The 57671-nt window shown below is 63.7% G+C and carries 51 protein-coding genes, 1 tRNA gene and 1 riboswitch (2 of these 53 cut by a window edge); of the genes, 19 read left to right on the top strand and 33 right to left on the bottom strand.

Annotation, left to right across the window (positions count from 1 at the left end; translation table 11 throughout):
* The 7 genes from tssH to tssB all read right to left on the bottom strand — a co-directional run.
* On the bottom strand, positions 1–568 hold the 5' portion of the coding sequence (gene tssH, locus U5A57_RS10565; RefSeq protein WP_321910596.1) for a type VI secretion system ATPase TssH. It extends 2072 nt beyond the left edge of the window; only the first 568 of its 2640 coding nucleotides appear in the window; the start codon lies at positions 566–568; its stop codon lies beyond the left edge, outside the window.
* A gap of 69 nt (positions 569–637) precedes the next feature.
* Positions 638–1588, bottom strand: coding sequence for a type VI secretion system baseplate subunit TssG (gene tssG / locus U5A57_RS10560; protein ID WP_321910595.1), 951 nt, complete (start codon positions 1586–1588; stop codon positions 638–640).
* On the bottom strand, positions 1585–3309 hold the full coding sequence (gene tssF / locus U5A57_RS10555; protein WP_321910593.1) for a type VI secretion system baseplate subunit TssF: 1725 nt from the start codon (positions 3307–3309) through the stop codon (positions 1585–1587). The genes tssG and tssF overlap by 4 nt, the downstream gene beginning before the upstream one ends.
* A 50-nt stretch (positions 3310–3359) precedes the next feature.
* The gene (tssE, locus tag U5A57_RS10550; protein WP_321910591.1) at positions 3360–3773 is read right to left on the bottom strand and encodes a type VI secretion system baseplate subunit TssE; all 414 of its coding nucleotides are present in this window, start codon (positions 3771–3773) and stop codon (positions 3360–3362) included.
* A 23-nt stretch (positions 3774–3796) separates the two neighbouring features.
* Positions 3797–4285, bottom strand: a complete 489-nt coding sequence (locus U5A57_RS10545) for an Hcp family type VI secretion system effector (RefSeq protein ID WP_321910590.1) — start codon at positions 4283–4285, stop codon at positions 3797–3799.
* A 240-nt stretch (positions 4286–4525) separates the two neighbouring features.
* Positions 4526–6013: a type VI secretion system contractile sheath large subunit gene (gene tssC / locus U5A57_RS10540; protein ID WP_321910588.1), complete on the bottom strand. Its 1488-nt coding sequence runs from the start codon at positions 6011–6013 to the stop codon at positions 4526–4528.
* A gap of 37 nt (positions 6014–6050) precedes the next feature.
* The gene (gene tssB, locus U5A57_RS10535) at positions 6051–6545 is read right to left on the bottom strand and encodes a type VI secretion system contractile sheath small subunit (RefSeq protein ID WP_321910586.1); all 495 of its coding nucleotides are present in this window, start codon (positions 6543–6545) and stop codon (positions 6051–6053) included.
* A gap of 1088 nt (positions 6546–7633) precedes the next feature.
* On the opposite strand from tssB, the gene U5A57_RS10530 reads away from it, so the two are divergent.
* Positions 7634–7978, top strand: coding sequence for an STAS domain-containing protein (locus U5A57_RS10530; protein WP_321910584.1), 345 nt, complete (start codon positions 7634–7636; stop codon positions 7976–7978).
* A 63-nt stretch (positions 7979–8041) separates the two neighbouring features.
* Here the strand turns inward: U5A57_RS10530 and U5A57_RS10525 are convergent, their stop codons facing one another.
* The 9 genes from U5A57_RS10525 to fdnG all read right to left on the bottom strand — a co-directional run bounded on the left by U5A57_RS10525 (position 8042) and on the right by fdnG (position 20459).
* Positions 8042–8464: an ATP-binding protein gene (locus U5A57_RS10525; RefSeq protein WP_321910582.1), complete on the bottom strand. Its 423-nt coding sequence runs from the start codon at positions 8462–8464 to the stop codon at positions 8042–8044.
* A gap of 2 nt (positions 8465–8466) precedes the next feature.
* A complete protein-coding gene (locus U5A57_RS10520; RefSeq protein WP_321910580.1) occupies positions 8467–10470 on the bottom strand; it encodes a SpoIIE family protein phosphatase in 2004 nt (667 codons plus the stop codon).
* Between the two features lie 745 nt (positions 10471–11215).
* Positions 11216–11311: transfer RNA gene (locus U5A57_RS10515), tRNA-Sec, on the bottom strand.
* 54 nt (positions 11312–11365) lie between these two features.
* Complete coding sequence (gene selB, locus U5A57_RS10510) at positions 11366–13294, bottom strand: selenocysteine-specific translation elongation factor (protein WP_321910578.1); 1929 nt, start codon at positions 13292–13294, stop codon at positions 11366–11368.
* A complete protein-coding gene (gene selA, locus U5A57_RS10505; protein WP_321910577.1) occupies positions 13291–14757 on the bottom strand; it encodes an L-seryl-tRNA(Sec) selenium transferase in 1467 nt (488 codons plus the stop codon). The genes selB and selA overlap by 4 nt, the downstream gene beginning before the upstream one ends.
* 16 nt (positions 14758–14773) lie before the next feature.
* Positions 14774–15706, bottom strand: coding sequence for a formate dehydrogenase accessory protein FdhE (gene fdhE / locus U5A57_RS10500; protein ID WP_321910575.1), 933 nt, complete (start codon positions 15704–15706; stop codon positions 14774–14776).
* Positions 15707–15823: 117 nt separating this feature from the next.
* The gene (locus U5A57_RS10495) at positions 15824–16450 is read right to left on the bottom strand and encodes a formate dehydrogenase subunit gamma (RefSeq protein WP_321910573.1); all 627 of its coding nucleotides are present in this window, start codon (positions 16448–16450) and stop codon (positions 15824–15826) included.
* Positions 16437–17375: a formate dehydrogenase subunit beta gene (gene fdxH / locus U5A57_RS10490; protein WP_321910571.1), complete on the bottom strand. Its 939-nt coding sequence runs from the start codon at positions 17373–17375 to the stop codon at positions 16437–16439. Before fdxH ends, U5A57_RS10495 begins: the two co-directional genes overlap by 14 nt.
* A 12-nt stretch (positions 17376–17387) precedes the next feature.
* The gene (gene fdnG, locus U5A57_RS10485; protein WP_321910569.1) at positions 17388–20459 is read right to left on the bottom strand and encodes a formate dehydrogenase-N subunit alpha; all 3072 of its coding nucleotides are present in this window, start codon (positions 20457–20459) and stop codon (positions 17388–17390) included.
* 194 nt (positions 20460–20653) lie between these two features.
* Between fdnG and U5A57_RS10480 the strand changes: the two genes are divergently transcribed.
* Both U5A57_RS10480 and U5A57_RS10475 read left to right on the top strand, forming a co-directional pair.
* A complete protein-coding gene (locus U5A57_RS10480) occupies positions 20654–22063 on the top strand; it encodes a YihY/virulence factor BrkB family protein (RefSeq protein WP_321910567.1) in 1410 nt (469 codons plus the stop codon).
* 220 nt (positions 22064–22283) lie between these two features.
* Positions 22284–23456 (top strand): porin, encoded by a 1173-nt coding sequence (locus tag U5A57_RS10475; RefSeq protein ID WP_321910565.1) that lies wholly within the window; start codon positions 22284–22286, stop codon positions 23454–23456.
* Between the two features lie 237 nt (positions 23457–23693).
* Here U5A57_RS10475 and U5A57_RS10470 read toward each other — a convergent pair whose 3' ends face one another.
* From U5A57_RS10470 to U5A57_RS10435, 8 genes are all read right to left on the bottom strand, one after another.
* Positions 23694–25136: an MdtP family multidrug efflux transporter outer membrane subunit gene (locus tag U5A57_RS10470; RefSeq protein ID WP_321910563.1), complete on the bottom strand. Its 1443-nt coding sequence runs from the start codon at positions 25134–25136 to the stop codon at positions 23694–23696.
* A 12-nt stretch (positions 25137–25148) separates the two neighbouring features.
* The gene (locus U5A57_RS10465; protein WP_321910561.1) at positions 25149–27224 is read right to left on the bottom strand and encodes an FUSC family protein; all 2076 of its coding nucleotides are present in this window, start codon (positions 27222–27224) and stop codon (positions 25149–25151) included.
* 5 nt (positions 27225–27229) lie between these two features.
* Positions 27230–28288 (bottom strand): multidrug transporter subunit MdtN, encoded by a 1059-nt coding sequence (gene mdtN / locus U5A57_RS10460; RefSeq protein WP_321910560.1) that lies wholly within the window; start codon positions 28286–28288, stop codon positions 27230–27232.
* A gap of 22 nt (positions 28289–28310) precedes the next feature.
* Positions 28311–28508: a YtcA family lipoprotein gene (locus U5A57_RS10455; protein ID WP_321910559.1), complete on the bottom strand. Its 198-nt coding sequence runs from the start codon at positions 28506–28508 to the stop codon at positions 28311–28313.
* Positions 28509–28641: 133 nt separating this feature from the next.
* Positions 28642–29190 (bottom strand): potassium channel family protein, encoded by a 549-nt coding sequence (locus U5A57_RS10450; protein WP_321910558.1) that lies wholly within the window; start codon positions 29188–29190, stop codon positions 28642–28644.
* 111 nt (positions 29191–29301) lie between these two features.
* Entirely contained in the window at positions 29302–29751 is a 450-nt protein-coding gene (locus U5A57_RS10445; RefSeq protein WP_321910556.1) for a DoxX family protein, read from the bottom strand.
* 666 nt (positions 29752–30417) lie between these two features.
* Complete coding sequence (locus U5A57_RS10440; protein ID WP_321910554.1) at positions 30418–30864, bottom strand: HU family DNA-binding protein; 447 nt, start codon at positions 30862–30864, stop codon at positions 30418–30420.
* 323 nt (positions 30865–31187) lie between these two features.
* Positions 31188–32678: a PLP-dependent aminotransferase family protein gene (locus U5A57_RS10435; RefSeq protein WP_321910552.1), complete on the bottom strand. Its 1491-nt coding sequence runs from the start codon at positions 32676–32678 to the stop codon at positions 31188–31190.
* A gap of 166 nt (positions 32679–32844) precedes the next feature.
* Here U5A57_RS10435 and U5A57_RS10430 point away from each other — a divergent pair, with 166 nt between their 5' ends.
* Complete coding sequence (locus tag U5A57_RS10430) at positions 32845–33282, top strand: carboxymuconolactone decarboxylase family protein (RefSeq protein ID WP_321910550.1); 438 nt, start codon at positions 32845–32847, stop codon at positions 33280–33282.
* A gap of 69 nt (positions 33283–33351) precedes the next feature.
* On the opposite strand, the gene U5A57_RS10425 is transcribed toward U5A57_RS10430, so the two are convergent.
* Entirely contained in the window at positions 33352–34878 is a 1527-nt protein-coding gene (locus tag U5A57_RS10425; RefSeq protein WP_321910548.1) for an oligopeptide:H+ symporter, read from the bottom strand.
* A 179-nt stretch (positions 34879–35057) separates the two neighbouring features.
* On the opposite strand from U5A57_RS10425, the gene U5A57_RS10420 reads away from it, so the two are divergent.
* From U5A57_RS10420 to U5A57_RS10405, 4 genes are all read left to right on the top strand, one after another.
* Positions 35058–35741 carry a DJ-1/PfpI family protein gene (locus U5A57_RS10420; RefSeq protein ID WP_321910547.1) on the top strand — a complete coding sequence of 228 codons (684 nt, stop codon included), beginning with the start codon at positions 35058–35060 and terminating at the stop codon, positions 35739–35741.
* A 204-nt stretch (positions 35742–35945) separates the two neighbouring features.
* Positions 35946–36275 carry a DUF4148 domain-containing protein gene (locus U5A57_RS10415; protein WP_321910546.1) on the top strand — a complete coding sequence of 110 codons (330 nt, stop codon included), beginning with the start codon at positions 35946–35948 and terminating at the stop codon, positions 36273–36275.
* Between the two features lie 303 nt (positions 36276–36578).
* On the top strand, positions 36579–38075 hold the full coding sequence (locus tag U5A57_RS10410) for a DASS family sodium-coupled anion symporter (protein WP_321910544.1): 1497 nt from the start codon (positions 36579–36581) through the stop codon (positions 38073–38075).
* A gap of 40 nt (positions 38076–38115) precedes the next feature.
* Positions 38116–39168, top strand: a complete 1053-nt coding sequence (locus U5A57_RS10405; RefSeq protein ID WP_321910542.1) for an Ldh family oxidoreductase — start codon at positions 38116–38118, stop codon at positions 39166–39168.
* An 86-nt stretch (positions 39169–39254) separates the two neighbouring features.
* Here the strand turns inward: U5A57_RS10405 and U5A57_RS10400 are convergent, their stop codons facing one another.
* Complete coding sequence (locus tag U5A57_RS10400) at positions 39255–40427, bottom strand: 4-hydroxybenzoate 3-monooxygenase (protein ID WP_321910540.1); 1173 nt, start codon at positions 40425–40427, stop codon at positions 39255–39257.
* Positions 40428–40661: 234 nt separating this feature from the next.
* Between U5A57_RS10400 and treF the strand changes: the two genes are divergently transcribed.
* From treF to U5A57_RS10380, 4 genes are all read left to right on the top strand, one after another.
* Positions 40662–42473, top strand: a complete 1812-nt coding sequence (treF, locus tag U5A57_RS10395; RefSeq protein ID WP_321910537.1) for an alpha,alpha-trehalase TreF — start codon at positions 40662–40664, stop codon at positions 42471–42473.
* A gap of 107 nt (positions 42474–42580) precedes the next feature.
* Positions 42581–43255, top strand: coding sequence for an HAD family hydrolase (locus tag U5A57_RS10390; RefSeq protein ID WP_321910535.1), 675 nt, complete (start codon positions 42581–42583; stop codon positions 43253–43255).
* A 242-nt stretch (positions 43256–43497) separates the two neighbouring features.
* A complete protein-coding gene (locus tag U5A57_RS10385; RefSeq protein ID WP_321910533.1) occupies positions 43498–44412 on the top strand; it encodes a glycosyltransferase family 2 protein in 915 nt (304 codons plus the stop codon).
* A gap of 71 nt (positions 44413–44483) precedes the next feature.
* On the top strand, positions 44484–46472 hold the full coding sequence (locus U5A57_RS10380; protein WP_415774021.1) for a PAS domain S-box protein: 1989 nt from the start codon (positions 44484–44486) through the stop codon (positions 46470–46472).
* 23 nt (positions 46473–46495) lie between these two features.
* On the opposite strand, the gene U5A57_RS10375 is transcribed toward U5A57_RS10380, so the two are convergent.
* Positions 46496–47329 carry a class II glutamine amidotransferase gene (locus tag U5A57_RS10375; protein WP_321910529.1) on the bottom strand — a complete coding sequence of 278 codons (834 nt, stop codon included), beginning with the start codon at positions 47327–47329 and terminating at the stop codon, positions 46496–46498.
* A gap of 55 nt (positions 47330–47384) precedes the next feature.
* Positions 47385–48062, bottom strand: coding sequence for a MarC family protein (locus tag U5A57_RS10370; protein WP_321910527.1), 678 nt, complete (start codon positions 48060–48062; stop codon positions 47385–47387).
* A gap of 246 nt (positions 48063–48308) precedes the next feature.
* On the opposite strand from U5A57_RS10370, the gene U5A57_RS10365 reads away from it, so the two are divergent.
* Together U5A57_RS10365 and U5A57_RS10360 are read left to right on the top strand one after the other, a co-directional pair.
* Positions 48309–48524 (top strand): DUF3311 domain-containing protein, encoded by a 216-nt coding sequence (locus tag U5A57_RS10365; RefSeq protein WP_321910525.1) that lies wholly within the window; start codon positions 48309–48311, stop codon positions 48522–48524.
* The gene (locus U5A57_RS10360; RefSeq protein ID WP_321910523.1) at positions 48521–49996 is read left to right on the top strand and encodes a sodium:solute symporter; all 1476 of its coding nucleotides are present in this window, start codon (positions 48521–48523) and stop codon (positions 49994–49996) included. Before U5A57_RS10365 ends, U5A57_RS10360 begins: the two co-directional genes overlap by 4 nt.
* A gap of 62 nt (positions 49997–50058) precedes the next feature.
* On the opposite strand, the gene U5A57_RS10355 is transcribed toward U5A57_RS10360, so the two are convergent.
* Positions 50059–50676, bottom strand: a complete 618-nt coding sequence (locus tag U5A57_RS10355) for a glutathione S-transferase family protein (protein ID WP_321910521.1) — start codon at positions 50674–50676, stop codon at positions 50059–50061.
* 13 nt (positions 50677–50689) lie between these two features.
* Complete coding sequence (locus tag U5A57_RS10350) at positions 50690–51055, bottom strand: hypothetical protein (RefSeq protein ID WP_321910520.1); 366 nt, start codon at positions 51053–51055, stop codon at positions 50690–50692.
* A 115-nt stretch (positions 51056–51170) separates the two neighbouring features.
* Here U5A57_RS10350 and U5A57_RS10345 point away from each other — a divergent pair, with 115 nt between their 5' ends.
* A complete protein-coding gene (locus tag U5A57_RS10345) occupies positions 51171–51617 on the top strand; it encodes a MarR family transcriptional regulator (RefSeq protein ID WP_321910518.1) in 447 nt (148 codons plus the stop codon).
* Between the two features lie 2 nt (positions 51618–51619).
* On the opposite strand, the gene cobM is transcribed toward U5A57_RS10345, so the two are convergent.
* From cobM to cbiE, 3 genes are read right to left on the bottom strand one after another with little or no spacing between them, the layout of a single operon-like run.
* Positions 51620–52351 carry a precorrin-4 C(11)-methyltransferase gene (cobM, locus tag U5A57_RS10340; RefSeq protein ID WP_321910515.1) on the bottom strand — a complete coding sequence of 244 codons (732 nt, stop codon included), beginning with the start codon at positions 52349–52351 and terminating at the stop codon, positions 51620–51622.
* A complete protein-coding gene (locus U5A57_RS10335) occupies positions 52348–53091 on the bottom strand; it encodes a cobalt-precorrin-6A reductase (RefSeq protein ID WP_321910512.1) in 744 nt (247 codons plus the stop codon). The genes cobM and U5A57_RS10335 overlap by 4 nt, the downstream gene beginning before the upstream one ends.
* A complete protein-coding gene (gene cbiE, locus U5A57_RS10330; protein WP_321910510.1) occupies positions 53088–54314 on the bottom strand; it encodes a precorrin-6y C5,15-methyltransferase (decarboxylating) subunit CbiE in 1227 nt (408 codons plus the stop codon). Before cbiE ends, U5A57_RS10335 begins: the two co-directional genes overlap by 4 nt.
* 141 nt (positions 54315–54455) lie before the next feature.
* Positions 54456–54644: riboswitch (cobalamin riboswitch) on the top strand.
* A 95-nt stretch (positions 54645–54739) separates the two neighbouring features.
* Here cbiE and cobG point away from each other — a divergent pair.
* The 4 genes in view from cobG to cobJ are tightly spaced (each overlapping or abutting the next) and all read left to right on the top strand, a layout consistent with a single transcriptional unit that may run on beyond the window.
* Positions 54740–56137: a precorrin-3B synthase gene (cobG, locus tag U5A57_RS10325; protein WP_321910509.1), complete on the top strand. Its 1398-nt coding sequence runs from the start codon at positions 54740–54742 to the stop codon at positions 56135–56137.
* Entirely contained in the window at positions 56130–56756 is a 627-nt protein-coding gene (locus U5A57_RS10320) for a precorrin-8X methylmutase (protein WP_321910507.1), read from the top strand. The genes cobG and U5A57_RS10320 overlap by 8 nt, the downstream gene beginning before the upstream one ends.
* Positions 56757–57488, top strand: coding sequence for a precorrin-2 C(20)-methyltransferase (locus tag U5A57_RS10315; protein WP_321910505.1), 732 nt, complete (start codon positions 56757–56759; stop codon positions 57486–57488).
* Positions 57476–57671 carry the 5' portion of a precorrin-3B C(17)-methyltransferase gene (gene cobJ, locus U5A57_RS10310; protein ID WP_321910503.1) on the top strand. 1517 nt of this gene lie beyond the right edge of the window, so only the first 196 of its 1713 coding nucleotides appear in the window; it begins with the start codon at positions 57476–57478; the stop codon falls past the right edge of the window. Before U5A57_RS10315 ends, cobJ begins: the two co-directional genes overlap by 13 nt.

Below are 57671 nucleotides of genomic sequence, written 5' to 3'. Positions count from 1 at the left end.
AGTTCTCACAGAACCGCGCAATCGCGCTGCCGTCGCCGCTCGCGGGCGCCGAACCATCGCTTGGGTTGTCACCCGACGCCCCACGCGCGCCGGCCTCGACCGAGCCGCCGCAGATAGCGTCGAACGCACGGATCAGCGTTTCGCGATTCAACGCACGCAGCGGCGCGGCGTAGTCGCCGGTCGCGTAGTAGGTCGGGCGCGCGAGGAAGGCGAGCAAGACCGCTCCGGAACGGATAAGCGGTTCCTGCAGGTCCACCGATGCGATGAGCCAGGCGTCCTGCAGCAGTTCGAGCAGGAGCGGCGAGAACGCGGGCCGCCCCGCGTTGCCCGTCTTCATCTGTTCGAGCGACAAGTTGACGGCGCGCTGCATCAGTGCAACGTCGACATCGTTCTGGCGCAACAGCAACGCGATATCGGCCTGATGATCGTCGAAGAGCTTCACCAGCAGATGCTCGACGGTGATCTCGTAATGACCGCGCGACACGCACAGCCCGACACCATCTTCGAGCGCCTGTTTGCAAAAGCCGTTCAGGCGGCCCACCAGCGGCTTCAGTTCAACGAGCAACATCGTTTGTCCTTTTTTTAGTCTTTCGAGCAATAGCCAGCAAAGGGAATGGAATCCTGTCTGAAGCCCGGTTTAAAGGCGGTACTGCACGCGGGTCGCAAGCTCCGCCTCGCCTGGATTGAGCCAGGTGTCGAAGCCGAGCCGCGACCACGGGCCACGCCCCGTGCGCGCAGCGGCCACTTCGTCGCGACGCAGCTGAAGGTCCACTTCCACATCGAGCGGATCCGTCAGGTAGTGGCGCGTGAAAAAGCCAAGCCGCGCATGCGCGGTTCCGCCGGGCAGCATCTGCTGAAATAGCGCTTGCGGCAGATCGCTGAACTCGACCCTGATCGTGCTTTCGTAGTCGTCGACCTCGGAGCCGAGCCAGGCGTCCTCGCCGAGGCTACTCTGCCTCTCCCCAAGCCGCCAACGCTGGTCGTCGGGAATCGGCACTGGGCGCATCACGCCGCACACGACCTCGACGCGGGCAGGCGCGAACGCATCGGCAAGCAGCGTTTTCAGGCCAAGCGCGGAGCGCGGCCGCTGGTTGAACAGGCCCGCGTAGCGCAGCAGCTCCGCGCTCCCCGGCAGCAGATCGGCGCGCAGGTCTGGATCGTGCAGGCCAACGAACGCATACAACTGATTGAGCGACGCCTCGTGACGATCCTCGACAACGCGCTGCTCGACCCGGTACTTCGCCCACGCGTCGAAGAGCAGCGGGTACATCGCGTAATGCACGATGTCGAGGAACTCACGCGTAACGTGACGACCCTCGCGCGCCTCTTCGAGCAGATCTTCGGTGTAATAGGTCGGCAGCGGCGAGGCCACGCCGTACAGGCCGAAGAAGTTCGCCGTAATGCGATACCCGCCTTCCGCCGTCGGCTCGATGCGATCGATGTCGTTCTCGGGAAAGCCGAGCGCGAGCCGCGGCCGGATGCGCAGGTTCTCCTGACGAAGCCCCGTGTGACGGTCGTACAACCGTAGCAGCCGGATCGCCTGAAAGTAGGAGTACTTTTCACCATTGGTGAGAAGCAGCGCCTTCACAGCATCGCTTGTTGTCCGAGTCTCGGTGGCCATTTGAATACGGTCCCTGAAAGCGTGTCTTCGAGCTCGACGCGTGTATACGAATTGATGCCGGCGTGGTCGCCGAGAAATCGTTCGAGCACGCAGCCAAAGAGATACAGATCACCAATCCCGGCGTAATGGTCCTCCCGGCAACGAATGCGGATCAGCTGGCCGCGCCGGGTTCCGCCACGGCCCACGAGACGCGTTTCTGCAGTCGCAGCCACATCGACGATACCTTCGATGCGACGGCGATTCGCCAATTCCTGGCCTTGCGTTCCGGCAAATACATAAAGTCCGAGCAGCTTGCGCAAACTATCGGCGTTCGCCAGCGACGCCAGATTCAGCGACACGTGCGAAAGCAGGCACCACAGCAGCTCTTCACCCGCCGGCGGATCCTGCGCAGGTGTGATCGCGCGAATATTGGCGAAACTCATCCGATCGGGCGACGTGCTGGTCGCGACGTTGATGTCGCCCGCTTTCAGACCCTCCGGCAGTGAGCGGTTCGTACAGGTAACGCGGATCGACAGCGTCTCGGGCAGCGGCGTTTCGGACGGCGGATAGTTCAACGACAGATACACGTCGCTGCCCCGCTCGACGTTGGAGCTTTTCTGCGTCGTTCGATAACTGAGTTGCGTGCCGCGTCCGTCGTGGCGGAACATGCTGAAGGGCTGGTAGACGCGCTCCCGCGCGTTGCCCTGCTGATACCCGAGCACCTGATCGACCGAATAGATCTGAAAGTGGCGACGGTCCCGTCCTTCCGGATTCACGCGATATTCCGCGACGCGATGATCGTGTGTGATCGGGTCTGCGGCGTGCGAGAACAGGTTGATTGCCGGAACCACGTTGAGCAGAAAGCTTTCGGCGTTGATCTCCGGCATCCACCCATGCAGCGCATCGAGGGTCATGACGATGCTGAAGCTCGTGCCTTTCGCATTTGCCGACCAGTTTTTGAGCCCGACGATATCGACGAAAAGACATTTCTCGGGCTGCGTGAAGAATTCCTGGATCGTGCGGTAGCCGCTCATCGCGTGACTCGGCCAGGCGAGCAGTTCGGTGTCGAATCCGCTCGCGCGCAAGCTCTTTGCGCCTACCGAGATCCGCTCGCCTCCATGGCTCGATATACGCACATCAGTGACGTGGTTCATCAACAGCAGCAGCAAGCGGGACGCCGCGACATAGCCGCCGTTCAGGAACAGACGGATGGAGTCGCCGTTCCACTGCGCGATGCTGAGACCGTCGTCCATTTCGAAGTCGATCATCAGCACCGGCGCCGCGCCGGCGTGGCTCAACAGATTCACTTCGGCGATCTGCAACGGCTCGACATCGAGATCGCGGGTGGTGCGAAAGCGGCACGACGTGCCGTCCACTGGCACGGACGCGAGCTCGCTGCCAGCCGCAACCCGCGCTGCCCCCGAGCGTCGGCCTTTGGCCGAAAACCCGATCAGGGTCGACGCCGGCACTGGCCGCAGATAGTGCGGAAACAGCAGATTCGTGAGTTCCTGGATGAACTCGGGAAACTGGTCGTCCAGCTTCTGGCGCGTGAGACCCGTGAGAAAAGCAACCCCTTCCAGCAGGCGCTCGACATCGGGGTCCGCGGAGCTGCCCGACAGCATCGGAGCGATGCCCGGATTCGCGCGTGCGAACTCAGCTGCCAGCCCCTTCAGCTTGTTCAGCTCATCCTGGTAGTATCGATTGAACATGCGTGACTGCTTCAGCTGGATCGAAAAGACAGAGTGCAAACGGGATGAAATCAGCCGACACTGACGCGGCCGTTGGCGCCAACGGTAGTCGACAAACGCAGCGGAATCTCCCGATCCGCGACTTCGAGCGTGCCCTCGAGAGCGAAACGGATCGACAGCACATCGGTTTCCTCGCGATTGAGCGTCACGCGCGGCGACTTGATACGGGGTTCGTAGCGCACGATCATGCGGCGAATCTCTTCTTCGATCTCGCGCGTCGAGCCCATCGAAGTCGTCCCGGCAAGGTTGGTGAAGTCGGGCACACCGAATAGCGGGTCGATCGGCACGCTGCCTTGCCGGGTATTGAGCAAACGGCTGAGGTGGCTCATCACCGAGTCAATGAGCGCGTCAACCTTCGTTTCGTTGGTACGCTCTTGATCCGGGCCCCACCTCGCGATTCGCTCCAACAGCCGCTGCTCTCTCACCGTCGCTCCAGCTCAGGTTGGGTTCAGGACTTCGGCGCGAGCCAGGAATCTTCGGCTTCGATGCCGTCCGGATCGAACGTCCAGGTGATCTTCTCGTAGGTGAACGAGATATCTTCCATGTGACCCAGTTGCTTGTTTTCCGGCGACAGGCAGTTCGGCGTCCACGACCGCATATTGGTCAGGATCGCATTCGACAGTTTCACGGTGTAGTACTTCTCCTCCGTACCCTTCGGCGAAATGCGATAGAACTCCAGCGTGACGTTCTTCATCTGTTCGCCCGACGTCAGCGCCTGAAACAGCTTGGGCGAGGACTTGTCGATTTCCTTGGTCAGCGTCATCGGCAGATGAACACGCTTGCCGGTCGGCAGCCCCGTTTGCGGACTCTTCGGAATTTCGATGGAGTGGTCGACGGCCTGGAGGAGAATCTTTCCTTCGTGGCCCTGAACCTTGGTCGAGCCCTCGATCTTGCCCTGGTTCTGGCCTTCGAGAGTGAGATAGCACGGCATTGGCATAGTAATCCCCGTTTTACGGCAGTAAATAATTAGTGGTACGGAATTGAACTGCGAGTCGCGTTCGACGTCTCGCACTGACTTCCATTTCGCCACGGCGGCCAGCCGACCGCCGTGGTTTTGCTCAACTGCTGTTCGTGTGGCTCATGTTTCACCTGTTGCAAGACGCGACGACCGGACTGTCGCTGTCTTTCCAGGTTGCGTTATCGATGAAACATGGCCTGTTTCACGGCAATTTTCCGCCTACTTTTTTTCCAGCTTGCCCACCAGGGACAACGTGAACGATGCGCCCATGTATTTGAAATGAGGACGCACTTTCATATCCACGCGATACCAGCCCGGATCGCCTTCAACATCGGCCACGACGATCTCCGCCTGACGCAGCGGACGGCGGCTGCGCACTCCCTCCGCGGGATTGTCCATATCCGCAACATACTGGCGAATCCACATGTTGAGCTCGCCTTCGAGATCGACGCGCTCTTTCCACGTGCCAATGTTCTCGCGCTGGATCACCTTGATGTAGTGCGCAAGACGGCTCACAACGAACATGTAGGGCAGTTGGGTGCTGAGCTTGTAATTGAGTTCGGCTTCCTTGCCTTCCTTGGTATTGCCGAAAAACTTCGGCTTTTGCGCCGAGTTGGCAGAGAAGAATGCCGCATTGTCGCTATTCTTACGCATCGTAAGCGCGATAAAACCCTGCTCCGCCAGTTCGAACTCACGACGCTCGGAAATCAGCACTTCCGTCGGAATCTTGTTCTGCAACTCGCCCATCGATTCATACGTGTACACGGGGAGGTCGCCCACCGTGCCACCGCCTTGAGGTCCGATCACGTTTGCGCACCAGCGGTAATCGGCGAAACTCGCCGTCAGGCGCGAAGCGAACGCAAAGGCCGCGTTACCCCACAGGAACTGGCTGTTACCGCCCGAAACGTCTTCCTTGTAATTGAACTTCTTGGCCGGTACCGTATCCGCTCCATAGGGCACGCGCAGCAAAAAGTGCGGCAAGGTGAGGCCGACGTAGCGGGCATCTTCCGATTCACGGAACGCATTCCACTTGACGAACTGTGGGCCTTCGAAAATCGATGAAAGATCCTTCAGATTCGGCAGCTGATCATAGCTGTCGACACCGAAGAATTGCGGCCCCGCTGCTGCGATAAAGGGCGCGTGGCTCATGGCAGAGACATTTGCCGCATACTGCAGCAACTTCACGTCCTGCGTGCCCGGCCCGAACTCGTAGTTCGCCACGATGGCGCCGAACGGCTGGCCGCCGAACTGCCCGTATTCAGCGGTGTAGAGATTCTTGTAGAGACCCGACTTGGTGATGTCCGCTGCGTCTTCGAAGTCTTCGAGCAGTTTGCCCTTGCTGACGCTCAGCACCTGAATCTTGACGTTCTCGCGAAAGTTCGTGCGGTCCACCAGGAACTTCAGCGAACGCCATGCCGATTCCATCTTCTGAAAGTCGGCGTGGTGCAAAATCGCGTCAACTTGCGCGCACAGCTTTTGATCGAGGTCCGCGATCATGCTGTCGACGGTCGCCTGCGTGATGCGCTCGACCGCGAGGTTCGGCTCCAGCAGTTGCGAAATAAAGGCCTGGATGCCCTGGCGCGTAATCGAATAGGCTTCGTCGCCTGGCTTGATCCGTGCCGACTCGATCAGTTGATCGAGCAGCGAAACGGTTGATTCCGATTCCGTCGTGACCGCGCTTCCCGGTCCTTTTTCCAAATCACTCATGTGCGGTCCCCGCTGCGTCCACCGATAAATACGAAAGTCACTTGTCTTCGATGCCGAGTTCGCTCATCAAGCGAGCGCGCACGCCTTGATCTTCGATCAGTTCCTGAACGCGCTTTCGGAAATCCGGAATGTTGCCGAGCGGCCCCTTCAGTGCCTTGAGCGCATCGCGCAAAGCGATCATCTGGCGCAATTCCGGCACCTTCTCGACGATCGCATCGGGAGAAAAGTCGTCAATGGAGTCGAACTTCAGACTCGTTGCGAGTTGTTCGCGCCCCTCGGCGTTCGCCTCCAGTCGGTTCGGCACCACGAGATCGAGCGAAAGCTTTTGCCCCTTGAGCACTTCGTTGAAGTTGTCCTTGTCCACGCTGGTCGGCTTCATCTCTTCGAGCGGCGTGTCGTCATCGCGCAACGTGAAGTCGCCGAGCACGAGCAATTTCAGCGGCAACTCGACTTCCGCTTTTGCATCGCCGGTGGCCGGACGATACACAATATTGACTCGCTCCTTAGGAGCGACTGAACCGTCGGATGCCATGCTTACTCCCAATTCAAAAACAACGAAAGTTGAAAACCCAAGCTATCTTTATGATCTTTTTGATACGTTCCGCGAAAAATCTGCTACAGCCAGTGCTCGCTAGTGGAATCGCTCATCTGCCGTTCGAGCGCTGTATGTGCGTGGGCGTCAAGGTCGGATAGCTTCGCCTGCGACAAGCGCCAGCGGTCTTCCGAACGAAGCCATTGCCCCCTTCTGCGGGGCAGCGCACAGTCCTTACAAGTCATCCAGGGAAAAATCGTCCTGCAGGTGTCACAAATACCCTCCTGAAAGACCGCCAAAATTCGACCCGGCGCAAGCGCACCATGCCACCTGAACGTACTGGCACATCATTTCTCGAGCAACACAATCTCAACTCGAGTTCAGCTTTCTTCGGTTGTCGCATTGAGGCTGATTTCAAGCGTTGAGGTTCGTTTGCCGCCACTTTCGACGGCTTCTCCTCTGGCGTTGACGCCTGCCTCCAGCCTTTCACAACCTGTCCGATAAGCAGGACGTGATCGGCGAAAATCGTAGCACCGGCCCGAAAAATTCACTTGACCGTGCGTCTCAGTTTTTCAGCGATCACGCCTCAAATGGCCAAGCCAGGACTCGCCCCGGAAAGCCATCGTTGCTTACAAACGCCGTACGGACTTTCGTGGGCGTTGCAGTCGCTCCCGCATCGGATACAATCGGCCAACCCGCGGCGTCACGTTACGCACGGCCGGAGTCAAAATAATGGACCATTACGCTACCCGGGCCGCCAACCGGCCATCGCAACCATCGTCGAGGGCTATTGCCCATAGCCACGTTGATGTCGCCTCGCTCCCCGCAGCCAACCGCTCGCGGGTGCGCTTCTCGACCGATAAGCACCGCGCCTTCTTTTTTCGTTTTTTTCTGGAAGGAGAGCTTGCGCGACCGCAGTAGAGAAAGCGATTTCAGCCCAATCGTTCGCTTTAGCGTAAATGATTATCAGAAATCCTGACGATTCAATAGCGAAACTGACTTTAACACCACCGTTTGAGCACGTGCTTCAGACGTGTAGCAGTCGAAATTGATCTGTTCAATCTTAAAATGCAATACCTGAGACTAAAATGGCCAACCAATTCGAAATGATCGGCACCGTCCTCGTAGCCTGTTTGCAGGGGAAGCTAAACAGCACGAATGCGGAGCAAACGGAGGCGCAAATCCTGCAGCACATCAACCGGGGCACAAACCAGTTGGTGATTGATCTTGGGGAGTTGGACTATATTTCCAGCGCCGGGCTGCGGGTCGTACTTGTGACCGCGAAACGGCTCAAACAGTCGGCCGGCCAGATGGCACTTTGCGGCATCAGCGACCCGATACGGGAAGTTTTTGAAATCAGCGGATTCTTCAATATTCTCGATGTGGCGGAAACGCGCGAGCAGGCGCTCTCACGCTTCAACCAGACCGCTTGAGCTAAGGCTAATCTCGCCGCAACCAGACCAGAAGTGAGAGCGAGCTCGACAATATTGCTCGCCTCATTCGGGCGTCGGCGTATCTATGCGCTTTGAAAGGCTGATTCGGTTACGCAGCTCGTCGCGCTCATAAGTCATCCTGTCCATCATTTTCCGGGCGATATAAATGCCAACGCCGCCGACAGGTCGTTCTTCGACGCCGCTCGTCACGTCCGGATCAGGCAAACTTAACGGGTCGAACGGCACACCGTCATCGATTATCCACGCACTGACCTCACTGTCAGTGATGCTTAGATGAACCTGGATGGGCTCGCGCGCAGCACCGTACATGACAATATTGCTAATCAGTTCGTCAAATGTAAGCGCAAAGCACTGCACTAGTGAACTGTGCAGGCTATGGTCCGCAAAAAATTGCTGCAGTTTATCGAGCAATCCGTTGATGTCTGGATCGGCAGGGGCGAGAGTCGCGTCGAATGTGTGCTTCACTGCTACTCCATAACGAGCGACATCGCCCCAAAGCGCACCGCGAAACAGGTAATATCGTCAGACTGAGGCGCGTCGATCGCGAACGCGACAACGTCATTGACCAATTGGCTCAGCAACGCCTCCACAGTCAATTCCTCCCCTCCGGTAAGACAAGACGCGAGGCGTGCCTCGCCGTATTGCTCGTTGACCGGATTGAACGCCTCTGTAATACCGTCGGTATAGAGTAGCAGCGTGGAGTCGGGCTCCAGCCGCATGCGCCCCTGCTCGTAAACAATACCATCCATTACACCGAGCGCCATACCTGACGTTCGCTGAACCGCTGATACCTTGCCGTCCGCGGTGATCACATATGGCGAATTATGGCCCGCATTCGCATATTCGAGTTCACCCGTGCGGATATCCAGAATGCCGTAAAACAACGTCACGAACATCGTCGCTTCATTATCCTGGCTCAAAAGGTCGTTAGCGAGGGCAAGACAAGCTGCAGGGCCGCTAGCACCGGGCGCGATCGCGCGCAGCAGCGTTCTCGCCACTGCCATGAAAAGCGCTGCGGGCACACCCTTGCCTGATACATCCGCGATGACCATACCGATCTTGTTGTCGGAGAGCCAAAAATAATCGTAAAAGTCGCCGCCCACCTCTTTTGCCGGAATCATGCGCGCGAACATCTGCAGATCGGGGCGCGACGGAAAGCGCGTAGGGACAATGGATTGCTGCATACGCCGCGCAACATCCAGTTCCTGCTGGATCGACACGAGTTGCGTATGAGCGTTGAAGACATGTTGAATGGTGAGAAACCAAGGGCGCCAAGGCCGGGGAATATCCGGAATCGACTTCACCGAGCCGCGTTGTTCATCCTGAATGTAGCGCACGAGCTTTTGCGCGGGAACGATCACGTCGCGATACGCAAACCGGCTTGCAGTAACCAGCATGATGGCCAAGCTGATCAACAGCAGGAACATGCTCGGCAAACCGGTTTGCAGCGCCGTACTGACAAGGGCCCACTGCGGCGCAAGCAAGACAAGTCGAAACGGCGAGTTCTGGATGGCTACGGTCTCGACGTAATAACCGTGCAGCAGCACCAGGCGTCCGGTCGACGCTTCCAGCGTCGCGTTCATGTCTTGCGCCAGAGAACGTGGAAAGGCCACGGCCGCTGACTCGACCCCGAGCGCGCCATCATGGACCAGCGTTGGATGCGCGATCAGTTGCCCGCGGTCGTTGATGATGAACAGTGTCCCGAACGGGCTGCGCCAATTCCGCAGGAATTGATTAAGCCAATTCAGCGTGACATCTATCGAGACTGCGCCGAGAAAGGCGCCGTCCCCATAGACGCCGGCCGAAGCCGTGATCATCACCCCCCGCCCCGCCTGGTCCAGGTACGCGGGCGACCACACCACGGCTCGCTTGGGATCGGGAGCGCGTTCGACGCTGTCCAGAAACTCACGCTGTGCCGCCGTATCGGTGTAAAAGAATTCTTTTGACGAGGCCCACGGATACGCGTTGCTGAAGCGGCGCCTGGATGAGTAGTAGGCCCACGTCACACCCGCCAGGTTCGCCTTGATCGCCTTGAATACGTCATTCAGACTCAACGCCATTTCGAGCTCCTTGTCGAGCGGCGGCGCGGGCGAATCTATCAGACCGGTAAGGTTTCCGGCATCTGCTGTCGTCCAGGGTGGCGGCAAACGGTCGAGGCACACGCGGCCCGAGTCGGGGCAAGGCTGAAGCGCCCGCCGCAACTGGGAAGGCCGCGCCCCCTCCGGATGCAGACGATACCAGCTCTGCGCGTGAATACGCATCTCGTTGACTGCGTCAGCGTTGCTTTTGACTATCGCATCGAGCACGACGGCTTGCTCCTGCACGCTTTGCACCAAGCTTGCCGTTTCCGCGCCAAGTATCAGCTTGAACCGAAAATAGACGAGTGCACAAGCAACGAGGAGAACGCCGACAAACGTGCCCCACATAACACGGTTGTAGCGCTTGAATAGCACAGCTGTAAGGTCGACCATATGTCCTGCTACTCGCTCACGTACCACGCATCCGATAAACCGTTTCCATCCGACCTCACTTTCGCTGACTCCGTGATTCTCGCAGGCTTCTATATAGGTTCGTTTCGCGTCGTGAAGCGCGAAATCGTGTGAACTTTCACTGCACAGAAAAAACGACGGTATCAGACCGCCTCTATATAGTCTTTACCGTGCGTCTCAGAAGTCGGCCCTAAAGAATTCGTCTTGCCGCCTCGGCGGCATTACGCCTGCGCCAGCGCAACTGAACCGCCCCGGGAATCATGGAGGCTGGCTGGTTTAAGTTAATGCTGGCTCTGCGGTGGCAACTGTTTCAAGTGGCCACCAATAGCGTGCGCGAATTGCTCATCCCGACGTAAAGCTCTCTGCGCTGCAAACCCCTCCCAAAGGTCCCACTCCGGAGCGCGCATGGTCCAGGTTTCCCGTAAATCGACATATAACGGAGCTATTGCAATAAGTATTCTTGCATTGATAGCGGCGTTTGCCGAAAACGAGCTTTCGGCCGTGGCATAGCCGCCCTGCCCACGGTGACTTCCTGAAGACGTTTGGTGGATTTTGCGAACGGCCGCCTCAATGTGGCCACGATCTGTCTTGAGCGAACGAGAATCCTGCTGTTGGAACGACTACAGGACACTGGAACCTAACGTGCGAGCTATGCTCACAATTCGACCATAGCCGCCCTCAGGTATCACCGTGAATGGCGAGCAGCTTTAGGACCCACAGCGTGAACTGGCGGAAGGCAGCCGGAGTCGAACCGACCCGGGAGCGGCTGACGCCCCCAACCAGGTTTGAAGCCTGGCCGTACCACCGGATACGAATGCCTTCCTTCGTCGAACCCAACCGCAACCGCAACTGCAATCGAAAGCACACATCGATGTGCCTACAACCACTCTCGCATCCGGCTATCGTGCCGTAACAGATGCGTGTCGCGCTGAAAGCGAGTATATCCAACGCGGTCGAAGTACTCCAGAATCTGGATCGCCCGTTTGCGGCCCAACGCCGTGGCGTCGCGAAACGCCGCAGCGTTGACGGCGCCGCCCTGCTCCGCCGCAATCTGCGCCACGGCGCGAGCGAGCGTCTGCACCACGTCCCGATCGTAAAAGAGATCGCGCACGACCTGATACACCACACCAAGGCGTGCGAGCTTGCGCAGCAACGCACGCACCTTCTCCTCCGGCTGACCCGTCTCGCGCGCGAGGTCCCGCACCCACGGCGGATCGAAACGCCCTTGCGCAAGCAAAGGCATGAGGCGTGCCGCGAGCGCTTCGTCGTCGGCGTCGAGCGTCACCGCATGCGAAGGCAAATGCAGCCACGGGCCACTGCGCGCCACGCGCCCCTCGCGTTCGAGCGCTTCGATCGCGGCGCGCCACACCGCATCGCTCACTAGCGGCGCCGCCATGCGCCGCAAACGCGCCGCGTCCGGCCCCTGTTCGTCGGGCGAGCGCGCATGAAACTCGCCGAGTGCTTCATCAATGCGCTCGGCGAGCTTCACCCAGTGCGCACGCGCGATCACCGCGCCTTCGTCGTCGCGCCCTTGCGGTGCGATTGAAATCGCATCGGCGGGCAATGCCAGCGCGGCATCGTCGTAGCCGGTCAACCGTACCAACGTCGCGCGCGCAATGCCGCGCGGCGCTTCTTCGATTAGCGGCGCGAGGTTCGCTTCGTCGAGCCACATGCGCAACGCGTCGAGCCATGCGCGTCGTTCTGCCGTTCTGCGCCGGCGCGACGGGCCGAATGGATCGAGCACGCGGCCGCCACCTATGGTGTGGTTTGCCTGCGCGTTGCGAACAATAAACCGATCTCCCGGCAACGCGTGCAACGGTGCGTCGAAAACGAGTTGCACGCGGGCGACTGCACCCGGTGCGAGCGTTTCGCCTTCGAGCAGCGCGACGTTTGCAACACGATGCGTCGTGCCCAGGTGCACATGAAGCGGCGACCAGTGCTGCAACGTCACGTCTGCGTCGTCGAGCAAGCGCAGTTCGACGTCGAGCCGCATGGCGGGCTCAGCGAGACGCGCATCGACGATCCAGTCGCCGCGCGTGATCTGTTCTTTGTCGATGCCCGCGAGATTGAGTGCGCAACGCTGGCCGGCGTGACCCGCGTCGCCAGCGTGGACCGCACGATTCTGCGCGTGCAGGCCACGTACGCGCGCGGGCGTGCCGGCGGGTGCAAGCATGAGCGTGTCGCCGGCTCGTACGCACCCGGCGAATACCGTGCCCGTCACCACCGTCCCTTGGCCCGCCAGCGTAAAGACGCGATCCACCGCCAGGCGAAAAAGGCCATCGTCTCGTCGCGCGCGCCACGTACTCGCGCGCTCGCGCAGCCAGGCGTCGAGGCGCGCGACGCCTTCGTCATGCGCCTGCGTTGCGTTCGTCTCGAAGACCGGTGCGCTCGCAAGCATCGTGTTAGCGAGCCATGCAGCGATTTCTGCACGCACGGCGTCGAGCCGCGCCGCCTCCACGCGATCTACCTTGGTCAACGCAATGGCGCCTTGCTGCACACCCAGCAGTTGCAGAATGGCGAGATGCTCGCGCGTTTGCGGCATCACGCCGTCGTCGGCGGCAATCACGAGCAAGGCGAAGTCGATGCCGCATGCACCCGCCGCCATCGTATGCACGAGCTTTTCGTGGCCAGGCACGTCGATGAAGCCAAGCACGTCGCCATTGGCGAGCGGCAGGTACGCGTAACCCAGCTCGATCGAAATGCCGCGCGCCTTCTCTTCCTTCAGGCGGTCGGTGTCGACGCCGGTCAAGGCGCGGACCAGCGTGGTCTTGCCGTGGTCGATGTGCCCCGCCGTGCCGACGATCACAGGCGCAGCTCCGCGAGTTGCGCAACGAACGCCGCTTCGTCCGCCGGTTCGAGGCAGCGCAGGTCCAGATGCAGGGCGTCGTCGGCAATGCGGCCGATCATGGGCCGAGGCAGTTCGCGCAAGGCGCGTTCGAGCTTGAGCAGCGCGCGGCCGCTGCCGCCCTTGCCCGCATGGCGCACGACGAGCCCGCTGCTCGGCAGCACGTCCACGGGCAACGCGCCGCTGCCGATCTGGCTGAACATCGGCTCGACGCTCGCGGCATACGCGTCGCCAACCGCACGCTGCAGCGCGGGCAGCGCGCGCTGCGCGGCCTCCTGCATTTGCGCGGCGGGACGTGTGAGCAGGCGCAGCGTAGTCAGCCGCTCCTGCAAGAATTCAGGCGCCTGATAGAGCCTCAAAACCGGTTCGAGCGCGGCGAGCGTGAGCTTGCCCACCCGCAACGCGCGCTTGAGCGGATGCTTCTTGATCTTCGCAATAAGCTCTTTGCGTCCGACGATCAGCCCCGCCTGAGGGCCGCCCAGCAGTTTGTCGCCGCTAAAGGTCACGAGGTCCGCGCCCGCTTCCACGGTCGCGCGCACGGTGGGCTCGGCGGGCAAGCCCCACTGTGCGAGATCGACGAGCGTCCCGCTGCCCAGGTCGACCGCTATCGGCAAGCCATGCTGCCGCGCCAGCGGCGCGAGTTCATCGAGTTCGACGCTTTTCGTAAAACCGCTGATCGCATAGTTACTGCAATGCACCTTCATCAGCAGCGCCGTGCGCGCGTTGATCGCTGCTTCATAGTCCTTGAGATGCGTCCGGTTCGTCGTGCCGATCTCGCGCAGCCGTGCGCCCGCCCGGCTCATGATGTCGGGAATGCGAAACGCACCGCCAATCTCGACCAGTTCGCCACGCGAAACGACGACCTCCTTGCGATTGGCGAGCGCGCTCAACAGCAACAGCACCGCCGCGGCGTTGTTGTTGACGACAGTCGCGGCCTCGGCGCCCGTCAGTTCACAGATGAGCGAGTCGATCAGATCGTCGCGGTCGCCGCGCTTGCCGCTCGCGAGATCGAATTCCAGGTTCGCGGGTTGCGTGAGCGCCTGCACGACGGCCTTTACAGCTTCGTCGGGGAGCAGTGCGCGGCCGAGATTCGTGTGGAGCACCGTGCCCGTAAGATTGAAGACCGGGCGCAGGCGGCTTTGCGTGCGTTCGGTTAGCCGTCGCGAGGTGGCCGCGATGATGCGCTCTAGCGAAAACGGTTCGGTGTCCTTGTCTTTATTCGTCAATACGCTGGCTCGTGCGTCAAGACGCCAGGCGTCCTGCGTGGCGCGTATCGCATCCAGCACCTGGGTGCGTCCGTATTGTGCGATCAGCGGCTGCGCCTGCTCCGAGGCAATCACCCGCTCGACCGCCGGCATGGTTGCGAGCAGCGCATTGAGGGTGCGTGCATCGTGCTCCGCTGCTTGTCCCACGGTTTCACTCATGGTGTGCGCGACTCCTTTACTGATCGGCAGGCACTTCGGGCCATAGCAGCGGATTCGGGCTCGCGCGGCGGTAGCCCGCGTCGCTCATCAGCAAATCGAGCGTGAGGCTCGCGAGGTCGTCGGCGAGCGGCTCGAAGTCGAGATCCTTCTCCTGATAGCCGATCTTGCGGTACGTCTGGCACTCGTCGCACGATTCGGCCTTGAGTGCGGCATTGCCGCCTTCGATACCGTGATACGCAATGCCCTTGGTCGAGTCGCAGTTGGTGCACTTCACGCGCACCACGTGCACCTCGGTGCCGCACAGGCCGCATTGCACATACCGATAGCCCTGATACGCGCCGCCAATGCGCACGATGCTGGCAACGGGCGGCGAGCCGCACACGGGGCAAACGCCCGGTGTGTCGACATAAGGAATGTCCCGCACGTCGATGCGGCTCGCGAGGTCGGTCCACAGCACCTGCAGCGCGGCCATGATGAACGGCGCGGTGGCAGGTGCGACTTCGGTGTAGCGCTGCGCGAGAATTGCGTCGGCCTGGGCGTCGAGTTGCGCGTCATTCATGGCGCGCAACTCAGCGAGCACTTTTGCGAGCGCGGGCGCGACGGCGCCCGCGGCTTCAACGCGATCGGCGAGACGGTATAGCACCGCGCGCCATTGCGGATCACGCTCGCCCGAAAGCGCCGGCAGAATCGGCATGCAATGATGCTGCGCGTTCGCAATGGCGTCGCGAGAAGGCATGGGCGCGCTGCACTGTTCGAGCGCCTCCTGCTGCGCGTCGACGAGCGCCGCCATCAATCGCACATAGCCGCCAATCGGATTGTGATCCGCGAGATGCCGCAGGCGCACGGCGCGCGTGCTGAAAAAGGCGAAGCGCTCGGGCAGACGGATGCGCGGAATGGCCGTTGGGTCGAGCGATTCGATTTGCTGCGGGTCGAGAATGCGTTGCGTCACGACGGGTCTGCTCCAGAACGGCTTCACCAAGAAAAAACCGCCGTGCCCTTGCGGGCGCCGGCGGTTTGCCGCTCGCGCCACCCCCGCCTTGACGGCAGGCGGCGCGCAGCCTGTGCGTTACTTGATGCTCTCGCGGAACCAGCGCGGATGATGCTTTCTCGCCCAGCCCCAGGTGACGTAGCCGCGCGTCATGGCGCCGATCGATCCCTTCACCCATAGCGCGGCATAAATATGGACGATGATGCCGCATATCAGCACGAACGCCGCGACCGCATGCACCACTGAAGAGAGCCGGATAATCTCGATCGGGAAATAGAACGAGAAATACCGCCGCCAGATCACGATGCCGCTCAAGAGCAACAGCACGAGGCAAACCACCATCGTAAAGAATAACAGCTTCTGTCCCGCATTGTATCGGCCGATCTCCGGCAGCCGGTCTTCGCGGTTGTTGAGCACGTCGCCCATCTGCTTCATCCACTGGATGTCGTCTTTGTCCAGATAGTTGTGGTGCCAGAAACGCAGCGCAAGGATCAGGAACGAGACGAACATCACGACGCCGATGAACGGATGCAAAATGCGCGTCCACTGGCCGCCGCCGAGCACCGCATAAAGCCACGACATGGCCGGATGAAACATCGCGAGCCCCGAGATCGCGAGCAAAATGAAGCAGATCGCGGTGATCCAGTGGTTGCTGCGCTCGTTGGGCGTGTAGCGCTCGATCAGTTGCGGTTCATCGTCTTTCATCGTTGCGCTCCTCGGGTGGTTCGCCACGGATGCGCCGCGCCTCGTCGCGCGCGGCGGCTTCGTCTTCCGCCGTCACTTCGTTCGGGCCGATGCGCGTGTAATGGAAGAAGCCGGCCAGCGCCGTGAGCGCCATGATGCCGAGTGCAACCGGCTTGGCGATACCCTTCCAAAGCCGCACCATCGGGCTGATGCGCGGGTTGTCGGGCAGGCCGTGATAGAGCGAGGGCTGGTCCGCGTGATGCAGCACGTACATCACGTGCGTGCCGCCCACGCCTTGCGGGTCGTAAAGCCCCGCGTTTTCGAAGCCCCGCTCCTTGAGATCGACGATGCGCTCGGCCGCGTGCTGCTTCATGTCTTCCTTGGTGCCGAACACGATCGCGCCGGTCGGGCAGGTCTTCACGCAGGCCGGCTCCTGCCCCACGGCCACGCGGTCCGAGCAAAGCGTGCATTTGTACACGCGATGCTCGGTCTTCGAGAGACGCGGAATATTGAACGGGCAGCCCGTGATGCAATAGCCGCAGCCGATGCAGTTTTCCTCGTGGAAATCGACGATGCCGTTCGTGTACTGCACGATCGCGCCCGGCGACGGGCATGCCTTCAAACAGCCCGGATCGTCGCAATGCATGCAGCCGTCCTTGCGGATCAGCCATTCGAGGTTGCCGTTCGGGTTCTCGTATTCCGCGAAGCGCATCACGGTCCACGAATGCTCGCTAAGGTCGTGCGGATTGTCGTAGACGCCGGTATTGACGCCGATCTCGTCGCGCAGGTCGTTCCACTCCATGCACGCGGTCTGGCACGCCTTGCAGCCGATGCACTTGGTCACGTCGATGAGCTTCGCGACCGTGCCCGTGACCGGCTCGCGCACGCCGGGCGGGGGCGTAGTCGTCGCGGAAATGCGTCTGACGTCGAGTGATTGAAATGCCATGGTTCGCGCCCCCTATGCCTTTTCGACCTTCACGAGGAACGACTTGAACTCGGGCGTCTGCGAATTGCCGTCGCCCACGGGTGGCGTAAGCGTATTCGTCAGATAGCCCGGTTTCGTGAGCCCCTTGAAGCCCCAGTGCAGCGGCACGCCAACGGTATGCACGGTCTTGCCCTCGATCGTGAGCGGCTTGATGCGCTTGGTCACCACGGCCACGGCGATCAGATAGCCCCGATTGCTCGACACTTTCACGCGGTCGCCCGCCACCACGCCCACCTCCTTCGCCAGCGCCTCGCCGATCTCGACGAACTGCTGCGGCTGGATGATCGCGTTCAACCGCGCATGCTTGGTCCAGAAGTGGAAGTGCTCGGTAAGCCGGTACGTGGTCGCCACATGCGGGAACTGCTGCACGGTCCCGAATGTCTTGCGGTCGTCGGGGAACACGCGCGCCGCCGGGTTGTTCGTGGCGAGCGGGTTGTTCGGATGGAACGGGTTATAGCCGAGCGGGTTCTCGAATGGTTCGTAGTGCTCGGGGAATGGACCCTCGTTCATACCGTCGCGAGCGAAGAAGCGCGCCACGCCCTCGGGGTTCATGATGAACGGCCCCATACCCTGGTCCGGCGATTCGTCGACCTTGAAGTCGGGGATGTCCGCGCCCGTCCAGGCGCTGCCGTTCCAGCCGATCAGCTTGCGGGTGGGATCGAAAGGCTTGCCCGCCGTATCGCACGAGGCGCGGTTGTAGAGCACGCGCCGGTTCACCGGCCACGCCCAGGCCCAGTTCAGCGTCTGGCCGATGCCCGTTGGGTCCGAGTTGTCGCGCCGGCCCATCTGGTTGCCCGCCTGGGTCCAGGCCCCGCAGAAGATCCAGCAGCCGCTCGACGTCGTGCCGTCGTCCTTCAACTGCGCGAAGCCCGCAAGCTGCTCGCCCTTCTTCACGAGCACCTTGGTCGGGTCCTTCGCGTCGGTCTGGTCGGCAAGCGCGCGTCCGTTGTACTCCTTCGCGAGTTCTTCCGGCGTGGGGCTGGCAGGATCCGAATACGGCCAGTCGAGCTTGACGATCGGATCGGGCAGCTTGCCGCCGTCCTTCTGGTACGCCGCGCGGATGCGCAGGAACAGGCCCGACATGATCTCGAGATCGCTGCGCGCCTCGCCCGGCGGCTCCGCGCCTTTCCAGTGCCACTGCAGCACGCGGCTCGAACTCACGAGCGAGCCGTTTTCTTCCGCGAAGCAAGTGGTGGGCAAACGGAACACCTCGGTCTGGATCGAAGCGGTATCGACATCGTTATAGTCGCCGAACTTCTTCCAGAACTCGGAAGTCTCGGTGGCGAGCGGGTCCATGATCACGAGCCACTTGAGCTTGCCGAGCGCCGAGAGCGTCTTGGCTTTGTCCGGGGCCGATGCGATGACGTTGAAGCCCTGGCAGATATAACCGTTGACCTTGCCCTGATTCATCAGCTCGATGGTCTGCAGCAGGTCGTAGGGCTTGTCGAGCTTCGGCAGCCAGTCGTAGCCCCAGTTGTTGTCCTTCGTGGCCGCGGCGCCCCACCACGACTTCATGAAGCTCACGAAGAACGCGCCGTAGTGCTGCCAGTAGCTGAGCTGGTTCGGCCGCATCGGCTGCGAAGCGCGCTTCTTGATGTAGTCGTCGTAGTCCTGCTCCGCTTCGAACGGCAGCGTCATGTAGCCCGGCAGCAGGTTCGACATCAGCCCGAGGTCCGTGAGCCCCTGGATATTCGAGTGGCCGCGCAGCGCATTCATGCCGCCGCCCGCAATGCCGATGTTGCCGAGCAGCAGCTGCACCATCGCGCCGGTGCGGATCATCTGCGCACCGATCGAGTGATGGGTCCAGCCGAGCGCGTACAGGATCGTGCACGCGCGGCCCGGCTCGGCCGTGCTCGCAAGCATTTCGCACACCTTGAGGAATTTGTCCTTCGGCGTGCCGCACACCTTCTCGACCATGTCGGCGGTGTAGCGCGAGTAATGCTGCTTGAGCAACTGGTACACGCAGCGCGGGTTCTGCAGCGTGTCGTCGGTCTTCACGAAGCCGTCGTCGCCGATCTCGTAGTTCCATGACGACTTGTCCGGGTACGCATGCTTCTGCGGATCGTAGCCCGAGAAAATGCCGTCGTTGAACGCGAAATCCTCGCGCACGATGAACGAGAAGTCGGTGTAGTTCTTCACGTACTCGTGCTGGATCTTGTCGTTCGTGAGCAAATAGTTGATCACAGCGCCAAGGAACGCGATGTCCGTGCCGGTGCGGATCGGCGCGTAGAAGTCCGCGACCGATGCCGTGCGATTGAAACGCGGGTCCACCACGATGAGCCGCGCCTTACGGTGCGCCTTCGCCTCCGTGACCCACTTGAAGCCGCACGGGTGCGCCTCGGCCGCATTGCCGCCCATCACCAGAATCACGTCCGCATTGCGAATGTCGACCCAATGGTTCGTCATCGCTCCACGGCCAAACGTCGGGGCAAGACCTGCCACCGTCGGGCCGTGTCAGACACGCGCCTGGTTGTCGAATGCGAGCAGGCCCATGCTGCGGGCCACTTTGTGCGTGAGATAGCCGACTTCGTTGCTGCCCGCCGATGCCGCCAGCATTCCGGTGGTCAGCCAGCGGTTCACGGTCTTGCCGTCCGCCGTTTTCTCGACGAAGTTCGCGTCGCGATCTTCCTTCAGCAGCTTCGCAACGCGGTCGAGCGCTTCGTCCCACGAGATACGTTTCCACTCGTTCGAACCCGCCGCTCGATACTCGGGGTACTTCAGGCGGCTCTCGCTGTGGATGAAGTCGATGAGGCTCGCGCCCTTCGGGCACAGTGTGCCGCGATTGACGGGGTGATCCGGATCGCCTTCGATGTGGATGATGCTCGCCGTCGCGTTCTTCGCGCCATCGCCGAGACCGTACATGAGGATCCCGCAACCGACCGAGCAGTACGGGCAGGTATTGCGGGTTTCAGTGGTGCGCGCCAGTTTGTATTGTCGAACCTCGGCAAGCGCGTTGTCGGGCGCGAAACCCATCAGCGCGAGGCTGGAACCCGCCAGCGACGTTGCCGTGACCTTGAGAAACTGACGCCGGGACATCTGCAGCATGATTCGTCCTCGGCCTGGTTGTGGGTTTTTTCAGTATAAGACGTTTTGGGCGACGGATCGCGCTGGATGTTCGCGAGCTTTGCACGCGTACAGCGCGAGGCCGCCCGGGAACCACGCTTGCTAATATTGGATGGCGAATGAGCCAGGTGTGTGACGAAACGAACCACGGAAGGACCACTTCGGGGCGCTCCCTCATGTCAACGCTTTCCTCCGAACGACTGCAGCATGCCGCACGCAAGGAAGCGTCGTGGGTGGTGGGCGCGCTGCGCCAGTTCATTGCCAACCGGTGCCCGTCGCTCGCGGCGAGCATCGCGTTTTATTCGGCGTTTTCGCTCGCGCCCACGCTCGTCATGGTGATTGCCGTAGCCGGCTGGTTCTTCGGCGACGACGCCGCACGCGGCGAACTCTTCCGCCAGGTCCACAATGTGCTCGGCAACGACGCGGCCGCCGGCATCACCACCATCGTGCAGAACGCGCACCGCGCGGGCGGCAAGGGCGGTGTCGCGGCGATCATTTCGCTCAGCTTGCTCGTGATCGGCGCGTCCGCAACCTTCTCGTCGCTCAATTCCGCGCTGAACATCGTCTGGCCGCCGGACGGGCAGCGCCCCTCCAGCGTGCTGGCGCTCGTGCGCGTGCGCCTCATTTCATTCAGCCTCGTGCTGGGCGTCGCGTTCCTGCTGATCGTCTCGCTCGTGCTCGACACGGCCATCACCTTTGTCGGCCAGTGGCTCTGGGGCAATTCTCCTTATGTGATCATCGGCAACCTGATGCAGCTGGGGGTGGGCCTCGTGGTGCTGGCCGTCGCATTCGGCGCCCTGCTGCGCTTCCTGCCCGACGCCGACGTGCGCTGGCGCGACGCGATGGTGGGCGGCATCGTCGCTGCCGTCCTGTTCTCGGCGGGCAAGAAGCTGTTTGCGCTCTATCTCGCGCACGCGGGCATGGCAACGGCGTTCGGCGCCGCCGGCTCGCTAGCGGTGCTGCTCATGTGGCTCTATTTTTCGGCGGCGGTGCTGCTGCTCGGCGCCGAATTCTCGGCGGCGCGCGGGCGCCTGCACGACCCGCGCGGCGCGTGGGGTTTCCTTGAGGAAACACCGCCTGGCAGCCGCGCCAAGCTGGCCTCGGTGCTCGCCGCCTCCACCATCGTCGCGCGTCACGACACGAAGCAGGCGGACCGTCCTCCCGCGGCCCCGCAGCCGTTGGCCGTGCCGATCGGAAACGGCAGTCCAGCAGCCACGGCAATGCCCGCGGCCCTGGCGGCGGCCGTTGCGGCAGACAAATCGACACTATCGGAAACTCCGCTCGGCGCGGTAGGGCTCGCGAGTGCGCGTGGCGGAGCGTTCGGGAGGATGAAGTCGGGGCTGCAGATTCGCCGTTCGGTCGTGCGCATGGAGGACAGCGCCACCTACGCGGCTGCGCTCACGTTGGTCCAGGCGGGCCGCACGGTGGCCGCCGCCGACCGCTATGTGAAGCGCCATCCGTGGAGTTCGGTGCTGTTCGCCGCGAGCGCGGCGCTCGCCATGACGGCCGTTGGCAGGCGCCGTCACCCTCACGAAGCCGGGCCAATCGAGGCTGCTTCCAATGGTCGCAGCAAGCCAAAAAAATAACAGTCGTTTACGGAACTTTTATCAAAAACGACAATAATGCTCGGTCAACAATCCAATATTTCTGAAATCGGCATAATCGACGCAGCCCCCGTCTGACAAGGGATTCTGGCTGGTGTCAGGTTTTTGCGACAAACTTTATTTTTTCAGTTCAGGTCGCCTGACCTGCTGCGTTATTCTCCATCGCGCAACAACTACACAATTTCTGCGTGGAGAAAACAGAATGAAACGAGTCGCTCTCTCGACCCTCTCGCTGGCCCTCTTGGCCGCTGCTGGCACCGCGCACGCTCAAAGCAGCGTGACCCTCTATGGTGTGATCGACGAATCGATCCAGTGGGCCCACAACACGGTCGACGCAAACGGCAACAATTCGAATCTGGTCGGCCTGGCCGGCGGCAACCTGTCGGGCAACCGCTTCGGCTTGAAGGGTACGGAAGATCTGGGCGGCGGCCTGAAGGCAATTTTCCAATTGGAAAACGGCTTTGACATCAACACCGGCAAGCTCGGTCAAGGCGGCAAGATGTTCGGCCGTCAAGCCTACGTCGGCCTGACGGCTGACCAGTACGGTACGGTTACGCTCGGCCGCCAGTACGACCCGCTGGTCGACATGGTTCAGCCGCTGACCGCCGACAACTACTTCGGCAGCACGTTCGCAACGCCGGGTGACGTCGACAACAACGACAACACCTCGCGTACGAACAGCGCAATCAAGTACGTTTCGCCGGTTCTGCAAGGCTTCCAGTTCGAAGGCATGTACGCACTGGGCGGCGTGGCTGGCGCAACGGGCTCGGGTCAAAGCTGGGGCGGCGCGGCAACGTACGGCATCGGCTCGTTCAACGTCGCTGCTGGCTACTTCCGTATGGACAACGCAGCGTCGGCAGTCGAGCGCGCAGGCTGGTCGTCGACGTCGACGTCGGACGGCATCTTCGGCGACAACCAGATCACCGCTGGCTACACCACGGCGAAGTCGGTCGGCATCGCTTCGGTTGCACTGCAATATGTTGCTGGTCCGTTCACGATGAGCGGCCGTTACAGCAACGTCCAGATGCGCCAGGACGCCGCTTCGGCATTCGCTTCGAACCAGCGCTACAACGTTGCTGCTGGCTTCCTCGGCTACCAGCTGAACCCGGCCCTCCTGCTCGGCCTCGGCTACACCTGGACGCACGGCGCTGGCGACACGTCGAACACGTACAACCAGGTTTCGCTCGGCGCGGACTACAACATCTCGAAGCGCACCGACTTCTACGCTGTGGCTGCCTACCAGCACGCCAACGGCACGCAGCGCAACGCGGACGGCACCACGACGACCGCTGGCGCAGCAATCGGTTCGTACAGCTTCGACTCGGCTTCGAGCTCGCAGACCCTGGTCAGCGTCGGCATCCGCCACAAGTTCTAAGCAACGCTTTAGTCCGGGCTTCGGCCCGGCGCCGGAACTGGCTGACGAGCCACCCCGGCGAAGCGAGCGAGACCGCGCAGCTAAAAACTACACGCTGCACAAACCAGCCTCGGGCGCAAGCCCTGGCTGGTTTTTTTATGCCCGCGCGCTTTTAGAGCAGATTTTCTACCTGCCTGTGATTCATGCCGCTCGTCGAGGCACGACACGGCAGGTCCAACGCCGTTCTATGTCGTCGGCTCATTGCGCACCCTCGCTGGCAGGCGCCTCGGCGTCATATCCGCCGCCCAAAACCTTGATCAGGGCGATCTGCTGATTGACCCACTGTCCGTCGACAGACAGCAAGCTGGCCTGCTCCTCAATAATGGGCAAGCGAGCCTCCATGGCGGCAAGCCGGCTCCCCAATCCCTGCTCATACCGCGCTTCGGCGGCACTTTGGGAATAGCGCGTGGCTTCCAGTTTGTCCGCCTGCAACTTGCGCTTGTCGGCCAGCGTCTGCAATTGACTGCCGTTCACCGCGACGTCACGTACCGCGTCGAGTACGGCCTGGTTGTACTGTTCGATCTTGATGTCGCTCGACGCCCGAGCGCTATGCAATTGCGCATTCAGACTGCCGCTGTCGAAGATCGGCAGATAGAGTCCGGGAATCAGATTGACCTGCTGGCTCGCACTCTTGAACAGCTTGGACAGGGGAATGGCATTCAATCCATAAAACGCCGAGATATTCAGGCTCGGGTAGAAGGCCGCCTTGGCTGCCGCGACCTGATCGAGTGACGACTCCACCTCCCAACGCATGGCCTGCAGATCGGCGCGCCTTGCCAGCAACGCATAAGACAGCGTGCTCGGGACACCGGACAACACCGCTTCAGGCAACGGCGCTGGCTTGATCTCGGGCATGTCGTCCGCGCCGGCGCCAATCAGTGCCCGAATGCCCTCCCGCGTTTCCAGAATCTGGCTACGCGTGGCGGTTGCCTGCTGCTCGAGCGCCAGCAGCTGGGCGCGTGCGGACTGCAACGACGTTCGCGCCTCGACGCCGCGCGCGTACTTGTCCGCGTGCGCCTGCACGATGAACTCGAGGACTTGTTTCGACTGCTGGAGAAGATCGAGCTGCCGGTAGCTCATCTGCATCGAGTAGTAGGCTTGGGCGACGCCAGTGGCCAGGCCGAGCTGCGCAGAGGCCGCCTCAGCAACACTTGCGTTCTCCTCGCCAATCGCGGCCCGGACAGACGACCGATTCTTGCCCCACAGGTCGATAGTCCACGTACCGAATACGCCGAGCAAACCTGCGGTATACCAAGGGCTCATCGGCACCAGAAAGCCGCTGGCCGGGCCGCGTCCACGCATCACGACGCCCAGACCGCCGATCTGCGGGCCGCCTTCGGCCCTGACTTCATCAACCTGCGCCTGGGCTTGCGTCACACGCAATCGGGCCGTAGCCATGGTTGGCGAGCCCGCCAGCGCTCGTTCAATGAGGGCGTTGAGCTGCGGATCGTTGAAGCGTGTCCACCATTGCGCGTCGGGCCATCCGTCACTCGCGAGATGAATGTCGCTGGCCAGCTTGATGTCCTTTGCGGCGATTTGCGCGTGTGGCGCCGTGTCGTGATGGATTAACGCGCAACTCGACATCAGCCCCGTGATGAGGAAGGCGCCGGAAATGCGCAGAGCTTTTCTTTTAAACGTCATTACACGACACCTTTACTTACCCGGCATATAAATGAGCGGCGCGCCGGTTTGAGGTCCACCCCATTCCGGCAGATCGCGAATATCGTCCATGAGTCGCTCCGCTTTCGCGGCGAGAGGCGGAACCTCGATGGCGTCATCGCGGCCAAACAGGACATGCGTGGCTTCTGCCGGTTCGCCCGCCATCCCCTCGGCATAGCGCTGCAGCCGCGCCTGTACCCTCTCCTGCCAGGCTGTCGAATTGCGCTGGGTGGCATCCCCCTCCCGCTGCGCTGCAAGACCGTCTCGCAACGCGTCCCACGACTGGAGCATGGCGCGGCTTTGCTCGAGCACCTGGTCGCCGTTCTCCAGCAACGCTCGTCGCTCGCCATGCGGCCGCGTGTCCTCGAGAAACACGCGATTACGCGTCTCCTCGCAGGCCACGATCGCCATATGGCAAGCCTCCCTCTGCTGCAGATAGTGCAACTGTTCGTCGGCTGCGCCTTGAATGGGCTGGGCCACGAGCCGGCCGAGCTGCCTGACGAGATCGACCAGTTTCTGGCGGAGCGTGCCGGCTTCGCTTTCCGGCCAGAGCATGGTGTACACCACTGCCGAAACTGCCGTACCAATCCAGATGCCCATGGCACGGTCCCGAATTTCGGTGAGATCGACATTGGGACCTTGATCCGCCATGACCGCGATGCAGAACGTCGCCACCATCTGTATGCCGATGTATGACGAGCGCTCGGAACCCGCAGCGATCCACGCACCGACGAAGAACACAGGCGCCGCCATCAAAAGGAGGCTCACGATGTCGTCTATCCGCGGAAGAACGGTCACGCTGCACAGCAGCGCCAAAGCCCCGCCCATGAGCGCGCCACCGAAGCGCAGTATGAGCTTTCGGGAAGTCGCGCCTTGAGTAGGATTGGCGACCAGACCGCAGGTGATCATGCTGGTGTGAATACCGTCCCAATCAACGCTGTGATAGAACACATAGCAAATCAGGCTTGCGAGTAGCGTCTTCAGGGCAAAGCGAAGGTAAGCCGGATTGGTGAACGCATCGGGCACGAACATGCCGCCTTTCCTGGCTGGCGGCATGGTCAACTGCGCCGGGTCGAGACGCGCCAGCTCCTGCAGCGCTCTGCAGACGCCGCCCAAACCGAGTTGCTCGTACTGGTCGGCTTCCTCTGCCGTCGGCTTCCAGTCGGACCGATACGGCGTCAGGTCGATAAAGGATCGGTTCAAGGCCTCGACCTGATCGCGCAAACTGGCCAGCAAACGGCGAGCGTGATCGCCGGAACCCAGTTCACTCACTCCGGAAGCACTGCATATCACGCCGTGCATATAGGACACCGCATCAATGCAGACTTTCCAGTAAGCTTGCGCCGACCGATAGCGGGCACTGCGCATAGCGGCAAATCCATGCAGTTTCTGCAACCTCCCGGCTGCCGCGTCCAGATTGCCTTGAGTCAGCGCGGTCGTGCCGCCCTCCGGGGTAGCGCCCCGCTCAAGGCGTGCGGCGATATCCGATATCTGCCGACCAACCTCCTCCTGCAATTGGCGCAGGGGCTCCGCGGGAAAAAACCAGCCATAGACAATCCAGATGACGATCACCGGATAGAGGAACGACATGCCCATCCACATTGAGCTGCGAACGGCGATCTCCGGATAGTCGAGCGTGTCTGGAGTGGTCTGGCCGATGAGCACGGCCACCGCGACCGCAAAAAACACAATCCCCAGCTTGTGAACGCGCATCAGGTACATGCATGCCAGAAAGATGAGCGACGACACGACAATGCGCACCATCGGATATCCGTATGCAAATTTGAGCACCAGAAGAATGGTCGCGACGACAACAAACGTCGATATCACGAACGTCATGCCGACAAGCCGCGTCAGCACGACGTTGGGCTGGACCACGTTGAAAGCGACAGCCCCAATCGACAAGACCAGATAGGGCACGCCCAATGTCATCGAGATCAGAACGAGAAGCAAGCCGATAAGCAGCAGGCGCAATGTCCACGCCATGCGACCGGGATAGTCGGCCAGCTCCAGCTTGAAAAAGCGCGTGATCGTCGATAACTCTCCGGAGAAAGGCCCGGTTGTCGTCATGGCAACTAACTCCCCTTCTTCGTCCCGGCGCTTTGCGCGTGCTCGAGCAGAGCGACCGCCGACGCGCCTATGCGAAACGCCTCCGGATCGGCATTGTCGACGCGGATCTTGACGGGAAAACGCTGCGCAACCCGCACCCAGTTGATCGTGCGCTGCACCTTGGGCAAGCCATCCACCACGCTACCGCCATCGTCGGGGAGTACACCGTAGCCAACCGAGTCGACTTCGCCGTGAAAACGCCTGGTCGAATCGTTCATCAAATAGACGGTTGCCGCCATGCCGGGACGAATGCCTTTCAGCTCTGTTTCGCGAAAATTCGCCATCACGTACCAGTGCCCCGTGTCGATGAGCGTGAAGATGGCCTTCTGAGCCGAGGCGAACTCCCCAACGGCGGTCTTCAGCGACACGACCCGGCCGTCGAACGGTGCGCGCACCGTCGCCTGATCCAGATGCAGTTGCGCGAGGGCAATTTCGGTGTGAACGACGTCACGCTGGGCCACCAGGGCCTCGACGCTCGTCACCGCGGCCTCAGCCTCGCGCGCCTGCTGTTCGGCCGACGCCAGATCGGCCTGGGCCGTACGCGTTGCTGTGCGCGCCTGGTCCAGGTCTTCGCTGGACACATAGCCGGGCGCCAGCAACGGCTCGGTACGCTTGAATGTCTGCGCGGCCTTGGCGGCGGTTGCTCGCGCGCTTTCCACCTTGGCGCGCGCGGATTCGGCCGCGTACTCCTGAGACTTCACCGTTTTGCGGGCCGTTTCGATTTGCTTGTCGAGCGCAACCAGCGAAGCGTTGGATCGCGCCAGATCATTCTCGAAGGTACGAGGATCGATGCGAAACAGCACATCGCCCTTTTTGACCCGTTGATTGTCCTTGACGGCGAGCTCGACAATACGGCCACTCACCTCGGGGGCTACGTCGATCGTATCGGCCGACACATAGGCGTCGTCCGTGCGCGGAGCCGTATCAAGGCGAAATATCACGTAAATGCCAAGGAGCAGCGCCAGGAGAGCAAGAGCGAGGGCTGGCCACTTCCTGTTCTGCTTTTCATTGGATGAACCGGCCATAACCGTATTCCTTTAAGAGATACTAAAAAAACGACACCCACAGGAGCAGGGAAAACAAGCCATACAATGCGGAATACAGGACGACAGGCGACCCAACGAGCCGCTCCAGATTCAGGCGCACCAGCAGCGCGCGCATCATGACCGTGAGCACGAGCGCCCCCACGAGGCAAAAGAGCCAACCGGGGAAATAGGCACCCAGAACCGGAATGGAAGGTGGCAACGAGCACCCTGCCAGCGATGCGGCGAGGAGCAACGCAACCCCACATCGGGATATGAGCAATTCGATTGATGTTTCTTTTCGCATAGATTTCGTCAGGGCTCGACTTTCCAATCTCCGGGCCTGCATAAGCCCATCAGGTTTCTATTCCCTTTGCCGACTGCCCCATGGTGAGCAGATAGGAAATAAAGCAAATGTTGTGTGCTGCGCCCAGGATGCCGACTACCATGGCAAAGGCGCGGCCGGGGCCGCTATGCGGCACCATGTCGCCGTACCCGATCGTCAGGAAGGTCACCAGGGTGAAATACGCGTTGTCCAGCGCATTGCGACTATCGATCAACGCGAACTTCTGGCAGATCAACCAGAGCGGCTGCTGAAACAACAACGTAGTGACGAGATAGGACACCCATAACGAGACGTATCCACCCCTCACGCCGAGATGGACAAACCAGCGGCGCAAAAGTCGAAGTCCCAGTGGATAGGTCAATATCATCAACGCCAGCGCAATCGACATCGCCACCACGGACCATCCGTGATGACTATCCTTGTCCGGCGCAATGGCAATCACAAACAAAGCCGAGAGGTAGGTGATTCCCACGGGCGTGCCTGCGACGAAGAGATCCTTCGCGATCTCGCGAACCGCCCGGCATGACCACCGCCCGCCTGAAACTGGCGAATCATTCAATCACGCTTCTCCGTTGTGAATGTTCGCCTCCGGCTTTCGCATTGGCAATGAAACGCTCGCCATGCAACCTGGAAACACTGAAATAAACTGACCTGACAACACTTAAGACTCTTAATCTTTATCAATACTCAGACGGCCGCCACCTTGACCTGCGAGAACCAGCAGGCCGCCCGCAACTGCAATGTTCTGGGCAAACATGATGACTTCCTGCATTCTCCGCGCGCCCGATATCGCCCAGAAAGGATGATAGAGAACCGAAGCCGCGACAGTGAACAGCATGAGCAGAGTCGCGGCAACACGCGTCTTGTAGCCCAACAGCAGCGCCAACCCGCCGCCGATTTCCAGAGCGATCGTCGCCGCCGCGCAGAAGACAGGCAAGGGCAGACCACCGGCGGCGACCTCATTGACCGTACCGGAAAAGTCGAAGAGCTTCGCCAGTCCGGCGGGGAGGAAAAACAAGGCGATCAGGACGCGTCCTATCAATGCGACAATTTCCTCACTCCGGGTACGCACGGATGCACTTGCAACACACTTTTCCAACTTTCCGCAATTTCGGTCCATGAACGATTTGATCCGCTGAAGAAAAAGATGGGTTTCGCGAGGCCCAAAACCAGGCCCGAGATTAGCTGCAGCAAACGATTGAATCGGCGGCTGACAAGTTATCCAAATTCCACGCCATTTCTAATAGGAGAATTCTTAAAGTTGTGTGGCGCACGGAGACCACCGTCGGCAAGTCGCGCCGGGAGAACGACGCGGCTACCGAGTAGCGGCTCACGGACCATCAACGCTCATGGGGTTGTGAACGGTGAGCGCTGTCTCTGCGCAAAGTGAAGGCGTTCGGCCGGAAGCGCGAGCGCGGCGTGCCGGAGAGAGCGGGAGCTGGCACGGGGCCAGGGAATCAAGCCGCGAAGGCGAGTGGTCCGGCGTAGGCAATGGACCATGTTCTGCGCGTCGCCACCGGCAGCACGTGGACGTTCAATCACGCTCTCCCGGACTTGGCGGTGAACGCAACTGCGCCCACGCGGCGGGCGGCGGCATGCACTCGTCCCGGCCGGCGTGGACACTTCCCTGCTTTCAAGGGACCTGCGATGGCAGGCCGTAGTGCCGCCGGCAACGCACAAGGCAGAAGTCGGCCTGAAATGAAAAATCCCCGCGGGCGTCTACGCCGACGGGGATTTTTGGGTACTGACGAATCGCCGCCACCCGAAGGGCGCGGCTACAGCGCGATCAGGCGGCTGCTGCGTCCTTCAGCTTCTTCAGGGCGCGCGCCTTGATGCGGACCGATGCGGGCTTGGCCGGGAACCAGCGCTCTTCACCCGTGAACGGATCCTTGCCGAAGCGCTTCTTCTTCGCCGGCACGGCCTGCACGACGATCTTCAGAAGGCCCGACAGCGTGAATTCGCCGGCGCCCTTCTTGTGGACCGAACCGAGGATCGTGTCTTCCAGCGCTGCGAGCACAGCCTTGGCAGCCTTCGGCTCGACGCCTGCGCGCTCAGCGACGTGGGTAGCCAGCGAGGCCTTCGTGAAGGTGTCCTTGATCGGCGTCGGTGCGCCGGACGCCTTCACGGCGACCTTCTTAGCTGCGGCCGTCTTGGTGGCGGGCGCTTTCTTTGCAACAACCTTCTTGGCCGGGGCAGCTGCCTTTTTGGCCACTTTCTTTGCGGAAGTCGGCATGTTTCTCCTACCAGTGTTGGTCAGTGAATCGAAGAAGCACTGCGGAATGCATGTGCTTCAACGGCGGATTCTACATACGCGCAAGCGTTTTGCGTGAAGCTTTTGCGTTGTCGTTACGATTTTGTTGCGTGGCGCTGACTCTCGAACACATTTTGACGCCTGTTTACAGGGGTAAACGTGCACCTTGCGTGCCCGAAGCCATGCCGGACGACACGCTTCGCCCGGTGCGGCGCCTGGCGCGTTTGTCAGGAAAGCGCTATACGTATGGCGTTTTTGCGTGATTTTGGCTGCCATGCCGGTGCCCGCGCGACGGCAACGCGCAGTCACAGTGTGCGCAGCAGCGTGGCGAGCGACGTCAGCGCGGCGTCGATACGCTCGGTGTCGACCCCGCCGTAACCGAACAGAAAACCGCTCTGCACAGGCGCTTCCATGTGAAACGGCGCCAGCGGATGCAGGCCGATCGACGCACCGCGTGCAGCCTGCGCCACCGCCGCGGCGTCGAGCGGCGCGGCGAGCCGCGCCGCCAGGTGCAACCCCGCCGTGTTCGGCGTGACGGGTTCGAGCCACGGTGCAAGCGGTCCACGCAGATGCGCGAGCAGCACGTCGCGGCGCTGCGAATACGTCTGATGCATGCGCCGCAAATGACGCGCGAAATGGCCGTTGAGCATGAAATCGGCGAGCGCCGTCTGCGTGAGCACGCAGCCGTGCGCGTCGCCAATCTGCCGTGCGCGGGCGAGCGGCGCGGCCAGCGCGGCGGGCGGCACCGCGTAGCCCACGCGCAGCTCCGGGAACATGGTCTTCGAAAACGTGCCGACGTAGGCGACGAGACCGGCGTTGTCGAGGCTCTTGAGCGGCTCCATCGAGCGGCCCTCGAAGCGGTATTCGCAGTCGTAGTCGTCTTCGATCACGAGTGCGCCGCGCGCCTGCGCCCATTCGAGCAGCGCGACACGCCGCTCGAGACTCATCGGCATGCCGAGCGGGAACTGGTGCGAGGGCGTCACGTACACGAGCCGCGCCGCTTTCGGCAGACGCGCGACCACAAGCCCCTCGCGATCCACGGGCACGGGCACGATCTTCGCCCCTAGTGCCGCGAAGATATCGCGCGCGGGGGGATAGCCCGGGTCTTCCACGGCGACCACGTCGCCCGGCGCGAGCGTCACGCGTGCGAGCAGATCGAGCGCCTGCTGCGCGCCCTGCGTGACGATCACGTCCTGCCAGTTGCTCTGTACCGCGCGATTGAAGGCGAGGTAGCGCGACACCGCGAGGCGCAGCTTCTCTTCGCCCGCTGGATCGCGATACATGCCGTGCCCGCGCGCCTGCACGCGCAACGCGTCGTTGATGCAGCGCCGCCAAATGTCGAAGGGAAAGCGTGACTTGTCGGTAATGCCACCCGCGAAGTCGCAGGCAAGCCGCGCGTCAAGGCGCGGCAACGAGCCGTGCAGCGCTTCGGCTTGCGCCTGCCACCACGGCGTGGCCTGCGCTTTGCGCACCGAAGCGGCTACGGCGCTGGAAGCCGCGGTGGCTGCACGAATCTGCGGATTCGGATGACCGCGCCCGCGCGCGGGCAGGCGTTCGAGCGTATCGGCGACGAATGTGCCCGAGCCGCGCCGCGAGTTCAGATAGCCCTCGGCGAGCAGCCGCTCGAATACGTCGAGCGTGGTCTTGCGCGAAACGCCGAGCTGCAATGCGAGGTCGCGCGTGGACGGCAGGCGCGTGCCGCCTGCAAGGCGGCCGTCGACAATGCTGTCGCGCAGTTGACGATAAATCTGGCCTGCGAGGTCGCGACGGCCCGAAACGGTGACGTGGAGTTCCATGATGACGCGGCAGATAGCGTGCTACGGGAGCGAAAGTGGTCACCCGAAATATTGCCAGAATGGCTATGTGAACGCGCCAGCGCAACGCCTAAAGTGCACCTGTGGTTACGCAATTCGCAGGTCCAACCGATCAACGCAAGCCAGTCAACTCGAAAGGTGAACGCTCATGCAGGCACGTATGGATTTCTACAAGGCCAGCCCGGAAGGCACGAAGGCCATGATCGCGCTCGAAGAGCGCGCGAGCAAAAGCTCGATCGAAAAGCCGCTCGCGGAACTGGTGCGCCTGCGTGCCTCGCAGATCAACGGCTGCGCGTACTGCGTAGACATGCACACCACGGACGCGCGCAAGGGCGGCGAAACCGATCGCCGGCTCGCCACGGTCTCGGTGTGGCGTGAAACGCCTTTCTTCACTGAACGCGAACGCGCGGCGCTCGAGTGGACCGAATCGGTCACGCTGCTCGCACAAACGCATGTGCCCGACGAGGTATGGGAGCGCGTGAAGCCGCATTTCAGCGATCAGGAGATCGCCGACCTCACGCTCTTGATCATCGCGATCAATGGCTGGAACCGTATTGCGGTGACGTTCCGCAAGTTGCCGGCCTGAGCATGCAATAAAGCGCGCCGCTCCCGCCGCTGCATATTAAGCGGCGGCTGAACGCGGCGCGTGTATCGATCACTCGATGCTTTCCGATTGCGGCTCGCGCGCGGCTTGCGCGCCGCTTTTTGCGTGATGCTCGCGCGAGAGGCGGTTCATGATCGGCAACAGCAGCACGGCGACCAGCACGCCCAACGACGCGAGCCAGCCAAGTCCGGTGAAGAGCCGCGTATAAAGCGGCAACGAGGTAAGCGGGTCGAGCGTGCCCGAGGGCATCTGCGCGAAATTCGCCACCACGCTGCCCAGATATTGCGAAACGCCGGTCGCGACAAAATACGCGCCCATCATGAAGCCGCTCATGCGCGCGGGCACATAGCGCGCGATCATCGCGAGCCCGAGGCCGCTCACGAGCAGTTCGCCGAGCGAATACAGCCCGTAGCCAGCCACCATGAACCACGACGACACGCGCCCTTCTACCGCATAACGCCCGCTCGCCGCGAACACGAAAAAGCCGGCGGCGACCACGGCGAAGCCGAGGGCGTACTTCACCGCCACCGGCACGTCGCGGCCGCGACGCGCAAGCGACGTGTAAAGCACGGCGAGCACCGGCGAAAGCACCATGATCCAGATGGGATTGAGCGCCTGGAATTGCGCCGGGCTCCATCGGAACAGCGCCATACCGAACAGCGAGAACTGCGGATCGACGTTGCGCAGCGCGAACAGCGTGAGCGACGTGGACATCTGCTGATAGAACACGAAGAACAGGATCACCTGGCACGTGAGGATGAGCGCAGCGATCAGCCCGGCGCGTTCGGCGTGCTCGCAACGCACGAGCATCCAGCCGAATATTGCGAGAATGGCGGCCGCCGCAGCGTACACGCAGTCGCGCGCGATCGTTTCATGCTGAAGCACGAACATCGTCGCCGCGCCGAGCGCCACGGCGCCCACTGCCACGAGCGCGGCGCGGCCCAGTTGCAGCGGCTGGTCGTCCGGAGCCGAGCCGATACGCGCGAGCGAGCGGCGCATCAAAAGGAAGTTGAGGATGCCGAGCGCCATGCCCGCGCAGCACACGCCGAACGCGGCATGCCAGCCCCAATGCTCCTTGATCCACGGCGTGGCGAGCATCGAGACGGTCGAGCCGATGTTCACCGCCATGTAGTAAATGGTGAACGCGCTGTCGAGCTGCGCGTCGTCGCCCTCGTAAATGCGCCTCACGAGGTTCGCTGCGTTCGACTTGAAGAGACCGTTGCCGACCACGATCACGCCTAGCGAAGCGTACATGTGGCTCAGACTGTCGTTGGGCAGCGCGAGCATGAAGTAGCCTGCGGCGAGAATCACGGCGCCTGCCGCCATGGAGCGCCGTGCGCCGAGAATCTGGTCGCCGATCCATCCGCCGATGGCCGGGGCCGCGAAGACGAGCGCGACAAAAGCGCCCCACGTGAGGTTCGCCTCGCGGTCGCTGAAGCCGACCTGCTCGACCATGAACAGCACCAGAAGCGCCGCCATGCCGTAGTAGCCGAAGCGCTCCCACATCTCTATCAGGAAGACCGTCGTGAACGAACGGGTCCGGCTTGCGGTGGTCGGGGCGGGGGCTGGCGTATTCATGTTGCGTATTTCCTGTTGCGGTAGTGCACGGCGCGCGATTGTACTCGCGCGGGCGGCGCTGGCAGTTTTTGCGCGGTTTTTGGCATGGCTACGTATCGTGGCGAGATTACAGTGATTCCCGATTCATCGGCCCACCGCCTGCCCTTTTCGACAGCCCAACCCTTGACTGGAAACACACCATGGCACTGCAAATCGGCTTTCTCGTCTTTCCCAGCGTTCAACAGCTCGACTTGACCGGCCCATACGACGTGCTCGCCTCGATGCCGGACACCCAGGCGCGGCTCATCTGGAAGACGCTCGATCCGGTTCGCTCGAGCACCGGACTCATGCTCACGCCCGACACGACTTTCGACGACTGCCCGCCGCTCGATGTGATCTGCGTGCCGGGCGGCAGCGGCGTTTCGCAGTTGATTCCCGACGACGAGACACTCGCGTTCCTGCGCCGCCAGGCGGGCACGGCGCGCTACGTGACCTCGGTTTGCACGGGCGCGCTCGTGCTCGGCGCGGCCGGGCTGCTGCGCGGACGCCGCGCGACCACGCACTGGGCCTTCCACGAACTGCTGGAGCCGCTCGGCGCGCTGCCCGTGAAAGCGCGCGTGGTGCGCGACGGCAACGTGCTGACCGGCGGCGGCATCACTGCGGGTATCGATTTCGCATTGACGCTCGCCGCCGAGCTGATCGGCGACGAGGCCGCCCAGGCGCTGCAGCTCGAACTCGAGTACGCGCCCGCGCCGCCGTTCGCTGCTGGCGACCCCGCCAGCGCGCCGCCTGCGATCGTAGAAAGGTTGCGCGCGCAGACAGCTGCGTCGCTCGCCGAACGCGCGCGCGTGGTCGCCGCGGCAGCCGCGAAACTCGCCGCCTGAGCGCAAGGTGAGGCCGGCGCGGTTGCCTCGCCGTTGCCTCGTCGTTGCCTCGCTGTTGCCTTGAGGTGACGTGGCAGCCAGGGTCAGCGCCAGATACCGCCTTTGTTGTGGATCGATTACATTGAGTGACGGGCGCACCGCCGCCGTTTGCGCCCGTCGTCCCAGCCCTGGGTAAGCCGTTCAAATCAATCATTAGGGGAATCAATGCGCTCCACCACCAGCAAGCTGACTCTCGCCGCAGCTACCGCCGCATTCCTGATCGGCGTCGCCGCGCCGGCATTCGCGCAAACGGAAGCCAGCGCTCCTGCCGCCAATCAGGCCACGCAACCGCTCACCAAGGAACAGAAAGCACAAGCCAAGGCTCAGGCCAAGGCGCAGCGCAAGGCCGAACGCAAGGAAGCCCGCGCGAAGAACAATGCTGAGTTGAAGAAGCTGGAAGACGCGGGCTACAAGCCGGCGCTGAACGATCCGAACTATCCGCAGAACCTGCAGGACGCACAGAAGAAAGCTAACGCTGCTGGCGCCGCCCAGTAATTCGCGTGATCAGCCGTTTTAACCGGCTGCGTTGCCGGTTAAAACGCTTCCGCCTTCCATTTGCCCGCCGCACCCGCAGCACGACTGAACGCTGCACGTCCCCCGTTTTCGCGCCCGCCCGCTCCCGCCGTACACACTAAACGCTTCATCAGTCGAATGGCAGTACCATCCGCGAAGCGAATGCGCTGACTCGTTCGCAAGCCGCAACACCGTCGCTTTTCGACGCAGCACGCGCTCGCCCGGATGCCACTCCGATGCCATCGCGAGCCATGCCGCGTGCATGCCCAACATGGAGTCATCGCCATGAACGCACCCCAGCCAGCCGCCAACGCAAGCGCCGCGCCGCAGAAAAAAGGCATACCGGTGGGCCTGATCGCGGGCGTGATCGCGCTCGTCGTCGTGCTGCTTCTGCCCTTGCCCGATAGCCTCCCGCCCGCCGGCCAGCGCATGCTCGCCATCCTCGCATTCGCCGTGGTCGTGTGGCTTACCGAAGCCGTGTCGTACGAAGCGAGCGCCATCATCATCACCTCGCTCATGGCGTTTCTCGTGGGCACCGCGCCCACCATCGAAAACCCCGCTGTCGACTACGGCACCAACAAAGCCATCAGCATGGCGCTCGCGGGCTTCTCCAATTCCGCGCTCGCGCTCGTGGCCGGCGCCCTCTTCATCTCGGCAGCGATGACCGTCACCGGTCTCGACCGGCGCATTGCGCTCGTCACGCTCTCGCTGATCGGCACCACCACGCGGCGCATCCTGATCGGCGCGGTCGCCGTGACCATCGTGCTCTCGCTCGTGGTGCCGAGCGCCACCGCGCGCAGCGCCTGCGTCGTGCCGATCATGGTGGGCGTGATCTCGGCGTTCGGCGTGGACAAGCGCTCGAATATCGCGGCAGGCATCATGATCGTGGTGGCCAACGCCACCAGCATCTGGAACGTCGGCATCCAGACCGCCGCCGCGCAGAACCTGCTCACCGTGGGCTTCATGGACAAGATGCTCGGCGCACGCGTCACGTGGCTCGACTGGCTCATCGCGGGCGCGCCCTGGGCGATCGTGATGTCGGCCGTGCTGCTGTTCATCGTGCTGAAGATGCTGCCGCCCGAAGCCGATGCGATCGCGGGCGGCAAGGAAGCCGTCGAAGCGTCGCTGCGCGAACTGGGCCCCATGACCGGGCCGCAAAAACGGCTGCTGGGCGTCTCCATCGGCCTGCTGTGCTTCTGGGCGACCGAAGGCAAGCTGCACCCGTTCGACACCACCTCGGTCACTTACGTGGGCCTCGTGCTGCTGTTGTTGCCGCGTTTCGGCGTGATGGACTGGAAGACCGTGCAGAGCCGCATTCCGTGGGGCACGGTGATCGTATTCGGCGTGGGCATCAGCCTCGGCACCGCCCTGCTCACGACGAAGGCGGGCCAATGGCTCGGCGATCTCGTCGCGCATCACACCGGGCTCGACACCGCAGGCCCATTCATTGCCTTCGCGATTCTCTCGGCCTTCCTCATCCTCATCCACCTCGGTTTTGCGAGCGCAACGGCGCTCACTTCCGCGATGCTGCCGATTCTCGTGTCGGTGCTGCAGTCCATGCAGGGCGACTTCAATCGGCTCGGGCTCACGATGCTGCTCGGCTTCGTCGTGAGCTTCGGCTTCGTCCTGCCGATCAACGCGCCGCAAAACATGGTGTGTCTCGCCACCGAAACGTTCACGGCGAAGCAGTTCGCGCGCGTGGGCATCGTGTTGACGATTGTCGGCTACCTGCTGTTGCTGCTGTTCGCCGCGACGTGGTGGCGCTGGCTGGGCTGGATCTGAACGCTGCACCTGAACACTGCACTGTTGCGAGGAGCCGCTCATGGAAGTCAATATCGACGACGCACGCCGCTTCGCCACGGCCGTGCTCACGAACGTCGCGGTGCCCGAAGACATCGCCGCCGACGTAGCCGACCATTTGATCGAGTCGGACCGCGTGGGCTACGCGAGCCATGGCCTGTCGATCCTGCCGAACTACAAGCGCGTGCTGGCTGCGGGATTCGTCGCCGCCGACGGCCGCGCCGAGCGCGTGGTGGACCGCGGCAGCCTGATCGGCTACGACGGCCACAGCGGCTTCGGCCAGCACGTGGGCAAGGTCGTGATGGAAGACGCGATCGCTCGCACGCGCGAACATGGGCAATGCATCGTGACGCTGCGCCATAGCCATCACCTGGGGCGCATGGGTCATTACGGCGAAATGGTCGCAGCGCAAGGCTATGTGCTGCTCGCGTTCACCAACGTGGTGAACCGCTCGCCGACCGTTGCGCCGTTCGGCGGGCGCGAGCCGCGGCTCACGACCAACCCGCTGTGCTTCGCGGGCCCGCTGCCGGGCGGGCGGCCGCCCTTCGTCGTGGATATCGCCACGAGCGCCATTGCCGTGAACAAGGCGCGCGTGCTCGCGGAAAACGGGCTGCCGGCGCCCGATGGCTCCGTGATCGACGCGAACGGCCAACCGACGAGCGACCCGAACGTGCTGTTCGCCGACCCGCTGGGCGCGCTGTTGCCGTTCGGCCTGCACAAGGGTTATGCGCTTGGGCTCGTGGCGGAATTGCTCGCGGGCGTGCTCTCGGGTGGCGGCACGATCCATCCGGACAATCCGCGCAATGGCGTCGCGACCAACAATCTGTTCGCGCTCGTGCTCGATCCGCAGGTCGATTTCAATACGACGTGGCGCTCGCAGGAGGTCGAATCGTTCCTCGACTATCTGCTCAGTTGCCCGCCCCAGGACCCCTCGCAGCCGGTGCAGTATCCTGGCCAGTACGAAGCGGAAAATCGCGCGCGCCACATGCAGACGATCACGCTGCCCGACTCCGTGAAAAAGCCCTTCGCCGATATCGCGAACGAACTGGGCATTGCGCCGCTCACGGCGATTTGAGCCGGCCCAGCACGAGGCCGTAAACGCATAACGGCCGCGCGAGCCCCTCGGGACTCGCGCGGCCGTTTCGATGCGCTGCAATTACCTCACACCGCGACCGCGCCGACGTAGTTCTCGGCCATCGCCGTCGCGGCGGCGCGCGACGTGGTGACGTGCTCCAGCTCGGCTACCTGCAGGCGCTGCTCGAACGGCGTGGCGTCGTCGAGACGGTGCATCATACGCGTCATCCAGTACGAGAAATGCTCCGCGCGCCAGATGCGGCGCAGCGCCGTTTCGCTATACGCGTCGAGCAGATCGTTGCGGCCTTCCTTGTAGAACGCCACGAGCGCCGCGCTCAGCACGCGCACGTCCGCCACCGCGAGATTGAGGCCCTTCGCGCCGGTAGGCGGCACGATGTGCGCCGCGTCGCCCGCGAGAAACAGGCGGCCGTGCTGCATCGTGGTCGTGACGAAGCTGCGCATGCCCACGATGTTCTTCTGGAAGATCTTGCCTTCCACCACCTGGTGGCCTTCGAGCGAATCGACGCGTGCGTGCAACTCGGCCCAGATGCGGTCGTCGGACCAGTTCTCGACCTTGTCGTGCGGGTCGCACTGGAAGTACATGCGCTGCACATTCGGCGAGCGCGTGCTGATGAGCGCGAAGCCGCGATCGTGGCGCGCGTAGATCAGCTCGTCGGAAGTGGGCGGCGCTTCGACGAGAATGCCGAACCAGCCGAACGGGAACACGCGCTCATAGTCCTGGCGCAGCGCCGCCGGAATCGTGGCGCGCGACACGCCGTGAAAGCCGTCGCAGCCGATCACGTAGTCGCAATGCAACTCGCGCTCCTCGCCTTCGTGGTGGAAGCGGATCGACGGCGTGCTGGTTTCCACGCCGTGAATCGAGGTGTTCGAGACGTTGAAGAAGAGCTTGCCGTCGGCGGCCACGCGCGCGGCCACGAGGTCCTTGAGCACTTCATGCTGCGCATAGACAGTGATGGCTTTGCCTGTGAGGCCAGTGAGATCGATGCGGCGGCGCTTGCCTTCGAACGCGAGTTCGAAGCCGTGATGCAGCGCGCCTTCAGCCTTCATGCGCGCGCCGACGCCCGCTTCGGTGAGCAGGTCCATCGTGCCTTGCTCGAGCACGCCGGCGCGAATGGTTGATTCGATCTGCTCGCGGCCACGCAGCTCCAGCACGACCGAGTCGATGCCACGCAAATGCAGAAGATGGGAAAGAAGCAGGCCTGCGGGCCCGGCGCCGATGATGCCAACCTGAGTGCGCATGAGATGTCTCCTGATGCGGCGTTGCTTGAATTGATTTTTCGCAAGTTTCACCGCTGCACCCGTTATCGCGCAACGCGATATGGAGAATATGCACTATCCGGATTTCGAATAGCGCCGCAGCCGCCGGCCGGCTCGCTAACCGTTGTGCGGAACGGAAATTGCTCAACGGCACGCTTCGCCTGCGCTTCAGGTTTGCCCGCCGGCGCGCTCCTCGCCCACCAAGAACATCAAGCCATGCCTTTGCCACGCCGCTCCCCCACGTCCTATTCCGCCACGAAATCCCGCCGCACGCCCCGCCGTACACCGCTTGCCGCCACGCTAGCCGCCGCGCTGTGCCTCGCATGGCCGCTCGCCCAACCCGCCTGTGCCGCCGACGGCCAGGCTGACGCTGCAGCCCGCGCCAGCGCGCAGGAATTACAAGATCCGGTTCGTTCTCCGGCGCAACACAACACGGCAAAAGAGAACCCGCCCGCCACGCCCGCCGACCTCTACGGCCGCCTCTATCACGACGTGCAGCTCGCGCAGATCTTCCCCGACAGCAAGACGTTTGCCGACATGCTGCCGAACGAGCGCCCCGCCCAGATCACGGCGGCCTACGAGCGCTGGCGCCAGCAGCACGCGGACGAGCACGACGCCGCCGCGCGCAAGGCCGCGCTCGCGCAGTTCGTGAACCAGTATTTCGCGGCCCCGGCGCAAACCGGGGACCACTACGTTTCCGATCCGAACCAGGACGTGGTCGGCCACATCGACACGCTCTGGAACGTGCTGAGCCGCCGCCCCGACGCGAAGCCGAATCCGTATTCGTCGCTGCTGCCGCTGCCCTATGCGTACGTCGTGCCGGGGGGCCGCTTCAACGAGATCTACTACTGGGACTCGTACTTCATCATGCTCGGTCTGGAAGCGAGCGGCCGCCACGACCTTGCGCTCGACGAGCTGAACAATTTCGCCGCGCTGATCGACCGCTACGGGCACATCCCGAACGGCAATCGCACGTACTACCTGAGCCGCTCGCAGCCGCCGTTTTTCGCGCAGATGGTGAGCCTCGTCGCCGAGAAAGACGGCGACGCCGTGTACCTCCATTACCTGCCGCAACTGCGCAAGGAATACGACTACTGGATGGCCGGCGAACAAACGCTCAAGCCCGGCCACGCCGCGCGCCACCTCGTGCGCCTGCCCGACGGCACGCTGCTCAACCGCTACTGGGACGCACGCAACCGGCCGCGCGACGAGTCGTACCGCGAGGACATCCTCACCGCGCGGGCCACGCCGCAACGCGACGCTTCGGACCTCTGGCGCAACCTGCGCGCGGGCGCGGAAACGGGCTGGGACTACAGCTCGCGCTGGCTCGCCGACGGGCACACACTCTCGACCATCGACGTGACCTCGCTCGCGCCCGTGGACCTCAATTCGCTGATGGCGATCCTCGAGCGCACGCTCGCGAAGGCCTACGGCCTGAAGGGCGACGCGCGCGAGGCCGCATGGATGACGAAGCGCGCACAGCAACGCGCCAAAACCATCGACCGCGTGCTCTGGGACCCGCAATTGCATGCGTACAGCGACTACGATTTCGCGCACCGCACGCTCACGCACCGGCTCACGGCGGCGACCGTCTACCCGCTTTATGCGGGCGTCGCGACGAAAGGCGAGGCGCAGGACGTGGCCGCCGCTGTACGCGCGGGCCTGCTGCGCCCGGGCGGCCTCGCCACCACCCAGGTCGCAACGGGCCAGCAATGGGACGAGCCGAACGGCTGGGCGCCTTTGCAATATCTCGCGGTCGTGGGGCTGCGCCGCTACGGAGAGGCGGACCTCGCGCAGGAAATCGCCTCGCGCTGGATCGCGACGAATCTCGCTTACTACGCGCGCACGCACAAACTCGTCGAGAAGTACGACGTGAGCGCGTCGGCCACCCAGGCGTCGGCGGCGGGCGGCGGCGAATATCCGCTGCAGGATGGCTTCGGGTGGACCAACGGCGTGCTGCGCGCGCTGCTGCAGATATATCCGCAAGCCGGTGCCGCACAAGGCGCGGCGGCGGCAAGCGCGCCTTAATGCAACATCCGCAACATCCGCAACGCCCGCGGCGCAAGCCCTGGGCTCGCGGCGTACACTTTTTGCGCCGCTAAAGCGTCATCGTCGTGTTGCTTCAGGAGCTAGCCATGCGCAGCGAATCGGCCTTTTTGTTCGACCTCGACGGCACGCTCGTCGACAGCGTCTATCAGCACGTGCTCGCGTGGAAGGAAGCGCTCGATGCGGACGGCATCGAGCTTTCGGTGTGGCGCATTCACCGGCGTATCGGCATGAGCGGCGGGCTCTTCATGAACCAGCTGCTGCGCGAGACGCACGAGGCCATCTCGCCCGAGCGCATCGCACGCCTGCAAAAACTCCACGCCGACGCCTACCGCCGCCACGCCGACCAGGTGCGCCCGCTGCCCGGCGCGCGGGCGCTGCTCGACGCACTGACCGCCGCCCAGGTGCCCTGGGCGATCGCCACGAGCGGGCGGCTCGCCACGGCTTCCGTGAACTTGCAGGCGCTCGGCGTGGACCCGGCTGTCACGACCGTGGTCACGCGTGACGAAGTGCGCCACGCCAAGCCGGACCCCGATCTTTTCGTCGCCGCAGCGTTGCGGCTGAATATGCCGATCGAGCGCTGCCTCGTGGTGGGCGACAGCGTCTGGGACATGCTGGCGGCCCAGCGCTGCCGGGCGCTCGGCATTGGCCTGCAGTCGGGCGGCTACGGCACCGAGGAACTGCAATGCGCGGGGGCGCTGCGCGTGTACGAAGATCCCGCCGATTTGCTTGGCCACCTCGACGAAGTCTGCGCCCGCGACTGAGTTGGGTCACTACGGAGCAAACCGGGCACCGCCGGCCATGGCGCGAAAATTGCGCGCTTGACGGCTGTGCAGTGCAGCAGCACCGCCGCGGCACCACGCCTTTAGCACATCGCGTGTACTGCATGTCGCGCGCCATCGGCGTATGCTGACATAGGTCAATTCGATAACTCACCGGCCGGCTTCCGCCGCCTGCTGCGATGAACGACTCCGCCCACGCCCCCGGAACTCCCAGCGCGCCACGCGTGACGGTGGTCGTCCTCACGCGCAATCACGTGCGCCAAACCATCGATACCGTCGCACGCCTTACCGCGCTGCCCGAGCACCCCGACGTCATCGTGGCCGACAACGGCTCCACCGATTCCACCGTCTCCCTGCTGGCGTCGCTCTTTCCACAAGTGCGCATCGTCCAGACGCTCGGCGACCGCGGCATGGCCGGGTTCAATCGCGCCGTGCTGCTCGCGCGCACCGATTATGTTGCGTGCTGCGACGACAGCACCTGGTTCGCACCCGGCGCGCTCGCGCGTGCGGCGCAGCTGTTCGACGCGCACGCGCAAGTCGCCGTGCTCAACGCGCGCGTGGTGAGCGGCGACGAGCGCGAAATTCACCCCGCCTGCCTGATGCTCGCCGCCACGTCGCCGGGCGCCGAAGGCCTGGCAGGCCCTGTGCTTGCTAACTTCATGGCTGGCGCGTGCATTTTCCGCGCGGCCGTGTTCCGCTCGCTCGGCGGCTACGAGGAGCGGCTTTCGCACGGCGGCGCAGAGGAGCTTGCCGCGCTCGACATGCTTTCGGCCGGCCACCAGATCGTTTATTGCGAACAGGCGCTCGCGCATCGCGAACCGCTGTATCGCTGGTTCACGCGCGCGCAGCAATGCGCGCTCGCGCGCAACACGGCCTGGGTGGCGTGGATGCGTCTGCCCGCACGCGACGCGTTCGCAGCAACCGGCCGCGCGCTCGCCGTGTTCGCCCGCCAGCGCTCGCTCGGCCCCGCGGGCGTCGCGCTGCTGCGCGGCGCGTTCTGGACATTGCGCGCGCGCCGCGTGGTGCCGCCCCACGTCGTGCTGCTCACCCGCCAGGTGCGCCGCGCGGAACGCCACGTGCGCGCAGGCATTCCGGCAATGGCCGAAAAGTACGACCGCTCTGGGCAGCGCGCGTGGTAAGCTGCGGCGCCTGCTGCACGCGGGCCGTCCATTCAGGAGGCCAGAGCCTGTCAAACTTCTGACCAGGCCCTATGACAGACCCGAGGACCATGACGACGCCCGACCCCGGCATCGCCCCGCACACCGTCGCCGCCGAAAGCCACACCGAACGCCGCTTCGAGGCGCTCGTGGAGCCGATCGAGGATTACGCGATCTTCCTGCTCGACACGCGCGGCTACATCGTGAGCTGGAATCGCGGCGCGGCCCGCATCAAGGGCTATGAAGCGCACGAGATCATCGGCCAGCACTTCTCGCGCTTTTACACCGACGAAGCCAACGCGCGCCGCTGGCCCGATCACGAACTGGAACAAGCCGCGCTGCACGGACGCTTCAACGACGAAGGCTGGCGCGTGCGCAAGGACGGCTCGATGTTCTGGGCCAACGTCGTCATCACCGCGCTGCGCGAGCGCGACGGCTCGCTCTCGGGTTTCGCCAAGGTCACGCGCGACCTCACCGCCGAACGCCGCCAGGTCGAGGCGCTGCGCCTTTCCGAAGAGCGCTTTCGCCTGCTCGTGGAAAGCGTGAGCGACTACGCGATCTTCATGCTGGACCCGCAAGGCCACGTGATCAGCTGGAACACCGGCGCGACCAACCTGAAGGGCTATCGCCCGGCCGAGATCGTCGGCCAGCACTTTTCCGTGTTTTATCCGCCAGACGAGATCGCCGCCGGTCTACCCGAGCGCGAGCTGCGCCGCGCGAAGGACTTCGGCCGCGTCGCGACCGAGGGCTGGCGCGTGCGCAAAGACGGCTCGATGTTCTGGGCCAACGTCACGATCACCGCGGTGCACGACGGCCACGGCCGGCTCACGGGATTCGCGAAGGTCACGCGCGACATGACCGAGAGCCGCCGCACCGACGAACTCGAGCATTCGAGCGAGCAGATGAAGCAATTCCTCGCCATGCTCGCGCACGAGCTGCGCAACCCGCTCGCGCCGGTGCGCAACGCCGTGGCCACCATGCGCCTCATGGATGCGCCGAGCCCCGAAATCGAGCGCGCGCGCGAAATGATCGACCGCCAGATCGTGCACCTCACGCGGCTCGTGGACGACCTGCTCGACGTCGGGCGCATCACGTCGGGCAAGATCGAGTTGCGCGAAGCGCCGCTCGACCTGTGCGAAGTGGTCGCGCACGCCATCGACGCGGCGCAGCCCTTTACCGCGGCGCGCGGCCAGCACGTGGAAGTGCAGATGCCCGACGCGACGCTCACCATGACGGGCGACCACACGCGCCTCGTGCAGGTGCTGCAGAACCTGCTGCACAACGCCTCGAAGTTCTCGCCCGACGGCAGCCGCATCGTCGTGGACGTGCGTGCCGCTGCGCGCGCCGTGCAGATCCAGGTGCGCGACGAAGGCCGTGGGCTGCGGCCCGGCACCCACGAGTCGATCTTCGGCCTGTTCAGCCAGGACCGCTCGGTGCCGGGGCCCGCGGAAAACGGGCTGGGCATCGGCCTCATGCTGTGCCGCTCGCTCGTCGAACTGCATGGCGGCACGATCTCCGCCACGAGCCAGGGGCCGGGCAAAGGCAGCACGTTCACGATCCGCCTGCCGTTCGCGCGCGAAACCGTGCACGCTATGCAGCCGCCGCAGCTCACCCCGGACGCGGCCGAGCTTGCCGCGCTCGCCGAGGCCGGCGTGCCGCCGCTGCGCGTGCTCGTGGTCGACGACAACCGCGACTCGGCCGACAGCCTCGCCATGCTGCTCGAGCTCAAAGGCCATGAGGTGCGCGTGGCCTACAGCGCCGCCCACGCGCGCGAGGAAGTGGACGGCTTCACGCCCGACGCCGCGCTCATCGACATCGCCATGCCCGAGATCGACGGCTATGCGACGCTGCGCGCCCTGCGCGCGCTACCGCCGCTCGAGCACACGCTGTTCGCCGCGATGACGGGTTTCGGCCAGGCCGCCGACATCGAACTCACGCGCGAAGCGGGCTTCGAGATGCACCTCGTGAAGCCCGTGGACGTCACGCTATTCGACGAGGTGCTCGCGCTCGCGGCGACACGGCAACGGCGCCGCAACGCCTGAGCGCCTAAGCGCCTGATGCTGCTTTAAGGCGCGACCGGCACGAACGGCCGGTACTCGACCTTGGGCCCGCGCACGACAATGGCCGTCGATTCCGGCACTTCGGCCCACACCTCGGGCCGGTCGCCCAGCGGCTCCGAAACAAGCAGATACGCGTCGTCGCCTGCCGCCACGATGCGCGGGTCGTCGGGATACAGTTCGCGCAGATGCCGGAACGCCGTGGTGTGAAAAAGCGAGCGCGAATTGCGTTCGCTCGAATAACGCGCGGCGACGATCTGCTCGCCGTCGCAAGCGCACACGGTCATATTGAGCGCGGGCTCGACGCCATGCTTTTTCGCTGTGGCTTCCACAAACCCCGCCATGCGTTCAAGCGCGGCGACCGGGTCGATTTCGAGGCCGAACGTCATGGCCAGATAGAACATCGTTTCGGAATCCGTCGAGCCTTCGAGCGCGTTGAAGCGGTCGGGATCGATCGCGACGAGCAGGTCGCGGCGCATGAGCGGATAGCTGCGAATCAGCCCGTTGTGCGCAAAGATCCAGCGCCGGTGACGAAACGGATGGCAGTTCGTTTCCTGCACCGGCGTGTCGGTGGCCGCGCGAATATGCGCAATGAACATGGGTGCGCGCACCGCACGCGCGAGTTCGCGCAGGTTGCGGTCGTTCCAGGCCGGATGCACGCTGCGGTAGCGATAAGGAATGTCGTCCGGGTCCTGGAACCAGCCCATTCCGAAACCGTCGCCATTCGTCGTGGTCGCGCCTTTGGTCGAATGCAGGCTTTGGTCGATCAGCGAGTGGCGTGCGTGAAACAGTACGGTTTCGAGCTGTACGGGGTTCCCGCTATAAGCGAGCCAGCGGCACATGATGGTCTCCTTCGTGTAAGGACGCTCGTGTACGCCGGCCGCCTCGAAAGCGCCGCTACTTCACGGCGCGCAGGTCGGCGATCGGCGTGAGAAAGCCGGTCAGGCCAGTCAGTATGATCTGCACCCCGATGCACAGGAGCAGAAATGACGACACGCGCATGGCCACGCGCGTGCCTTCCACACCCAGGTACTGCGAAAGCCGCGCAGCGCGGCTATATACGTAATAGATCACGAGCATGACGAGCGCGGAGATCACGATCGACGCGCAACTCGAAAGCAGCCACGCCGATAGCTTGTGCGTGCGGTTGGCGTTCAGCGCAATGGCCGTGGCGATGGAGCCGGGGCCGGTGGTGAGCGGAATGGTCAGCGGGAAAAAGGCCTTGCCCGCGGCCGAACTCGGGCTCACGGGCTTGACCGGATGATCGACCGCGGGCGGCTCCGGCTCGGGCGCATTGAGCATTTGCCAGCCGGCCACGGCCACGGCGAGACCGCCGCCAATACGCAGCGCTTCCATGGAAATGCCGAAGAAATGCAGGATGGGCGTGCCGACGAAAAACGCCCCGACCAGCACGAAGAACGCGTTGATCGCCACGCGTTTGGCGAGCAGGCGCCGCTCTTCGTCGGTCAGCGTTACGGTGCGATCGAGAAAAACAAAAGCCCCGCTCAAGGGATTGATGATGCTGATGAGTCCGGTAAAACCGAACAGGATGTCTGAAATCAGGCTCTCGATCATGGAGTCGATCCGGTAGGGGCATGCACGCAAGCAGCGCGCCGGGCTGCGAGAAGTGTAGCCGGATCGGCGTTTGGCGTGCCTGATCGATGTCGCCGTGCGCCCGAAAAATGGCGCGCCGCACCAATATTTACCGCAAGCGCTTCAGTATTTTTGGCAGCTTTACGGGGCGCGTTCACAAGCATAGAGTGGTTTGCCTCGCACCCCGGCGCGACGTTTCTTTTCTTCTCATATAAAAGAGGAGTTGCCATGTCACTGCGGTTGCTCGCTGCCTTGCCCTTTATCGGCATCCTGTTAGGGGTGCCGTTCGTCAATCGCACCGAGCCGCTCGTGCTCGGCATGCCGCTCGTGCTGGCCTGGATCGTCATGTGGGTCGTGCTGGCCGCAGTGATCATGGGGCTCGTCTACCGGCTCGATCCGGCCAACCGCCTGCCACTCGAAGCGGATGCGGAGGTACAAGCATGAGTGCCCTCGTCATCATCGCGGCGATGGCCTTCATCGCGCTCTATCTCGGCATGCGCGCCCGCAGAGGGCACGACATGGACCTCGAGCAGTGGGCCGTGGGCGGCCGCAGCTTCGGCACCGCGTTCGTGTTCCTGCTGATGGCGGGCGAGATCTACACGACCTTCACGTTCCTCGGCGGCAGCGGCTTCGCCTATGGCAAGGGCGCGCCCGTCTACTACATTCTGGCTTACGGCACGCTTGCATACATCATCTCGTACTGGATGCTGCCGCCCGTGTGGCGCTTCGCCAAGCAGCACCGGCTCGTCTCGCAGCCGCACTTCTTCGCGCGCAAGTATCAGAGCCCGGCGCTCGGCGTGCTGGTGGCATGCGTGGGCGTGCTCGCGCTCGTGCCGTATCTCGTGCTGCAACTGAAGGGGCTCGGCATCATTGTGACGACGGCCTCCTATGGCGCGATTTCCTCCACGGCGGCGATCTGGATCGGCGCGGCCGTGGTCACGACTTACGTGATCGTGTCAGGCGTGCGCGGCTGCGCGTGGAATTCGGTCGTGAAAGACACGATGATTCTCGCGATCGCCGTGTTCCTTGGCATTTACCTGCCGATTCATCACTACGGCAGCCTGAGCGAGATGTTCCGCGCCATCGACGCGGCCAAGCCCGGCTTCCTCACCTTCCCGGCGCGCGGCCAGAGCGTGACGTGGTTCCAGTCCACCGTGCTGCTCACGGCGCTGGGCTTCTTCATGTGGCCGCACACGTTCATGTCGGTCTACACCGCGAAGAACGACCGTATCTTCCGCCGCAACGCGATGATCCTGCCGCTCTACCAGCTCATCCTGCTGTTCGTGTTCTTTTGCGGCTTCGCGGCCGTGCTCAAGGTGCCGGGCCTGAAGGGCGGCGACATCGACCTCTCGCTCTTCCGTCTCGCGCTGCAAACGTTCGATCCGTGGTTCGTGGGCGTGATCGGCGCGGCGGGCGTGCTGACCGCGCTCGTGCCTGGCTCGATGATCCTCACCACGGCTTCGACGCTGCTCGCCAACGATATCTATCGCGGCGGCGTCGCGAAGAGCGCGGACGACGCCCAAGTCGCGAAGCTCGCACGCATTTTCGTGCCGGTGGTCGCACTGGTGGCGGTAGGCTTCACGCTCAACGGCGGCGACACCATCGTCGCGCTGCTGCTGATGGGCTACAACTTCGTCACGCAGCTCTTCCCGGCAATGGTGTGCAGCCTCTCCACGCGCAATCGCGTGACGAAGCAAGGCGCGTTCTGCGGCATCGTGGCGGGCGTGCTCGTGGTGATCGTCACGACGCTCACGCATGTGAGCGTGGCGCAGCTCATTCCGTTCGCGCCCGATGCGCTCAAGGACGTCAACATCGGCTTCCTTGCGCTGTTCGTGAACGTGATCGTGCTGGCCGTGGTGAGCACGGTGACGCAGCCGCGCACGCATATCGATCATGAGCATGCGCGGGCGCATTGACCTGACCTGACGCGATAACAAGGCGGCCCAACCGGCGTGATCCGGTTGGGCCGTTTTTCTTTTTATGCTGCCTTGCGCGCTTCGGCGATGCGCTGCGGCGCCTCGGGCCGTGCATAGAGGCGTTCGAGATACGCCTGCAAGCGCGGGAAGCCCTCCAGCAGTTGCACTTCGTTGGCCCAGTCCATCAGATAAACCGTCACGCAGTCGGCAACCGAGAGCTGGTTGCCGACAATGAACTCGCGCCCTTCGAGGTGTTTCTCGAGCACGGCGGCCATGGTCTTGAAGTCCTCCCGCGCGAGTTCGATATCGGCGGGACTGCGCTTGTCCGGCGGATAAAGGAACGAGTGCCGCGTGATGCGCCAGAGCGGCTGTTCCAGTTCGGTGACGGCGAACAGGGTCCAGCGATACGCCTGCGCCCGCTCGTCGAGATCCTTGGGCAGCAGCGCCTTCTCCGGATATTTGTCCGCCAGATACAGCACGATTGCGGCCGACTCGGGAATCACGCGGTCGCCGTCGATCAGCACCGGAACCTTGCCCGCGGGATTGATGCGCAGGTATTCGGGCCGCCTGTGCTCGCCTTCGAGCAGATTGACCGAAATGAATTCGAAATCGGCGTCGACTTCCTTGAGGCCCCATAGCGCGCGCTGCGAACGGGTGCCAGCGAAACCGTAGAGTTTCATGACGAACCTCCGTTCAGGCACTGGGAATCGGCAGAACGGGCATCACTTCGACGGCCTCGCCAGGAAAAATCGAAAAATGCGGGTGCCCTTCGAACAGCTTCGCGGCCTCTTCGTGCGATGCGGCACGCAGAACGGTATAGCCGGTTAGCGCGTTAGACGTGTCCGCAATGCCACGCTCGCCAATCGACTTGGTCTTGCCGAGCGGGCCGCCCATATCGACGATCGACGCCTTGTGCTTTTCGACCCACGCATGCCAGGCCGCAATGCCCTCCTTTTCCTTTGCATGCCGCTCCGCTTCGGAAAGCGCGGCCCACCCTTTCATGCGCGCGTTGTCTTTGGTGCCGAGAAAAACAGCGAGAAACAGTTTCTGATCGCTCATGTGTCCTCCATCCGCTGGTCTGGTGAATGATCCGGCTACGGGTCTGAAATCGGATGCAACGGCGTGGCGCCCGTCCGGCCTTGACAGCATAGGTTGATATCAACATAATTGCAACATGGCACGCGCAAAGAAACTTCCCTTCGAAACCACGCTATTGGTGCGCGATTGCTGCCTGTGTCTGCATATGCAGCGGGCGGCACGCAATCTCGCGCGCATTTTCGACGACGTGCTACGCCCGCTCGATCTCACGAACGGCCAGTTTTCGCTGCTGATGTCGCTGAACCGGCCGCATCCGCCCGGCATGAAAGACGTGGCGTCGCTGCTGGCCATGGACCGCACCACGCTCACGGCCGCGCTCAAGCCGCTGGAGCGGCGCGGCCTCGTGGTCATCGAGCAGGACCCGGAAGACAAGCGCAGCCGTTTGCTGAGCCTCACTGACGAGGGGCATCGACTGCTCAACGCGGCATTTCCGCTATGGCAGCAAACGCACGAGGCAATCGAAAAGGACTTCGCCAGGGGCGAGGTCGACAAACTGCGCGAGCATTTGCGAGCGCTTTCGTAGCGCTAGCGCTTCGACACCCCATACAACGTCGAATCCGCGAATCCTTCTGCCGCGAGCACACGCCCCACGAGAATGAGCGCTGTACGCTCGATATCCGTGGCATGCACTTTTTCGGCGATATCCGCAAGCGTGCCTGTCACGCGTTCCTCGTCGGGCCAGCTCGCGCGATAGATCACCGCCACGGGGCAGTCCTCGCCATAGTGCGGGAGCAATTCCTCGACGATGCGCGTGATATGGCGCACGCCAAGGTGGATCGCGAGCGTCGCCTTGTGGCGCGCGAGGTCGCCTAGCTGCTCGCCTTCGGGCATCGACGTTTTCGTGGCGTAGCGCGTGAGAATGAGCGTTTGCGAAATACCGGGCAGCGTGAGTTCGCTGCCGAGCGCCGCCGCGCATGCGGCGGTCGCGGTCACGCCGGGCACGACTTCATAAGGAATGCCAAGCATGCGCAAGCGCCGGATCTGCTCGCCGATTGCGCCATAGAGCGAGGGGTCGCCCGAATGCACGCGTGCCACGTCGAAGCCCTGTGCGTGCGCGTTTTCGAGCAGCGCGACGATCTCGTCCAGCGTGAGCGGTGCGGTATCGACCACCTTGTGCGCGCTGTGGCCTTCGAGCACGGCAGGCGGCACGAGCGAGCCGGCGTAGAGAATCACGGGGCAACTGCGCACGAGGCGCTGGCCCTTCACGGTGATCAGTTCAGGATCGCCCGGCCCCGCGCCAATGAAGAAAACGGTCATGCGTAGAAACTCCGCTTAATGTAGTCGTCGAGCGCGCCGATTGCCGCTTGCGCCGACGTGAATTCGCGTTGCGCATCGGGCAGCGGCGGCCGCTGCATCATCACCACGGGCAGGCCCATTTCGCGCGCAACGGCGAGCTTCGCTTCGGTCGCCGCGCCGCCGCTGTTCTTGCTGACCACGACATCGATACGCGCTTCGGTGAACAGGGCGCGCTCGCCTTCCGCTGTGAACGGCCCGCGTGCGTCAATCACGCGAGCGCGGGCGTGGCCGGCATGCGCTTCGAGGCAACGGACCGTCCAGTGCTGCTGCTCCGGCACTTCGTGCAGATGCGCGAGCGGTTCGCGCCCGAGCGTGAAGAGCGGCCGCGCAAACGGCGCAAGCGCTTCGACCACGCCGGCCCAGCCGCTCACCATGCGCCAGTCGTCGCCGGGCTGTGGCTGCCACGGCGCGCGCCGCAGCGCCCAGTACGGCACCTGTGCCGCAGCGCAGGCGCGCGCCGCGTTGGCGCTGATCTGCGCGGCGTAAGGATGCGTGGCGTCGACAACGAGCGCGATGGCTTCATCGGCGAGAAAACGCGCGAGCCCTTCTGCCCCGCCGAAGCCACCCACACGCACCGCGCAGCCGAGATCGGCGGGCACGCGGCCAAGGCCCGCGAGCGAGTACACGTGCTGGTGCCCAAGCGTGCGCGCGATCGCCAGCGCATCGCCGGTGCCGCCCAGCAGCAGGATGCGCGCGGTCATGGCTTCACCGCCTCGTAGAGCGTGACCGGCAACGCTTGACGCCAGGTATCGAAACCGCCAAGCGGCTGCGCCTCGCCAATGCCGATACGCGTGAGCGTGCCGCCATGCTGCGCGCGCCACGTCACGAGCACCGCTTCGCTTTGCAGCGTCACCGCGTTCGCGACGAGCCGGCCGCCGCTCGCGAGCGCCGCCCAGCACGCGTCCAGCACGCCGGGGACGGTCACGCCGCCGCCGATGAAGACGGCGTCGGGCGTGGCGAGTCCCGCGAGCGCTTCGGGCGCGCGGCCCGCGACGAGTTGCAAACCCGGCACGCCCAGCGCGGCGCGATTGTGTTCGATGAAGCGTTGACGCTCGGCGTGCGCCTCGATTGCTATCGCGCGGCAAGCGGCATGCGAGCGCATCCATTCGATGCCGATCGAGCCGCTGCCCGCCCCCACGTCCCAGAGCAACGCGCCGGGCGTCGGCGCGAGGCGCGCGAGCGTGAGCGCGCGCACGTCGCGCTTCGTGAGCTGGCCGTCGTGGCGGTAGGCGTCGTCGGGAAGGCCCGGCGTGAGCGTCCAGCCGTGCGCAGGCGCATTCGCAACATCGCTTTCGCATTCGAACGCGACGAGGTTGAGCGCCGCGGTTTCGTCGACGTGCCACGCATCGGCGCGGCCTTCGATGCGGCGCTCGAGCGGGCCGCCCAGATGCTCGAACACGGCAAGACGCGTGGCGCCGAAGCCCGCTTCCGCAAGCAGCGCGGCAAGCGCCGCGGGCGTGCGCCCGTCCGCGCTCAACGCCAGCACGCGCGAGCGCGCGTAGAGATGGCGGCGCAGCGCATCGAGCGGTCGGCCGACGAGCGAGACCATCGCCGTATCCTGCAACGCCCAGCCCATACGCGCCGCCGCCAGCGAGAGCGACGAAGGCGCAGGCAGCACGCGCATTTCACCGGGTGCCACACGGCGCGCGAGCGTCGCGCCCACGCCGAACAGCATGGGGTCGCCGCTCGCGAGCACGCATACGGGCGCATTCGACTCGCGATGCGCGAGCAGCGCCTCGACGCTGAACGGCTGCGGCCACGCTTCGCGGCGCGCGCGCACGCGCGAGGGCAGCATCGCAAGATGGCGCTCGCCGCCCGTCACGACGGCAGCGTCGAACAGCGCGCGCCGCGCGTCGCGCCCGAGGCCCGCGTAGCCATCGTCGCCTATGCCCACCACCGTCAGCCATGCCTGCGTGCCCTGCATTCGTTCTCCCGCTTTTGCTTGCTTTGTTGCCTGGTTTGTCGCCTGTTTCCCTGCGCCACCGGCGGCCCGCAACCCGATTGCCGGGCGGAGCGCGCGCGAAAACGGGCATAATACCGTGTCCGCCGGCGCCTTTAAGGCACTTTGTATGAGGCCGGAGTCAGCGCTGAAGCGCTAACTCCGGATCGCAAACAGGGAACACAGCAAGCTGTGGCCGCCCCCGCGACTGTAAGCAGCGAGACCGCATCCACCCGAGCCACTGGTTTTACCGGGAAGGCCGATGCGGTCCACGACCTGCGAGCCAGGAGACCTGCCGGCCGACTGTTCGTGCGAACCCATATCGGGCGGGGTGTACCGATACCGCTGCCGTTTCCCGCCTCACGTGCGGGCAGCGCGCCGCTCCCGCGCGATGCTTACCCGGTATTCCCTTGAAACACGAAACGAAGCCCGTCTCGCCCGCTGCTGCATTGGCCGTGCTCCGCCCCTCGGCGTGCCCGGGGCTCGTGCGCGTGGTCGCGGCGCGCGACGGCGGCCTGTGCCGCATCCGCCTGCCCGGCGGCGTGCTGAGCGCCACGCGGGCGCGCGCCCTCGCCGACGCCGCGTTGGCGCATGCCGGCGGCGTGCTCGAACTGACCAATCGCGCGAACGTGCAGATTCGCGGCGTACGCGTGGGCGAGGAGGCCGCGTTGAGCGCCGCGCTGATCGGTGCGGGCCTCGGGCCCGCCGGCATCGACGCCGCGAGCCCGGTCGAGCACGCGTGCGCCGCCGACGAATTGCGCAACGTGATGCTGAGCCCGCTCGCGGGCGTTGACCCTGAGGCTTTGTGCGACACAACGGTGCTCGCCGCAGCCCTCATCGACATGATGCAGCGCGAAGCGCGTTTCGCCGCGCTCTCGCCCAAGTTCGCGCTGCAACTGGACGGCGGCGAGCGCATGGCGATGCTCGGGCATCCGCACGACATCTGGCTCGCCGCGTTGCCGCACGGCGCGACCGTGCGCTTTGCACTGGGCCTCGCAGGGTGCCCCACGGCACAGCCAATCGGCACGCTCGCGACCGAAAATATTTGCGCATCGATACGTGCGCTGCTCCATGCGTTCCTCGATCTCGCGGGCGCAGACGCAACGCGCATGCGTGACGTGCTCGCCGCACACTCACTCGATGCGCTGCTGCAACGCGCGCGCGATCATGGCGGCTTCGCGCTGATGCGTGACGACGCCGCGCTGCACGCGTGGCGTCGCGAGCCGAGTCCTGCCGGCTTGCGACTGGGCGCGCACGCGCTGCACGTCGACGGCAGTGGCTACGTAGGCGCGCAGCCCGCGCTCGGCCGCATCGACGCGCATACGCTGCGCGCGCTCGCCGCGCTCGCGCAAGACTCGGGCGATGCGACGCTGCGGGTGACGCCATGGCAAGGCCTGCTGCTGCCTAACGTGCCCGCGCGCGCCATGACCGGCGCGCTCGAACGGCTGCACGCGCTCGGCCTCATTGTCTCGCGCGCCGATCCGTTCGCGCGCCTGATCGCCTGCACGGGCTCGGCGGGGTGCGCCAAAAGCCGCGCCGACACCAAAGCCGACGCACAGCGTCTCGCCGCCCTGCTGCCGCCCGGCGCGCAAGCGCACCTGAGCGGCTGCGAACGCTCCTGCGCGGCCGCTCATTGCGCGCCGTTCACGTTGCTCGCCAGCGAGCCGGACCACTACGACCTTTACCAGCGCGACGACACGCAAAGCGGCTTCGGCCAGCGCTTTGGCCAGCTCGTCGCGCGCAACCTGACGATCGAAGCGGCTGCGCTCGCACTCGCGCAGCGGCCCCGGAGTACCCAAGATGTCTGATTACATCCGCGACGGCCAGGCGATCTATCGCGAATCGTTCGCGACGATCCGCGCCGAAGCCGACCTCTCGCGCATTCCCGCCGACCTGGAAAAACTCGCCGTACGCGTGATCCACGCCTGCGGCATGGTGGACGTCGCCGCCGACCTCGCGTTTTCCGCAGGCGCGGGCACGGCGGGCCGCAACGCGCTCGCAGGCGGCGCGCCCATTCTCTGCGACGCGAAAATGGTCGCATACGGCGTCACGCGCGCACGCCTGCCCGCGAACAACGCCGTCATCTGCACGCTCGACGACCCCGCTGTGCCCACGCTCGCACGCGAGTTTGGCAATACGCGATCGGCCGCCGCGCTCGAACTTTGGCGGCCGCATCTTGCAGGCAGCGTCGTGGCGATCGGCAATGCGCCCACCGCACTCTTTCACCTGCTCGACATGATCGCCGCCGGCGCGCCGCTGCCCGCGCTCATCCTCGGCTTTCCCGTGGGCTTTGTCGGCGCGGCCGAGTCCAAGGCGCAGCTCGCCGCCGAAAATCACGGCGTGCCCTTCGTCGTCGTGCATGGTCGCCGTGGCGGCAGCGCGATGGCCGCCGCCGCCGTCAACGCACTCGCTTCGGAGACCGAATAAATGACCCGCAAAGGACGTCTGCACGGCATCGGCGTCGGCCCCGGCGACCCCGAACTGCTCACGCTCAAAGCCGTGCGCCTGCTCAAGGCGGCACCCGTCGTCGCGTATTTTGTCGCGAAGGGCAAGAAAGGCAATGCGTTCGGCATTGTCGAGGCCCATCTCGAAGCGGAGCAGGAACGCCTGCCGCTCGTGTACCCCGTGACGACCGAGGCGCTCGAACCGCCGCTCTCGTATGAGGCGATCATCGCCGACTTCTACGACGGCGCCGCGCAAATGCTGTCGCGCCATCTCGACGCCGGCCGTGACGTGGCCGTGATCTGCGAAGGCGATCCGTTCTTCTACGGCTCGTACATGTATCTTCACGACCGGCTCGCCGCGCGCTACGAAGCCGAAGTCGTGCCTGGCGTGTGCTCGATGCTGGGCGGCGCGGCGGTGCTGGGCGTGCCGCTCGTCTACCGCAACCAGAGCCTCGCCGTGCTGTCGGGCGTGCTGCCCGAGGGCGAATTGCGCCGGCGGCTGGCCGACGCGGACGCCGCCGTCATCATGAAACTGGGCCGCAACTTCGACAAGGTGCGCCGCGTGCTGGGCGAGCTGGGTCTCGCGCATCGCGCGCTGTATGTCGAGCGCGCAACGATGGCGAACCAGCGCATCGTCCCGCTCGACGACGTCGATCCGATGGCTTCGCCCTACTTCTCGCTGCTCGTCGTGCCGGGGGTGAAATGGCAGTCGTGACGCCGCCCGCCATCGTCATTCTCGGGCCCGGCGCGCTGGCCACCGCGCGGCGCGTGCAGGCGCTCTACGCGGGCGCGAAAATCCATGCGCTGCAAGGCCGCGTGGAAGGCGATGTCGCGTTCAGCGAGCTTGGCGCGCATTTGCGCGAATGCTATACGCGCGGCATGCCCATCGTCGCGCTGT

The sequence above is a fragment of the Paraburkholderia sp. J11-2 genome, assembly GCF_905220185.1.
GTDB lineage: Bacteria > Pseudomonadota > Gammaproteobacteria > Burkholderiales > Burkholderiaceae > Paraburkholderia.
Note: the sequence above shows the minus strand (reverse complement) of the source record. Positions and strands in the feature narration are given on the sequence as shown.

What these genes read in the sequence shown, in the direction of transcription:
- tssF (WP_321910593.1), bottom strand. Translation starts at nt 3,309, where the DNA reads ATGTTCAATCGATACTACCAGGATGAGCTGAACAAGCTGAAGGGGCTG.
- U5A57_RS10545 (WP_321910590.1), bottom strand. Translation starts at nt 4,285, where the DNA reads ATGCCAATGCCGTGCTATCTCACTCTCGAAGGCCAGAACCAGGGCAAG.
- tssC (WP_321910588.1), bottom strand. Translation starts at nt 6,013, where the DNA reads ATGAGTGATTTGGAAAAAGGACCGGGAAGCGCGGTCACGACGGAATCG.
- tssB (WP_321910586.1), bottom strand. Translation starts at nt 6,545, where the DNA reads ATGGCATCCGACGGTTCAGTCGCTCCTAAGGAGCGAGTCAATATTGTG.
- U5A57_RS10530 (WP_321910584.1), top strand. Translation starts at nt 7,634, where the DNA reads ATGGCCAACCAATTCGAAATGATCGGCACCGTCCTCGTAGCCTGTTTG.
- U5A57_RS10520 (WP_321910580.1), bottom strand. Translation starts at nt 10,470, where the DNA reads ATGGTCGACCTTACAGCTGTGCTATTCAAGCGCTACAACCGTGTTATG.
- selA (WP_321910577.1), bottom strand. Translation starts at nt 14,757, where the DNA reads ATGAGTGAAACCGTGGGACAAGCAGCGGAGCACGATGCACGCACCCTC.
- U5A57_RS10495 (WP_321910573.1), bottom strand. Translation starts at nt 16,450, where the DNA reads ATGAAAGACGATGAACCGCAACTGATCGAGCGCTACACGCCCAACGAG.
- fdxH (WP_321910571.1), bottom strand. Translation starts at nt 17,375, where the DNA reads ATGGCATTTCAATCACTCGACGTCAGACGCATTTCCGCGACGACTACG.
- U5A57_RS10480 (WP_321910567.1), top strand. Translation starts at nt 20,654, where the DNA reads ATGTCAACGCTTTCCTCCGAACGACTGCAGCATGCCGCACGCAAGGAA.
- U5A57_RS10475 (WP_321910565.1), top strand. Translation starts at nt 22,284, where the DNA reads ATGAAACGAGTCGCTCTCTCGACCCTCTCGCTGGCCCTCTTGGCCGCT.
- U5A57_RS10470 (WP_321910563.1), bottom strand. Translation starts at nt 25,136, where the DNA reads ATGACGTTTAAAAGAAAAGCTCTGCGCATTTCCGGCGCCTTCCTCATC.
- U5A57_RS10465 (WP_321910561.1), bottom strand. Translation starts at nt 27,224, where the DNA reads ATGACGACAACCGGGCCTTTCTCCGGAGAGTTATCGACGATCACGCGC.
- mdtN (WP_321910560.1), bottom strand. Translation starts at nt 28,288, where the DNA reads ATGGCCGGTTCATCCAATGAAAAGCAGAACAGGAAGTGGCCAGCCCTC.
- U5A57_RS10445 (WP_321910556.1), bottom strand. Translation starts at nt 29,751, where the DNA reads ATGGACCGAAATTGCGGAAAGTTGGAAAAGTGTGTTGCAAGTGCATCC.
- U5A57_RS10440 (WP_321910554.1), bottom strand. Translation starts at nt 30,864, where the DNA reads ATGCCGACTTCCGCAAAGAAAGTGGCCAAAAAGGCAGCTGCCCCGGCC.
- U5A57_RS10435 (WP_321910552.1), bottom strand. Translation starts at nt 32,678, where the DNA reads ATGGAACTCCACGTCACCGTTTCGGGCCGTCGCGACCTCGCAGGCCAG.
- U5A57_RS10430 (WP_321910550.1), top strand. Translation starts at nt 32,845, where the DNA reads ATGCAGGCACGTATGGATTTCTACAAGGCCAGCCCGGAAGGCACGAAG.
- U5A57_RS10425 (WP_321910548.1), bottom strand. Translation starts at nt 34,878, where the DNA reads ATGAATACGCCAGCCCCCGCCCCGACCACCGCAAGCCGGACCCGTTCG.
- U5A57_RS10420 (WP_321910547.1), top strand. Translation starts at nt 35,058, where the DNA reads ATGGCACTGCAAATCGGCTTTCTCGTCTTTCCCAGCGTTCAACAGCTC.
- U5A57_RS10415 (WP_321910546.1), top strand. Translation starts at nt 35,946, where the DNA reads ATGCGCTCCACCACCAGCAAGCTGACTCTCGCCGCAGCTACCGCCGCA.
- U5A57_RS10410 (WP_321910544.1), top strand. Translation starts at nt 36,579, where the DNA reads ATGAACGCACCCCAGCCAGCCGCCAACGCAAGCGCCGCGCCGCAGAAA.
- U5A57_RS10405 (WP_321910542.1), top strand. Translation starts at nt 38,116, where the DNA reads ATGGAAGTCAATATCGACGACGCACGCCGCTTCGCCACGGCCGTGCTC.
- U5A57_RS10400 (WP_321910540.1), bottom strand. Translation starts at nt 40,427, where the DNA reads ATGCGCACTCAGGTTGGCATCATCGGCGCCGGGCCCGCAGGCCTGCTT.
- treF (WP_321910537.1), top strand. Translation starts at nt 40,662, where the DNA reads ATGCCTTTGCCACGCCGCTCCCCCACGTCCTATTCCGCCACGAAATCC.
- U5A57_RS10390 (WP_321910535.1), top strand. Translation starts at nt 42,581, where the DNA reads ATGCGCAGCGAATCGGCCTTTTTGTTCGACCTCGACGGCACGCTCGTC.
- U5A57_RS10380 (WP_415774021.1), top strand. Translation starts at nt 44,484, where the DNA reads ATGACAGACCCGAGGACCATGACGACGCCCGACCCCGGCATCGCCCCG.
- U5A57_RS10375 (WP_321910529.1), bottom strand. Translation starts at nt 47,329, where the DNA reads ATGTGCCGCTGGCTCGCTTATAGCGGGAACCCCGTACAGCTCGAAACC.
- U5A57_RS10370 (WP_321910527.1), bottom strand. Translation starts at nt 48,062, where the DNA reads ATGATCGAGAGCCTGATTTCAGACATCCTGTTCGGTTTTACCGGACTC.
- U5A57_RS10365 (WP_321910525.1), top strand. Translation starts at nt 48,309, where the DNA reads ATGTCACTGCGGTTGCTCGCTGCCTTGCCCTTTATCGGCATCCTGTTA.
- U5A57_RS10360 (WP_321910523.1), top strand. Translation starts at nt 48,521, where the DNA reads ATGAGTGCCCTCGTCATCATCGCGGCGATGGCCTTCATCGCGCTCTAT.
- U5A57_RS10355 (WP_321910521.1), bottom strand. Translation starts at nt 50,676, where the DNA reads ATGAAACTCTACGGTTTCGCTGGCACCCGTTCGCAGCGCGCGCTATGG.
- U5A57_RS10350 (WP_321910520.1), bottom strand. Translation starts at nt 51,055, where the DNA reads ATGAGCGATCAGAAACTGTTTCTCGCTGTTTTTCTCGGCACCAAAGAC.
- U5A57_RS10345 (WP_321910518.1), top strand. Translation starts at nt 51,171, where the DNA reads ATGGCACGCGCAAAGAAACTTCCCTTCGAAACCACGCTATTGGTGCGC.
- cobM (WP_321910515.1), bottom strand. Translation starts at nt 52,351, where the DNA reads ATGACCGTTTTCTTCATTGGCGCGGGGCCGGGCGATCCTGAACTGATC.
- U5A57_RS10335 (WP_321910512.1), bottom strand. Translation starts at nt 53,091, where the DNA reads ATGACCGCGCGCATCCTGCTGCTGGGCGGCACCGGCGATGCGCTGGCG.
- cbiE (WP_321910510.1), bottom strand. Translation starts at nt 54,314, where the DNA reads ATGCAGGGCACGCAGGCATGGCTGACGGTGGTGGGCATAGGCGACGAT.
- U5A57_RS10320 (WP_321910507.1), top strand. Translation starts at nt 56,130, where the DNA reads ATGTCTGATTACATCCGCGACGGCCAGGCGATCTATCGCGAATCGTTC.
- U5A57_RS10315 (WP_321910505.1), top strand. Translation starts at nt 56,757, where the DNA reads ATGACCCGCAAAGGACGTCTGCACGGCATCGGCGTCGGCCCCGGCGAC.